The 54,681-nt window shown below is 70.8% G+C and carries 59 protein-coding genes (1 of these 59 running past the window's edge); 37 read left to right on the forward strand and 22 right to left on the reverse strand.

Features of this window, described 5'->3' with window-relative positions:
• Both IS481_RS01350 and IS481_RS01355 read right to left on the reverse strand, forming a co-directional pair.
• A protein-coding gene (locus IS481_RS01350) for an ABC transporter ATP-binding protein (protein WP_104357763.1) crosses the window boundary here: on the reverse strand, positions 1-314 show its start. 367 nt of this gene lie to the left of the window's left edge; 314 of the gene's 681 nt are visible here — the first part of the coding sequence; it begins with the start codon at positions 312-314; its stop codon lies off the left edge, out of view.
• Positions 315-316: 2 nt separating this feature from the next.
• Complete coding sequence (locus tag IS481_RS01355; protein ID WP_232529414.1) at positions 317-1,120, reverse strand: ABC transporter permease; 804 nt, start codon at positions 1,118-1,120, stop codon at positions 317-319.
• A 429-nt stretch (positions 1,121-1,549) separates the two neighbouring features.
• Here IS481_RS01355 and pyrE point away from each other — a divergent pair, with 429 nt between their 5' ends.
• Positions 1,550-2,233, forward strand: coding sequence for an orotate phosphoribosyltransferase (gene pyrE / locus IS481_RS01360; protein WP_104357761.1), 684 nt, complete (start codon positions 1,550-1,552; stop codon positions 2,231-2,233).
• 63 nt (positions 2,234-2,296) lie between these two features.
• Positions 2,297-2,956 carry a DUF4124 domain-containing protein gene (locus tag IS481_RS01365; protein WP_232529415.1) on the forward strand — a complete coding sequence of 220 codons (660 nt, stop codon included), beginning with the start codon at positions 2,297-2,299 and terminating at the stop codon, positions 2,954-2,956.
• 12 nt (positions 2,957-2,968) lie between these two features.
• Here IS481_RS01365 and IS481_RS01370 read toward each other — a convergent pair whose 3' ends face one another.
• Entirely contained in the window at positions 2,969-4,783 is a 1,815-nt protein-coding gene (locus IS481_RS01370; RefSeq protein ID WP_104357760.1) for an ABC transporter substrate-binding protein, read from the reverse strand.
• 114 nt (positions 4,784-4,897) lie between these two features.
• Between IS481_RS01370 and IS481_RS01375 the strand changes: the two genes are divergently transcribed.
• The 10 genes from IS481_RS01375 to cynS all read left to right on the forward strand — a co-directional run bounded on the left by IS481_RS01375 (position 4,898) and on the right by cynS (position 14,684).
• Positions 4,898-5,836, forward strand: a complete 939-nt coding sequence (locus tag IS481_RS01375) for an ABC transporter permease (RefSeq protein ID WP_104357759.1) — start codon at positions 4,898-4,900, stop codon at positions 5,834-5,836.
• Positions 5,837-5,862: 26 nt separating this feature from the next.
• Positions 5,863-6,885, forward strand: coding sequence for an ABC transporter permease (locus tag IS481_RS01380; protein WP_104357758.1), 1,023 nt, complete (start codon positions 5,863-5,865; stop codon positions 6,883-6,885).
• On the forward strand, positions 6,885-8,585 hold the full coding sequence (locus IS481_RS01385) for an ABC transporter ATP-binding protein (RefSeq protein ID WP_104357757.1): 1,701 nt from the start codon (positions 6,885-6,887) through the stop codon (positions 8,583-8,585). Before IS481_RS01380 ends, IS481_RS01385 begins: the two co-directional genes overlap by 1 nt.
• A 65-nt stretch (positions 8,586-8,650) precedes the next feature.
• Positions 8,651-9,850, forward strand: a complete 1,200-nt coding sequence (locus IS481_RS01390) for a sensor histidine kinase (protein ID WP_104357756.1) — start codon at positions 8,651-8,653, stop codon at positions 9,848-9,850.
• Complete coding sequence (locus IS481_RS01395) at positions 9,847-10,482, forward strand: response regulator (RefSeq protein WP_104357755.1); 636 nt, start codon at positions 9,847-9,849, stop codon at positions 10,480-10,482. The genes IS481_RS01390 and IS481_RS01395 overlap by 4 nt, the downstream gene beginning before the upstream one ends.
• A gap of 135 nt (positions 10,483-10,617) precedes the next feature.
• On the forward strand, positions 10,618-12,006 hold the full coding sequence (locus tag IS481_RS01400) for a CmpA/NrtA family ABC transporter substrate-binding protein (RefSeq protein WP_104357754.1): 1,389 nt from the start codon (positions 10,618-10,620) through the stop codon (positions 12,004-12,006).
• A 13-nt stretch (positions 12,007-12,019) separates the two neighbouring features.
• Positions 12,020-12,889, forward strand: a complete 870-nt coding sequence (gene ntrB, locus IS481_RS01405; RefSeq protein ID WP_104357753.1) for a nitrate ABC transporter permease — start codon at positions 12,020-12,022, stop codon at positions 12,887-12,889.
• The gene (locus IS481_RS01410; protein WP_104357752.1) at positions 12,879-13,772 is read left to right on the forward strand and encodes an ABC transporter ATP-binding protein; all 894 of its coding nucleotides are present in this window, start codon (positions 12,879-12,881) and stop codon (positions 13,770-13,772) included. The genes ntrB and IS481_RS01410 overlap by 11 nt, the downstream gene beginning before the upstream one ends.
• A 10-nt stretch (positions 13,773-13,782) precedes the next feature.
• Positions 13,783-14,211 (forward strand): nuclear transport factor 2 family protein, encoded by a 429-nt coding sequence (locus IS481_RS01415; protein WP_104357751.1) that lies wholly within the window; start codon positions 13,783-13,785, stop codon positions 14,209-14,211.
• Positions 14,212-14,240: 29 nt separating this feature from the next.
• Positions 14,241-14,684: a cyanase gene (gene cynS / locus IS481_RS01420; RefSeq protein WP_104357750.1), complete on the forward strand. Its 444-nt coding sequence runs from the start codon at positions 14,241-14,243 to the stop codon at positions 14,682-14,684.
• 46 nt (positions 14,685-14,730) lie between these two features.
• Here the strand turns inward: cynS and IS481_RS01425 are convergent, their stop codons facing one another.
• Positions 14,731-15,312, reverse strand: coding sequence for an ATP-dependent Clp protease proteolytic subunit (locus IS481_RS01425; RefSeq protein WP_104357749.1), 582 nt, complete (start codon positions 15,310-15,312; stop codon positions 14,731-14,733).
• A 56-nt stretch (positions 15,313-15,368) separates the two neighbouring features.
• Entirely contained in the window at positions 15,369-16,022 is a 654-nt protein-coding gene (locus tag IS481_RS01430) for a trimeric intracellular cation channel family protein (RefSeq protein ID WP_104357748.1), read from the reverse strand.
• A gap of 83 nt (positions 16,023-16,105) precedes the next feature.
• On the opposite strand from IS481_RS01430, the gene IS481_RS01435 reads away from it, so the two are divergent.
• Together IS481_RS01435 and IS481_RS01440 are read left to right on the forward strand one after the other, a co-directional pair.
• Positions 16,106-16,738, forward strand: coding sequence for a TetR/AcrR family transcriptional regulator (locus IS481_RS01435; RefSeq protein ID WP_104357747.1), 633 nt, complete (start codon positions 16,106-16,108; stop codon positions 16,736-16,738).
• A gap of 228 nt (positions 16,739-16,966) precedes the next feature.
• Positions 16,967-17,851, forward strand: coding sequence for an alpha/beta hydrolase family protein (locus IS481_RS01440; RefSeq protein ID WP_104357746.1), 885 nt, complete (start codon positions 16,967-16,969; stop codon positions 17,849-17,851).
• A gap of 1 nt (position 17,852) precedes the next feature.
• Here IS481_RS01440 and IS481_RS01445 read toward each other — a convergent pair whose 3' ends face one another.
• Complete coding sequence (locus IS481_RS01445; protein ID WP_104357745.1) at positions 17,853-18,359, reverse strand: DUF456 domain-containing protein; 507 nt, start codon at positions 18,357-18,359, stop codon at positions 17,853-17,855.
• 285 nt (positions 18,360-18,644) lie between these two features.
• Here IS481_RS01445 and IS481_RS01450 point away from each other — a divergent pair, with 285 nt between their 5' ends.
• The 10 genes from IS481_RS01450 to IS481_RS01490 all read left to right on the forward strand — a co-directional run bounded on the left by IS481_RS01450 (position 18,645) and on the right by IS481_RS01490 (position 26,652).
• Positions 18,645-18,908, forward strand: coding sequence for a hypothetical protein (locus tag IS481_RS01450; RefSeq protein ID WP_132765918.1), 264 nt, complete (start codon positions 18,645-18,647; stop codon positions 18,906-18,908).
• Complete coding sequence (locus tag IS481_RS01455; RefSeq protein ID WP_104357743.1) at positions 18,905-19,090, forward strand: hypothetical protein; 186 nt, start codon at positions 18,905-18,907, stop codon at positions 19,088-19,090. The genes IS481_RS01450 and IS481_RS01455 overlap by 4 nt, the downstream gene beginning before the upstream one ends.
• Positions 19,091-19,463: 373 nt before the next feature.
• Positions 19,464-20,735 (forward strand): solute carrier family 23 protein, encoded by a 1,272-nt coding sequence (locus tag IS481_RS01460; protein WP_104357742.1) that lies wholly within the window; start codon positions 19,464-19,466, stop codon positions 20,733-20,735.
• Positions 20,736-20,869: 134 nt separating this feature from the next.
• Positions 20,870-21,025: a hypothetical protein gene (locus tag IS481_RS01465; protein WP_165908731.1), complete on the forward strand. Its 156-nt coding sequence runs from the start codon at positions 20,870-20,872 to the stop codon at positions 21,023-21,025.
• 161 nt (positions 21,026-21,186) lie between these two features.
• The gene (locus IS481_RS18470) at positions 21,187-21,321 is read left to right on the forward strand and encodes a hypothetical protein (protein WP_259371686.1); all 135 of its coding nucleotides are present in this window, start codon (positions 21,187-21,189) and stop codon (positions 21,319-21,321) included.
• 348 nt (positions 21,322-21,669) lie between these two features.
• Positions 21,670-22,650 carry a LysR family transcriptional regulator gene (locus IS481_RS01470; protein WP_104357741.1) on the forward strand — a complete coding sequence of 327 codons (981 nt, stop codon included), beginning with the start codon at positions 21,670-21,672 and terminating at the stop codon, positions 22,648-22,650.
• A 173-nt stretch (positions 22,651-22,823) separates the two neighbouring features.
• Complete coding sequence (locus IS481_RS01475; protein WP_419469236.1) at positions 22,824-23,642, forward strand: class II aldolase/adducin family protein; 819 nt, start codon at positions 22,824-22,826, stop codon at positions 23,640-23,642.
• 91 nt (positions 23,643-23,733) lie between these two features.
• A complete protein-coding gene (locus IS481_RS01480; protein WP_104357739.1) occupies positions 23,734-24,315 on the forward strand; it encodes a TRAP transporter small permease in 582 nt (193 codons plus the stop codon).
• Positions 24,315-25,595 carry a TRAP transporter large permease subunit gene (locus tag IS481_RS01485; RefSeq protein ID WP_104357777.1) on the forward strand — a complete coding sequence of 427 codons (1,281 nt, stop codon included), beginning with the start codon at positions 24,315-24,317 and terminating at the stop codon, positions 25,593-25,595. Before IS481_RS01480 ends, IS481_RS01485 begins: the two co-directional genes overlap by 1 nt.
• 37 nt (positions 25,596-25,632) lie before the next feature.
• Positions 25,633-26,652, forward strand: coding sequence for a TRAP transporter substrate-binding protein (locus IS481_RS01490; RefSeq protein ID WP_104357738.1), 1,020 nt, complete (start codon positions 25,633-25,635; stop codon positions 26,650-26,652).
• Positions 26,653-26,731: 79 nt separating this feature from the next.
• Here the strand turns inward: IS481_RS01490 and IS481_RS01495 are convergent, their stop codons facing one another.
• From IS481_RS01495 to IS481_RS01545, 11 genes are all read right to left on the reverse strand, one after another.
• Entirely contained in the window at positions 26,732-27,262 is a 531-nt protein-coding gene (locus IS481_RS01495) for a (2Fe-2S)-binding protein (RefSeq protein ID WP_104357737.1), read from the reverse strand.
• The gene (locus IS481_RS01500; protein ID WP_104357736.1) at positions 27,259-29,547 is read right to left on the reverse strand and encodes a xanthine dehydrogenase family protein molybdopterin-binding subunit; all 2,289 of its coding nucleotides are present in this window, start codon (positions 29,545-29,547) and stop codon (positions 27,259-27,261) included. Before IS481_RS01500 ends, IS481_RS01495 begins: the two co-directional genes overlap by 4 nt.
• Positions 29,544-30,377 carry an FAD binding domain-containing protein gene (locus IS481_RS01505; RefSeq protein ID WP_104357735.1) on the reverse strand — a complete coding sequence of 278 codons (834 nt, stop codon included), beginning with the start codon at positions 30,375-30,377 and terminating at the stop codon, positions 29,544-29,546. The genes IS481_RS01500 and IS481_RS01505 overlap by 4 nt, the downstream gene beginning before the upstream one ends.
• Before the next feature lie 13 nt (positions 30,378-30,390).
• Positions 30,391-30,903, reverse strand: coding sequence for a nucleoside deaminase (locus IS481_RS01510; protein ID WP_104357734.1), 513 nt, complete (start codon positions 30,901-30,903; stop codon positions 30,391-30,393).
• Positions 30,904-30,927: 24 nt separating this feature from the next.
• Complete coding sequence (locus tag IS481_RS01515) at positions 30,928-31,677, reverse strand: ABC transporter permease (protein WP_104357733.1); 750 nt, start codon at positions 31,675-31,677, stop codon at positions 30,928-30,930.
• 27 nt (positions 31,678-31,704) lie between these two features.
• Complete coding sequence (locus tag IS481_RS01520) at positions 31,705-32,445, reverse strand: ABC transporter ATP-binding protein (RefSeq protein WP_104357776.1); 741 nt, start codon at positions 32,443-32,445, stop codon at positions 31,705-31,707.
• A gap of 154 nt (positions 32,446-32,599) precedes the next feature.
• Positions 32,600-33,586 (reverse strand): ABC transporter substrate-binding protein, encoded by a 987-nt coding sequence (locus IS481_RS01525; RefSeq protein ID WP_104357732.1) that lies wholly within the window; start codon positions 33,584-33,586, stop codon positions 32,600-32,602.
• A gap of 95 nt (positions 33,587-33,681) precedes the next feature.
• The gene (locus tag IS481_RS01530; protein ID WP_104357731.1) at positions 33,682-34,491 is read right to left on the reverse strand and encodes an alpha/beta fold hydrolase; all 810 of its coding nucleotides are present in this window, start codon (positions 34,489-34,491) and stop codon (positions 33,682-33,684) included.
• 16 nt (positions 34,492-34,507) lie between these two features.
• On the reverse strand, positions 34,508-35,470 hold the full coding sequence (locus IS481_RS01535; RefSeq protein ID WP_104357730.1) for an isopenicillin N synthase family dioxygenase: 963 nt from the start codon (positions 35,468-35,470) through the stop codon (positions 34,508-34,510).
• A gap of 206 nt (positions 35,471-35,676) precedes the next feature.
• Positions 35,677-36,597: a LysR family transcriptional regulator gene (locus IS481_RS01540; RefSeq protein WP_104357729.1), complete on the reverse strand. Its 921-nt coding sequence runs from the start codon at positions 36,595-36,597 to the stop codon at positions 35,677-35,679.
• A gap of 30 nt (positions 36,598-36,627) precedes the next feature.
• Positions 36,628-39,510: a PAS domain-containing hybrid sensor histidine kinase/response regulator gene (locus IS481_RS01545; protein ID WP_146079533.1), complete on the reverse strand. Its 2,883-nt coding sequence runs from the start codon at positions 39,508-39,510 to the stop codon at positions 36,628-36,630.
• A gap of 283 nt (positions 39,511-39,793) precedes the next feature.
• On the opposite strand from IS481_RS01545, the gene IS481_RS01550 reads away from it, so the two are divergent.
• The 3 genes from IS481_RS01550 to IS481_RS01560 all read left to right on the forward strand — a co-directional run bounded on the left by IS481_RS01550 (position 39,794) and on the right by IS481_RS01560 (position 42,165).
• A complete protein-coding gene (locus tag IS481_RS01550; protein ID WP_104357727.1) occupies positions 39,794-40,912 on the forward strand; it encodes an alkene reductase in 1,119 nt (372 codons plus the stop codon).
• 89 nt (positions 40,913-41,001) lie between these two features.
• Positions 41,002-41,361 (forward strand): hypothetical protein, encoded by a 360-nt coding sequence (locus IS481_RS01555; protein WP_132765944.1) that lies wholly within the window; start codon positions 41,002-41,004, stop codon positions 41,359-41,361.
• A gap of 108 nt (positions 41,362-41,469) precedes the next feature.
• Positions 41,470-42,165 carry a Bax inhibitor-1 family protein gene (locus IS481_RS01560; RefSeq protein ID WP_104357725.1) on the forward strand — a complete coding sequence of 232 codons (696 nt, stop codon included), beginning with the start codon at positions 41,470-41,472 and terminating at the stop codon, positions 42,163-42,165.
• Between the two features lie 36 nt (positions 42,166-42,201).
• Here IS481_RS01560 and IS481_RS01565 read toward each other — a convergent pair whose 3' ends face one another.
• Positions 42,202-42,837 carry an exopolysaccharide biosynthesis protein gene (locus tag IS481_RS01565; protein ID WP_104357724.1) on the reverse strand — a complete coding sequence of 212 codons (636 nt, stop codon included), beginning with the start codon at positions 42,835-42,837 and terminating at the stop codon, positions 42,202-42,204.
• On the reverse strand, positions 42,834-43,199 hold the full coding sequence (locus IS481_RS01570) for a DUF2845 domain-containing protein (protein ID WP_165908732.1): 366 nt from the start codon (positions 43,197-43,199) through the stop codon (positions 42,834-42,836). Before IS481_RS01570 ends, IS481_RS01565 begins: the two co-directional genes overlap by 4 nt.
• Before the next feature lie 141 nt (positions 43,200-43,340).
• Here IS481_RS01570 and IS481_RS01575 point away from each other — a divergent pair, with 141 nt between their 5' ends.
• The 7 genes from IS481_RS01575 to IS481_RS01605 all read left to right on the forward strand — a co-directional run bounded on the left by IS481_RS01575 (position 43,341) and on the right by IS481_RS01605 (position 50,563).
• Positions 43,341-44,384 (forward strand): hypothetical protein, encoded by a 1,044-nt coding sequence (locus IS481_RS01575; protein ID WP_170067467.1) that lies wholly within the window; start codon positions 43,341-43,343, stop codon positions 44,382-44,384.
• Between the two features lie 254 nt (positions 44,385-44,638).
• Positions 44,639-45,667: an ABC transporter ATP-binding protein gene (locus IS481_RS01580; RefSeq protein ID WP_104357721.1), complete on the forward strand. Its 1,029-nt coding sequence runs from the start codon at positions 44,639-44,641 to the stop codon at positions 45,665-45,667.
• A gap of 73 nt (positions 45,668-45,740) precedes the next feature.
• Complete coding sequence (locus IS481_RS01585; RefSeq protein WP_104357720.1) at positions 45,741-47,039, forward strand: ABC transporter substrate-binding protein; 1,299 nt, start codon at positions 45,741-45,743, stop codon at positions 47,037-47,039.
• A 241-nt stretch (positions 47,040-47,280) separates the two neighbouring features.
• Positions 47,281-48,153, forward strand: coding sequence for an ABC transporter permease (locus IS481_RS01590; protein WP_104357719.1), 873 nt, complete (start codon positions 47,281-47,283; stop codon positions 48,151-48,153).
• 4 nt (positions 48,154-48,157) lie between these two features.
• Positions 48,158-49,048, forward strand: a complete 891-nt coding sequence (locus IS481_RS01595) for an ABC transporter permease (protein ID WP_194963329.1) — start codon at positions 48,158-48,160, stop codon at positions 49,046-49,048.
• A 23-nt stretch (positions 49,049-49,071) separates the two neighbouring features.
• Complete coding sequence (locus IS481_RS01600) at positions 49,072-49,827, forward strand: GntR family transcriptional regulator (protein WP_232529417.1); 756 nt, start codon at positions 49,072-49,074, stop codon at positions 49,825-49,827.
• Positions 49,828-49,834: 7 nt separating this feature from the next.
• Positions 49,835-50,563, forward strand: a complete 729-nt coding sequence (locus IS481_RS01605; RefSeq protein ID WP_232529418.1) for an aspartate/glutamate racemase family protein — start codon at positions 49,835-49,837, stop codon at positions 50,561-50,563.
• Positions 50,564-50,570: 7 nt separating this feature from the next.
• Here IS481_RS01605 and IS481_RS01610 read toward each other — a convergent pair whose 3' ends face one another.
• Complete coding sequence (locus IS481_RS01610) at positions 50,571-51,380, reverse strand: HDOD domain-containing protein (protein WP_104357717.1); 810 nt, start codon at positions 51,378-51,380, stop codon at positions 50,571-50,573.
• Positions 51,381-51,635: 255 nt separating this feature from the next.
• Between IS481_RS01610 and IS481_RS01615 the strand changes: the two genes are divergently transcribed.
• Together IS481_RS01615 and IS481_RS01620 are read left to right on the forward strand one after the other, a co-directional pair.
• Positions 51,636-52,028, forward strand: a complete 393-nt coding sequence (locus IS481_RS01615) for a chemotaxis response regulator CheY (protein ID WP_104357716.1) — start codon at positions 51,636-51,638, stop codon at positions 52,026-52,028.
• On the forward strand, positions 52,025-52,651 hold the full coding sequence (locus tag IS481_RS01620; protein ID WP_104357715.1) for a protein phosphatase CheZ: 627 nt from the start codon (positions 52,025-52,027) through the stop codon (positions 52,649-52,651). The genes IS481_RS01615 and IS481_RS01620 overlap by 4 nt, the downstream gene beginning before the upstream one ends.
• Positions 52,652-52,657: 6 nt before the next feature.
• On the opposite strand, the gene IS481_RS01625 is transcribed toward IS481_RS01620, so the two are convergent.
• The gene (locus IS481_RS01625; RefSeq protein ID WP_198425444.1) at positions 52,658-53,503 is read right to left on the reverse strand and encodes a helix-turn-helix domain-containing protein; all 846 of its coding nucleotides are present in this window, start codon (positions 53,501-53,503) and stop codon (positions 52,658-52,660) included.
• A 134-nt stretch (positions 53,504-53,637) separates the two neighbouring features.
• On the opposite strand from IS481_RS01625, the gene IS481_RS01630 reads away from it, so the two are divergent.
• Positions 53,638-53,949, forward strand: coding sequence for a DUF2834 domain-containing protein (locus IS481_RS01630; protein WP_104357713.1), 312 nt, complete (start codon positions 53,638-53,640; stop codon positions 53,947-53,949).
• 36 nt (positions 53,950-53,985) lie between these two features.
• On the opposite strand, the gene IS481_RS01635 is transcribed toward IS481_RS01630, so the two are convergent.
• Positions 53,986-54,483, reverse strand: coding sequence for a MaoC family dehydratase (locus IS481_RS01635; protein ID WP_104357712.1), 498 nt, complete (start codon positions 54,481-54,483; stop codon positions 53,986-53,988).
• Between the last annotated feature and the right edge of the window lie 198 nt (positions 54,484-54,681).

Here is a 54,681-nt window from a genome sequence, read left to right on the forward strand (position 1 = left end):
TTCCTGAGCATGTCTTCATGCGAGGTGCCGTAGATCCGGCAGACGAACTTGACATTCTCCCGCGCGGTCAGCGACCCCTGGAACCCGCCGGACAGCCCCACCGGCCAGGAGATGCTGACGTCGGTGACCACCTCGCCTTCGTTGGGCGCCTCGATGCCGCCCAGCAGGCGCATCAGCGTGGACTTGCCGGCGCCGTTGCGCCCGATCAGGCCGATGCTGACGTCGTCCGGGAAGCGGAAGTTGAGGTTGCGGAACACGTAGCGGCGCCCATGGGGCGTCGGGTACCACTTGGTGAGGTTGCGCAGCTCGATCATCGCTACACCACCGAGGCCAGCTGATGGCGGCGCAGCCGGTACAGCATCAGCGCCAGGAACAGGCTGAGAAGGGCAAATCCGGCCGGGTAGGCGAGGTTGATGCCCTGCAGCACGCGGTACTGCGGGAAGAAGCTGGCGCGCGACAGCTCGATCAGGTGCAGCACGGGATTGAGCTGCAGCAGTGGCAGGTACTGCGGTGGGATGGTATGGACCGGAAAGATCACGCCGGAGACGAAATACAGCGGCAGGAGCGAGATGCGCACGATGGCCCGCGCCTGCGGTATCTCGTTGGTGACCACCGCAAAAAACAGCCCGAGGGAGGCGCCCAGCATGATCAGGACGGCGCTGACGCCAGCCAGTTCCAGTGCTCGCACCGGCAGGAAGTGGAACCCCAGCCAGCCCAGCGTGCCCAGGGCGATCAGGTAGACGATGCTTTGCAGGGAAATTTCCAGCATCGCCCGCGCGATGACGGTGTCGATCGGCTTGACCTGCCGGTAGGCGAACAGGCCCCGGTTCGAGTCGATGGCCTCCATCAGCCGGGTCACCAGCCCGCGGAACATGAAGAACGGGATCAGCCCGGTGATCAGGAACACCGGGTATTCGATGCTGGGCATGGCGGCGCGGTGCGCCAGGCTGAACAGCGTGGTCATCACCGCGATGTGCGCCACGGGTTCCAGCAGCACCCAGAACACCCCCAGCCACCGTCCGCCCAGGCGGGTCTTCAGCTCGCGCAGGAACAGGGCGAAGAGGACGGCCTGCTGGATCTGCCACGGGCTGCGTTTGACGCGCGGCGAGCGCTCACTCACAGCCAGCCTCCTGAGGCGTGCGGCCCTCCGGGCGGGCGTGCGGCAATGCCGTGCGGGATGCCGCGGCCGACGGATGAACCAGATGCATGTGAATGATGTACTACCGGCGCCATGCGCATGAAACCAGAGAACCAGCCCGCAAGGGCCGCGACGCCGGGTGGAAACTGTCGCCCGCGGAGGACGACCTCAGCGGCCCGGAGCACGTAGCCGGCACCGGGCCAAGCCGGGATGAAATTGTACGGGCGACATGCGCCAGGGCATGTGTCGGATACCGCACGACGTCTCCTCTTGGCGGGAAACGGGGCGTAACGGGTCGGGTCGCCGTCGCCCCGCCCGGCCTGCTGGCAGGGCCTGACCTAGAATCGCACGATTCTACGTAAGTGCCTGCCCACCACGGCGCCGGGCCCGCGCCGGGCCGGGAACATACCGATGACTGTCTCCACCACCTCCTCGACCGACACCCTGTCGCAGGACTTCGTCCGCTTCGCCGTCGAAGCGGGCGTGCTGCGCTTTGGCGAGTTCAAGACCAAGGCGGGGCGCCTGAGCCCCTATTTCTTCAACGCCGGCCTGTTCAACGACGGTGCCCGGCTGGGCCGGCTGGCCGAGTTCTATGCGCAGCGGCTGATCGCCTCGGGGCTGGAGTTCGACATGCTGTTCGGCCCCGCCTACAAGGGCATCACGCTGGCGGCGGCGGTGGCCGTGGAGCTGGCCCGGCGGGGGCGCAACGTCCCGTTCGCCTACAACCGCAAGGAAGCCAAGGACCATGGCGAGGGCGGGGTGCTGGTCGGCGCGCCGGTGCAGGGCCGGGTGCTGATCATCGACGACGTGATCTCGGCCGGCACCTCGGTGCGCGAGTCGATCGCGATGATCCAGGCGGCCGGCGCCACCCCCTGCGGCGTGGCGATCGCGCTGGACCGACAGGAAAAGGCGACGGAAAACGGCAACGATGCGCCATATTCGGCAGTCCAGTGGGTCGAACGGCAGCTCGGCTTGCGCGTCTGCGCGATTGCCACCCTCTCGGACTTGTTGCAGTATCTGCAGTCCACCGCCGATCCGCAGCTGGGCACGCATTTCGCTAGCGTGGCCGCCTACCGCGACCGCTATGGAGTGTGAGGCGGCGCGACCCCACAACGACCAGACACGCCAATGAACCAGGCCGGGTTGACGAGAAGACTCTTGACGCTGGCCGCTGCCATGGGCGCCGTCGCTGCGAGCTGGCCCGTGGCGGCCCAGGGCATCTACACCTGCACCGATGCGCGGGGGCGCAAGCTCACTTCGGATCGCCCCATCATCGAATGCCTCGACCGTGAACAACGGGTGATGAACAAGGACGGCTCCACGCGCAGCGTGCTGCCGCCCAGCCTCACGGCCGAGGAGCGCGCCGAGCTCGAGGCCAAGGAACGCCGCCGCGCCCAGGAGCGCCTGGCGCAACAGGACGCGGTCCGCCGCGACCGCATGCTGCTGACGCGCTACCCCACCGAGGCGGACCACCAGCGCGCCCGCGAGGTGGCGCTGGACGACGTGCGCAAGGCCATCGAGAACTCGCACCAGCGCATCGCCGAGCTCGAGAAGGAGCGCAAGCCGCTGCTGGACGAGGCCGAGTTCTACAAGGGCAAGCCGCTGCCCCCGAAGCTCAAGCAGTCGCTCGAGTTCGTCGACGTGGCGGTGGAGGCGCACAAGACGCTGATCGCCAACCAGGAAGCCGAGCTGCGCCGCATCAACGACCTGTTCGACCAGGAACTGGAGCGCCTGCGCAAGCTGTGGGCCGGCGCCAAGCCCGGCACCCTGCCGTTGCAGGCGGACGACGCCGGCGCGCGCGGCACCACGCTGCGCTGAGGCGGCGCCCGCTCAGTCCCCGCCCGCGGCCGGCGCCAGCGAGCGGTCGATGTCGACGTAGCGCCAGAAGTCGCGCGCGAACGGGTGGCTGCGGTAGCCGATCACCCACGGATGCACCAGCGTCGTCGTGATGCGGTGCGTGTGGATCTTGTAGGGCATGTACGCGACCAGCAGCTTCTTGGCCCGGGTCATCAGCTCGAAGCGCTCCGGGCCGTCGGGCAGGCGCTGCTGGCGCTCGTAGATCCGGTTGAACTCGGGCAGGTCGAAGCGCGCGTGGTTGCCCGAGCCCTTGTTGGGACCGTAGGCCAGCGCGAGGAAGTCGTCGCCGTCGGGCACGGTGGCGCTGTAGCCCACCCCCCACATCATCAGCTTGCCGGCACGCGAGAGCTTGAGCTGCTCGGGCCACTTGGCGTAGCGGAACACGATGCGCACGTTGATCGCGTCCATGTTCTTCTTCCACAGCTCGTTGAACTCGCGCGCCAGGGAGTCCGGGCCGGAGGCCAGCTCCAGCACCAGCGGCGAGCCGTCGGGCAGGTCGCGCCAGCCGTCGCCGTCGCGGTCCACGTAGCCGTACAGGTCCAGCAGCGCGCGCGCCTTGGCGCGGTTGAACTCGCCCATCTCGCTGCGGAAGTCCGGGTCGTAGCCGTAGGTCATCGGCGGGATGCTGGACTGCGCCGGGATGGCCTGGTGGCGGCGCGCCAGGCGGATCTCCTGGTCGACGTCGACGGCCAGCGCGATCGCGCGGCGCAGCGCCACCTTCTCGGGCGTGTAGCCGCCGACCACCGGGTGCTCCATCTGGAAGTAGGTCAGCGTGATGTCGGGCGACAGCGAGCGGTCCATGCGGATGCCGCGGCGCGCCAGGTGCGGGGCCAGCTCGCCGTTGGGCACCGCGAGGGTGGCGAACTCCAGCGGCACGCCGACCAGGTCGATCTCGCCGTTGAGGAAGGCCAGCCAGCGTGGCTGCGACTGCTCGATGATGGAGATCTCGACCCGGTCCACCAGCGGCAGGCGCTTGCCCTGCAGGCGGCGCGCGATCTCCTGCCCGACGGGGTCGTCCGGCGCCGGCTGGGCGCTGAACACCTCTTCGCGGTAGCCGGGGTTGCGCTCCAGCACCATCATCGACGAGCGGCGCCACTGCACCAGCCGGAACGGCCCGGTGCCCACCGGGTGCTCCATGATCGCGTCGCCGTAGGCCTCGACCACCTCGCGCGCCACCGCGCCCATGACGCTGGGGTCGGACAGCAGGAAGTGGAAGCGCGGGCCGGGCTCGGCCAGCCGGATCCGGAAGGTGTAGCGATCCAGCGCGCGCAGGCCCTCGACCTCGGTGTCGTAGGGGAAGGGCCGGCCCTGTTCCAGCACCTTGGCGCGCAGCTCGGACAGGCCCAGGATCTTCGCGTTCTCGAGCGCGTACAGGCTCGGGCTCTTCCAGCGCGGGTCGTAGTGGCGCTTGATCGAGTAGACGTAGTCGTGCGCGGTCAGCTCGCGGCGCCGGCCCTGGAAGGCCGGGTCGTCGGCGAAGTAGATGCCGGGCCGGATGCGGAACGTGAAGGTGGTGAAGTCGTCCGAGATCTCCGGCATCGCGGCCGCGGTCTGCGGCACCAGCCTGGCCGGCCGGGCCAGGTAGTCGTAGGTCAGCGGGGCCTCGAAGATGTGGGCGGCGACGATGCGCGAGTACAGATCGGAAATCTGCGCGGGGTCGAAGCCGGTCTCGGCCACCGGCAGCGCGTAGCGCAGCACTTTCGGCGCGGCGGCCACCTGGGCATGCGCGAGCGGGACCGCCGCCAGCGCGGCGGCCAGCAGCAGCCCTTGGAACCATCGTCGCAGCATCCGGGTCTCCTTCGCGATTGCGCGCCGCCTAGCATACGGCGATGCCGCCGCGCCGGGCGCGGTTAGACTGCCCGGCACACCGTCTTGCACGTGCACGAAGGACCTGCGCCGCCCATGGCTGCCTACCTGCTGCGACGCCTCTGGCAGATGATCCCGACCCTGGCGGGCGTGATCCTGCTGGTGTTCTTCCTGTTCAAGGGCTTCGGCGGCGACCCGGCGGAGATCCTTGCCGGCCTGGCGGCCACGCCCGAGCAGATCGCCGCGATCCGCCAGCAGCTGGGGCTGGACCGGCCGCTGCCGGAGCAGCTGTGGATCTTCGTCAGGCAGATCCTCACCTTCGACTGGGGCCGCAGCTGGGCCACCAACGAACCGGTGGCGTCGTTGTTCGCCAGCCGGCTGCCGGCGACGCTGACCATCATGCTGCCGCTGCTGGTGCTGGAAGTGACGCTGGCCATTCCCCTCGCGCTGGCCGTGGCCGCGGTGCGCGGCAGCCTGACCGACCGCGCCATCGTGATCGTCACGACGGTGGCGATGTCGATCTCCTTCCTCGTCTACATCATCGTCGGCCAGTGGCTGTTCGCCTTCAAGCTGGGATGGTTCCCGGTGCAGGGCTGGTCGGACTCGCCGTGGACCAACCTCGTCACCTACGCGCCGCTGCCGGTGCTGCTCGCGGTGGCGGTGTCGCTGGCGCCGCAGACGCGGCTGTACCGCAGCTTCTTCCTCGACGAGATCGGCCAGGACTACGTGCGCACCGCCCGCGCCAAGGGGCTCAGCGAGCCGGCGATCCTGCTGCGCCACGTGATGCGCAACGCACTGATCCCCATCCTCACCAACATCGGCGCCGGGCTGCCGGGCGTGTTCGTCGGCTCCTTCCTGATCGAGGTGTTCTTCTCGGTCCCCGGGCTGGGGCGGGAGGTGCTGCTGGCGGTCAACCGCAGCGACTACCCGGTGATCCAGGCGGTGACCATCTACCTCGCGGTGCTGACCATGGTCATCAACCTCGCCACCGACCTGCTCTACAAGTGGGTCGACCCCCGGGTGGTGCTCAAGTGAGCACGGCGGCCGACACGCCCGTTTCCATGCCGCCCGCGCGCTCGCCGGGCGTCTGGCAGCTGGCCTGGCGGCGTTTCCGCGCCGACCGTGTGGGCATGGTCTCGCTGGTCGTGGTGCTGGCCTTCTTCGTGATGATCGCGCTGGCGGCGTTGGGCTGGATCGCCGGCGACTGGCAGGCCGAGGTGGGCGAGCCCTACGCGCCGCCGTCCTGGCTCGGGGCGCCGCCTGCCCAAGCGCCGGCGCAGGCGCTGCCGGTGCCGCAGGGGCCGCCGGTGGACCTGTCCGACGTCGACCCGCTGGCGCCGCGCTATGCCGAATGGGCCGAGCGCACCGCGCAGGTCGCCAGCCATGAGCCGCCACGCGCGCGCACGCTGCCGCTGGGCGGCGACCGCCTCGGGCGCGACGTGCTGGCCAAGGCAATCAAGGGGGCGCAGGTCTCGATCCTCGTCGGCGTGCTGGCCGCGGTCGTGGCCACCGCGATCGGCACGCTGCTGGGGGCGCTGGGCGGCTACTTCGGCGGCAAGGTGGGCGACTTCCTCGAGTGGGTCTACAACGTCTTCACCTCCATCCCCGGCATCCTGCTGATCTTCGCCTTCGCGGCGGTGCTGGGCCGCGGCGTCGACACCGTGGTGTGGATCCTGGGGCTGACCGGCTGGACCGGCGTGTATCGCCAGATGCGCGCCGAGTTCATCAAGCATGCGGTGCGCGAGTACGTGCGTGCCGCGCAGGCCATCGGTGCCGGGCGCTGGTCGCGCATGTTCCGCCACATCCTGCCCAACGTCAGCCACGTGGTGCTGGTGCAGCTGTCGCTGCTGGTGGTGGGCTTCATCAAGGCCGAGGTGATCCTGTCCTACCTGGGACTGGGCGTGCCGGTCGACCAGGTGTCCTGGGGCACGATGCTGGGCGAGGCGCAGAACGAGATGCTGCTCGGCCACTGGTGGCAGCTGGCGGCGGCGACTGCCTTCATGGCGGTGTTCGTCACCGCCTTCTCGCTGCTCACCGATGCGCTGCGCGACGCGCTGGACCCGAGGCTGCGGGGGCTGGAGTGATGCTGCTCGAGATCGACGACCTGCACGTGTCCTTCCGCATGGAGCGCGGCGCGCTGGTGCATGCGGTGCGCGGCGTCAGCCTGCAGGTCCCGGCCGACCGCACGGTGGCGCTGGTGGGCGAGTCCGGCTCGGGCAAGAGCGTGACCGCGATGTCCATCCTCAACCTGCTGCCGGACAACGCGCAGCGGCGCGGGCGGGTGCTGTTCGAGGGCCGCGACCTGCTGCAGGCCGCCCCGCGCGAGCTGCGCGCCCTGCGCGGCCGCGCGATCGCCTGCGTGTTCCAGGAGCCGATGACCTCGCTCAACCCGGTGTTCCCGGTCGGGCGCCAGATCGCCGAGCCGCTGGTGCGGCACCTGGGCCTGTCGCGGCGCGAGGCGCTGGCGCGAGCCGAGCACCTGCTCGAGGAGGTCGGCCTGCCCGAGCCGAGGCGGCGGCTGCACGCCTACCCGCATGAACTGTCCGGCGGGCAGCAGCAGCGCGTGATGATCGCGATGGCACTGGCCTGCGAGCCGCGGCTGCTGATCGCCGACGAGCCGACCACCGCGCTGGATGTCACCGTGCAGCGCCAGATCCTCGAGCTGCTCGCCAGGCTCAAGGAACGGCACCGCATGAGCATGCTGTTCATCAGCCACGACCTGGGCGTGGTCGGCGAGATCGCCGACGAGGTGGTCGTGATGCGCCACGGCCAGGTGCGCGAGCGCGGACCGGTGCAGCGCATCTTCGCCGCGCCGCAGGACGCGTACACGCAGGCGCTGCTGGCCTGCCGGCCGTCGATCGAGGCGCCGCCGGCGCGCCTGGCCGTCGTCGACGACCACGTCGCACGGCGTGTCCACGAGACCCGGGCCCGTCCCAAGGATCCGCACGCGCCGGTGGTGCTGGAGGTGCAGGCGCTGTGCAAGGGCTTCCGGTTCCGGCAGGGGCTGTGGGGTCGCCGCGAGTTCCAGGCGGTGCAGGGCGTGAGCTTCCGGCTGCGGCGCGGGCACACGCTCGGCGTGGTCGGCGAATCCGGTTCGGGCAAGACCACGATGGGGCTGGCGCTGCTGCGCCTGCACGGGCCGGCGAGCGGGCCGGTGTCGGGCAGCGCACGCCTGCACGGGCCGGACGGCGCGGTGGACCTGCTGCAGCTGGGCGAGGCGCAGTGGCTGCCGATGCGCCGGCGCGTGCAGATCGTGTTCCAGAACCCCTACGCCTCGCTGAACCCGCGCTTCACCGTGGGGCAGACGCTGGTCGAGCCGATGCAGATCCACCGCATCGGCGCCACGCGCGCCGAGCGCGAGGCGCGCGCGCGGCGGCTGCTCGAGAAGGTGGGGCTCGACGCGGCGGCGATGCACAAGTACCCGCACGAGTTCTCCGGCGGCCAGCGCCAGCGCATCGCGATCGCGCGCTGCCTGGCGCTCGAGCCCGAGGTGCTGGTGCTCGACGAGGCCGTCTCGGCGCTGGACGTCTCGGTGCAGGCGCAGGTGCTGAACCTGCTCAAGGACCTGCAGGACGAGCTCGGGCTGGCCTACGTCTTCATCAGCCACGACCTCGCGGTGGTGCGCTTCATGGCCGACGAGGTGCTGGTGATGAAGGACGGGCGCGTGGTGGAGCAGGGGCCCGTCGAGGCGGTGCTGTCGGCGCCGCGCGAGGACTACACGCGCCGGTTGCTGGCAGCGATCCCGGGACGCGCGGGACGGCGCGGGAGCGCACGCGCGGACTAGGCGTGCGCCGTGCATTGGCATGGCGCTTGCAGCGATGGCCCGTCCTGCTTGCCACGGAGGCTGTCATGCACGAAGCTGGTGCAGCGACCCCGTCCGCCGCGCGTGCCGTTCCTGCACCGGGCCGTCTCTGGGAGGACCGGCTGCGCCTGCTGCTCGAGTCCACCGGCGAAGGCATCTACGGCGTGGACGTGACCGGCCGCTGCATGTTCATCAACCGCGCGGGGGCCCGCATGCTGGGCTACGAGCCGCACGAGGTGCTCGACCGCGACATGCACCAGCTGGTGCATCACACGCACGGCGACGGCACGCACTACCCCAGCGAGGACTGCCCGATCTACAACGCGTTCCGCCGCGGCGTGCCGTGCCGCGTCGACGACGAGGTGCTGTGGCGGCGGGACGGCAGCTGTTTCTATGTCGAGTATTCCTCCTATCCCATCTTCGAGGGCGGCCAGGTGCAGGGCGCCGTGGTCACCTTCGTCGACATCACCGAACGCCGTCGCGCGGCCGAGCTGCTGCGCCAGACCAACGACGAGCTGGAGTGCCGCGTGGCCGAGCGCACGCGCGAGCTGAGCGACGCGCTGGCGCAGCTGCGCAAGCTGTCGGCCTACCTGGAGCGCGTGCGCGAGGACGAGCGCACCCGCATCGCCCGCGAGATCCATGACGAGCTGGGCAGCCTGCTGGTGGCGCTCAAGATGGACGTCGCCTGGCTGGCACGCCGCGTCGAGGACCGCCCGCCGCTGCACGCCAAGTGCGGCGCGATGTCCTACCTGATCGAGACGGCGGTCGAGAACGTGGGGCGCATCATCACCGACCTGCGCCCGTCCATCCTCGACCACCAGGGCCTGTGGGCCGCGCTCGAGTGGCAGGCGCAGGAGTTCGCGCAGAACTGCGAGCTGCAGTGCGACTGGCGCATCGACGTCGAGTCCGGGCTGCCGCCGCTGCCGCAGCAGCTGGCCAACGCGGTGTTCCGCATCTTCCAGGAACTGCTCAGCAACGTCGCGCGCCACGCGCAGGCCAGCGCCGTGCGCATCCGCATCGAGGCGCGCGGCGGCTGCCTGCGCCTGGAAGTGGCCGACAACGGGCGCGGCGCGCCGGTCGAGGCGTTCGAGAGCGCGCAGGCCTATGGCGTGCTCGGCATGCGCGAGCGCGCCGGCCACCACGGCGGGCGCCTGCGCATCGACAGCACCCCGGGGCAGGGCACGCGCGTCGAGCTCGTGCTGCCGCTGCCCGGCACCACCCTGTCCGACTTCGCCCGCCTGTCATGATCGACGTGCTCATCTGCGACGACCACTGGATCGTCCGCCAGGGCCTCAAGCAGACGCTGGAAGACGCGCCGGACATGCGCGTGGCCGGCGAGGTGCCCGACGGCCCCTCGTGCGTGGCGCGCGTGCGCGAGGGCGGCGTCGACGTGGTGCTGCTCGACATCGCGATGCCCGGGCGCGACGGGCTGGACGTGCTGCGCCAGCTCAAGGGCGAGCACCCGCGCCTGCCGGTGCTGATGCTCAGCACCTACCCCGAGCGCCATTACGCGGTGCGCTGCCTCAAGCTGGGCGCGGCGGGCTACCTCAACAAGAGCGCCGACCCGGAGGCGCTGCTCGCGGCGATCCGCAAGGCGGCCTCGGGTGGCGTCTACGTGACGCCCTCGATCGCCGAGGCGCTGGCGACCTCGCTCAGCGACACCGCCGGCAAGCAGGTGCACGAGATCCTCTCGCACCGCGAGTACCAGGTGTTCCGCCTGATCGCGCAGGGCTGCAGCGTGAGCCAGATCGCCGAGCAGCTGCACCTGTCGCCCAACACCGTGAGCACCTACCGCGCGCGCATCCTCGAGAAGACCGGCACGCGCAACGACGTCGAGATCGCGCTCTACGCGGTCCAGCAGGACCTGATGCCGGTCTGAGCCGCGCGCCGTGTAGGGCTGGTACTACACGCTGTCCCCGCCAGCCCCACAGCGGGATCGTGGCGGGCGCGATGCCGCGGAACGTGCCGCGTTCCTAGAGTTCCCCTGACGCCCCTGGTCGGAAAGGAACCCCAGATGTCTCGCTACTTCGACCCCTACGACGCCGATCGCCCGCTGGTGATGCGCTGCAGCTGCGGCCGCCACCGCACGCCCGAGGAGCACACCGCCGAGCAGGCCGCCTCCGCGCTCAAGCGCCGCGCGGCGGAGATGGACTTCCAGCAGTACGCCAGCGACTACATCGAAGCCACGGTCGTCAAGGCACTGTTCCCGCGCGACGCGGTGCGGCGCCGCTTCCTGCGCGCGGTGGGCAAATCCGCCGCGATGGGAGCGATCGCGAGCGTCGTGCCGATCACCAGCCTGCAGGCCATGGCGCAGGAGCGCGGCCCGCTGGAGAAGAAGGACCTCAAGGTCGGCTTCATCCCGATCACCTGCGCGACGCCGCTGATCATGGCGCACCCGCTGGGCTTCTACGCCAAGGAAGGGCTCAACGTCGAGGTCGTCAAGACCGCCGGCTGGGCGCTGATCCGCGACAAGATGCTCAACAAGGAATACGACGCGACGCACTTCCTGTCGCCGATGCCGCTGGCGATGTCGCTGGGCGCGGGCTCGAACGCGGTGCCGATGCGCGTGGCGACGATCCAGAACACCAACGGCCAGGCCATCACGCTGCACGTCAAGCACAAGGAGCGGCGCGACCCGAAGGACTGGAAGGGCTTCAAGTTCGCGGTGCCCTTCGAGTATTCGATGCACAACTTCCTGCTGCGCTACTACCTCGCCGAGGCCGGGCTGGATCCGGACCGCGACGTGCAGATCCGCGTCGTGCCGCCGCCCGAGATGGTGGCCAACCTGCGCGCCGGCAACATCGACGGTTACCTGGGCCCGGACCCGTTCAACCAGCGCGCGGTGTACGAGGAGGTCGGCTTCATCCACGTGCTGAGCCGCGACCTGTGGAACGGCCACCCCTGCTGCGCGTTCGGCACCTCGGCCGAGTTCATCCAGCAGCACCCCAACAGCTTCGCCGCGCTGTTCCGCGCCGTGCTGACCTCCGCCGCGATGGCGCGCGAGGCGCGCAACCGCGAGCTGATCGCCAAGGTGATCGCGCCCCAGGCCTACCTGAACCAGCCCGAGGTGGTGCTGCGCCAGGTGCTCACCGGCCGCTTCGCCGACGGCCTGGGCAACATCCGCAACGTGCCCGACCGCGCCGACTTCGACCCCATCCCGTGGCAGTCGATGGCGGTGTGGATGCTCACGCAGATGAAGCGCTGGGGCTACCTCAAGGGCGACGTGGACTACCGCCAGCTGGCCGAGCGCGTGTTCCTGCTCACCGACGCGAAGAAGCACATGAAGGAACTGGACCAGAAGGTGCCGGATGGCGCCTATCCGAAGTTCCGCATCATGGGCCGCGAGTTCGACCCGACGCAGCCCGAGGCCTACCTGCAGGGCTTCGCGATCCGGCGCAGCTGAAGGAACCTGCCGCATGAAGCGTCTTGCCGTGTCTTCGGCGCTGGCGCCGGCCCTGCTGTCGGCGCTGCTGCTGGCGGTGCTGGTCGGCGTCTGGCACCTGGCCACGCTGCCCTCGGGCGGGGCGGCCGCCCCCCTCACGCCCGAGCAGCTCGAGTACCTGGAGCTGATGGGCAAGGCGCCGGGCGACGGGGGCGGTGCCCGCTCGGGCTTTCCGACCCCGGCCGAGATGGGCCGCACCATCGTGCAGCACCTGTCGCAGCCGTTCTACGACAACGGGCCGAACGACAAGGGCATCGGCCTGCAGCTGCTGTACTCGCTCGGCCGAGTCGGGCTGGGCTACCTGATCGCTGCCTGCGTGGCGATCCCGCTCGGCTTCGTGATCGGCATGTCGCCGCTGGTCTACCGCGCGCTGGACCCGTTCATCCAGGTGCTCAAGCCGATCTCGCCGCTGGCCTGGATGCCGCTGGCGCTGTACACGATCAAGGACTCGTCGGTCTCGGGCATCTTCGTGATCTTCATCTGCTCGGTCTGGCCGATGCTGATCAACACCGCCTTCGGCGTGTCCACCGTGCGGCGCGACTGGCTCAACGTGGCCCGGACCCTGGAGGTGAAGCCGCTGCGCCGCGCCTTCGAGGTGATCCTGCCCGCGGCCGCGCCGACCATCCTCACGGGCATGCGCATCTCGATGGGCATCGCCTGGCTGGTGATCGTCGCGGCCGAGATGCTGGTCGGCGGCACCGGCATCGGCTACTTCGTCTGGAACGAGTGGAACAACCTGTCGCTGACCAACGTGATCTTCGCGATCCTGGTCATCGGCGTGGTCGGCATGCTGCTGGACCTGATGTTCGCGCGGCTGCAGAAGGCGGTGTCGTATGTCGAGTGAATCCCGTCCCTTCCTGCAGGTCGAGGGCCTGGCCAAGCGCTACCCCGGCGCCGGCGAACCCGTCTTCGAGGGCGTCAACTTCACGGTCGAGCGCGGCGAGTTCGTCTGCATCATCGGGCACTCCGGCTGCGGCAAGACCACCATCCTCAACGTCCTGGCCGGGCTGGAGTCGGCCAGCGAGGGCCATGTCTTCATGGACGGACGCGAGGTGGTCGGCCCGAGCCTGGACCGCGGCGTCGTGTTCCAGGGCCATGCGCTGCTGCCGTGGCTGAGCGTGCGGCGCAACATCGCCTTCGCGGTGCGCTCGCGTCGCCCGCACGCCTCGCGCGCCGAGATCGACGCCGAGGTCGAGAAGTACGTCGCGCTGGTGGGCCTTGGCCACGCGATCGACAAGAAGCCGGCGCAGCTGTCCGGCGGCATGAAGCAGCGCGTCGGCATCGCACGCGCCTTCTCGATCCAGCCCAAGATGCTGCTGCTGGACGAGCCGTTCGGCGCGCTGGATGCGCTCACGCGCGGCACCATCCAGGACGAGCTGCTGCGCATCTGCGCCGAGACGCGCCAGACCGTGTTCATGATCACGCACGACGTCGACGAGGCGATCCTGCTGGCCGACAAGATCCTGCTGATGAGCAACGGCCCGCGCGCGCGCATCGCCGAGATCGTCGAGAACCCGCTGCCGCGTCCGCGGCACCGCGCCGACCTGCACTACCACCTGGACTACTACCCGCTGCGCAACCACCTGGTCGACTTCCTGGTGCTGCGCGCGGCGGGGCTGGCACACGGCAAGGCACCCGAGCGACCGCGGGTGGTGCGGCCCGGCGCCGAGCCGGCGGCGCCGCAGGCCGGCGAGGGCGCACGGGCGCCGCTGCAGCGCATCGCCTGAGGGCCGCGCGATGGAACCTGCCCGACCGCCCCTGCCGCCCTTCACGCCCGAGACGGCCGCGCTCAAGGTGCAGCTGGCCGAGGACGCCTGGAACAGCCGCGACCCGGGGCGCGTCGCGCTGGCCTACGCCGAGGACGCGGTGTGGCGCGACCGCACCGCCTGCGGCCGCGGGCGCGACGCGATCCGCGAGTTCCTGCGCCGGCAATGGGCGCGCGAGCTGGACTGCCGGCTGCGCAAGGAGCTGTGGAGCTTCACCGGCTGCCGCATCTCGGTGCGCTTCGAGTCCGAGTGGCACGACGCCGCCGGGCGCTGGTTCCGCTCGCACGGCAACGAGCAGTGGGAGTTCGACGAGCGCGGGCTGATGCGCTACCGCGAGGCGAGCGTCAACGACCAGCCGATCGACGTCTCCGAACGCAAGTTTCTCTGGCCGCGCAGGTGAGGCCGCATTTTCAACAGGAGCCGAGCAACATGAGCAGACTGGAAGTGACCGAGAAGATCGTGGCCGCCAAGGTGGCCAAGGGCCTGAAGTGGGCCGACGTGGCCGCCCGCGTGGGCATGAGCAAGGAGTGGACGACCGCCGCGTGCCTGGGGCAGATGACGATGACGGCCGAGCAGGCCCGGGTCGTCGGCGAGCTGTTCGACCTCAGCGAGGAAGAGTGCAAGTGGCTGCAGGTGGTGCCTTACAAGGGCTCGCTGCCCACCGCCATCCCGACCGACCCGCTGATCTACCGCTTCTACGAGCTGGTCAACGTCTACGGGACCACCTTCAAGGAGCTGATCCACGAGGAGTTCGGCGACGGCATCATGAGCGCCATCGACTTCAAGATGGACCTCGCGCGCGAGGAAGACCCCAAGGGCGACCGCGTGCGCATCGTGATGAGCGGCAAGTTCCTGCCGTACAAGACCTACTGAGCCGCAAGCGGGCGGGGCGTCGCGCGCCCCGCCGCGGCAGGCGCGGTCAGCGCAGGTCCGACTGCTTCTCGATGATGCGGCCGACCAGGCCATAGTCCAGCGCCTCCTCGGGCGACATCCAGCGGTCGCGCTCGATGTCGGCCATCACGCGCTCGAAGGGCTGGCCGGTCTCGCGCGCAATCGTGCGGGCCACGCGTTCGCGCGCCTTGATGATCTCCTTGGCCTGGATCGCGATGTCGGTGGCCTGGCCGCCGGCGCCGCCGCTCGGCTGGTGGATCAGGAAGCGGGTGTTGGGCAGGCAGAAGCGGCGCTCGCGCGGCACCGACAGGTACACGTGCGTCGCGGCGCTGCCGACCCAGCCGGTGCCGATCATGTTGACCGGCGCGGAGATGAAGCGCACCACGTCGTGGATGCTGTCGCCCGACTCGAGGTGGCCGCCGGGCGAGGACACCAGCATGTCGATCGGGGCGTCCGACTCCGCCGACAGCGCGATCAGGCGCCGCACGATGTCCTGCGCGACGCTGTCCGTGATCGGGCCGAACAGCAGGACGGTGCGCGCCTTGAAGGCCTTTTCCTCGAGGAACGAGGTGCGGGGATCGATGGAGGGGGTGGGCGTCGGAGTTTCCATGGTCGTCAACCTTTCGCGGATCGGGCCGATCTTAGTGCGGACCGCGCGCGGGCGCGTCACGAGCGGTCGGCGCCGGAGGACCAGCCGGGCAGCGTGTAGCCGGTCAGCAGCGCTGCCACGCGCAGCGCCGCCGCGGTGAAGGCGCCCAGCAGCAGGCTGGCCTCGTGGCCCAGGCCCCAGTGCTGCGCCGCCCACAGCACCCAGCCGCCGGCGAAGGCGCACACCGCGTACGGCCGGTGGTCGCGCAGCGCGGTCGGGATCTCGTTGCAGACGATGTCGCGCAGCACGCCGCCGAAGGTGGCGGTGATCACGCCCATCAGCACCGCGACGATGCCGGGCAGGTCCTGCGCCAGCGCAAGCTGGGTGCCGGTGGCGCTGAACAGGCCCAGCCCCAGCGCGTCGGGCCACTGCATGGCCCGCTCGGTCGGCTCGAAGTGCCGCGTGCGCAGGAATACCATCGCGGCGGTGCACAGCACCAGCAGCACCCACAGCCATTCGCTGTGCGACACCCACACGAACGGGCGCCGGTCCAGCAGCACGTCGCGCAGCGTGCCGCCGCCGAAGGCCGCCAGCCCGGCCACCAGGCAGACGCCCACGGCGTCCAGGCGCTTGCGCGCCGCCTCGAGCAGGCCTGACAGGGCAAAGGCCAGCGTGCCGCAGGCTTCGACGGCGGTCAGGGCCAGGGAAAGCAGGGGGGTGTTCGACGACATGGGCCCCATTGTCCCTGCTGGCGGTGTGGCGCCGCTCGTCGGCCCGGCTTGCAACTTCGCACGACCGTGCTAAATTGATCCGCATGGAAGCCAAGACCGGCCGCAGCGAGCTCACCCGCGCGGCGATCATCGATACCGCCTTGCTGATGGCCGCCGCCGAGGGGCTGGAAAGCCTCACGATCGGCGAAGTCGCCAAGCGGCTGGGCATGTCCAAGAGCGGCGTGTTCTCGCGCGTGGGCTCGCGCGAGGCGCTGCAGGCGGCGGTGATCGAGGAATACGACCGGCGCTTCCTGCAGGACGTGTTCGTGCCGGCGATGCGCGAGCCGCGCGGCCTGCCGCGCCTGAACGCGATCGTGCGGCTGTGGCTCAGGCGCGTCGACGCCGTCGAATCGCGCCTGGGCTGCATCTACTGCGCCGGCGCCTTCGAGTTCGACGACCGCGACGGGCCGCTGCGCGACCTGCTGCTCGACGGCGTGATGCGCTGGCGCGCGACGCTGCGCCGCACCGTGCTGCAGGCGGTCGAGCAGGGACACCTGCGGCCCGAGACCGACGTCGACCAGCTGGTGTTCGAGATCGACGGCCTGTTCATCGCGCTGATGCGCGACGCCCGCTTCCTGCGCGACCCGCGCGCCGCCGAGCGCGCCTGGAAAGCCTACGAGCGCCTGATCCGCGGCTGCCTGGCCACCCCGGCCGACGCCGCCTTGCCCCGGGACTGACCCCATGCGTTTCCCGCCGCACGCCGTCGGTCCGTTGTCGTCCTCAACTTCGCACGATCGTGCGAAATAGGAGATTGCCATGTTGATCGCCCTGGTCCTGGTCGTGGCCGTCACCGCGCTGCGCGTGGGTGTCATGGTGGCCGCCATCGTCGAGTCGGTGCCGCGCCGCAACGAGGATTTCGCGCCGCTGTGAGCCGGCGCCTGCTGCCCTTTCGCAAAGGAACCCCCATGACCGACGCCACCGCCCTGGCTGCGCCCGCCGCCCGCAGCTTCACCGCCCACCGCCTGTACCCGATGCTGCGCGCCGGACTGCGCACCGCGGAGACGCTCGCGCCGGTGTCCGTGGCGGCGCGGGTCGCCGCGCGCGTGTTCTGCACCCCGGTGCCGACCAAGCTCGCGACCCGGCACCTGCCTCCGCCCGCCGGCGTCGCGGTCGAGTCGCTGCCCTTCGAGGACGCCTCGCTGACGCTGTACCGCTGGTTCGCCGCGCCGCAGGCGCCGGTGGTGCTGCTGACCCATGGCTGGGGCGGCTGGGCCCTGCAGATGTCGGCGCTCGCCGAAGCGCTCGCCGCGCGCGGGCTGGCCGTCGTCGCGGTGGACCAGCCCGCCCACGGGCGCAGCGCCGGCTGGCGGAGCAACCTGGCCCAGTTCACACGCGCCCTGGGCTACCTGGGCGGCCGGCTCGGGCCGCTGCGGGCGGTGGTCGGCCACTCGGCCGGCGGCGCGGCGGTGACGGCGGCGCTGGCACGCGGCCTGGCGGCCGAGCGCTGGGTGGCGATCGCCGCGCCGACCGACCCGGTGCAGGTCACGCGCGACTACGCTGCGGCGTTCGGGCTGCGCGAAGCCACGCGCGAGGCCATGGTGCGCCACCTGGAGGCGCGCGAGGCGATGGTGTTCGAGCAGCTGGCCGCGCGCCATGGCGCGGACCGCCTGAGGCAGCCGGCGCTGCTGGTGCACGACCGCGGCGACACCGTGGTGCCGGTGGTGGAGTCGCTCAAGCTGCAGGCCCTGGTGCCCCAGGCCGAGTTGATGCTGACCGAAGGGCTGGGCCACCGGCGCCTGCTCAAGGACCCCGAGGTGGTGCGGCGGGTGGCGGCGTTCGTCGCCGCCTGAACTACCACCACAGCCAGGCGGCGAAGAAGAGCCCGATCATCAGGAAGGCCAGCACCACCTTGACCACCGTGGCGACCAGCAGGCCGATCCAGGTCGCCAGCCCGACCCGGGTGGCGCGCTGCGCGTCGCGCCGGGCCCAGTATTCACCGGCCATCGCGCCGGCCAGCGGCATGAACAGCAGGCCGACCAGCCCGGTGAAGATGCCCAGCACCGTGCCGAGCGCCGCCCCGGCCAGGGCCAGCGGGCTGGCGCCGGCCTTGCGCGCGCCCAGCACCGCGGCGACGTAGTCCGCCACCCAGGCGAGCAGCGCCAGCACGGTGATGACGCCGACCGTCCAGCCCGAGACGCGCACGAAGCCGTCGATCCAGGCCCCGATCACGATGCCGGCCAGCACGAGGATGGTGCCGGGCAGCACGGGCAGCACGGTGCCGAGCACGCCCAGGCCCATCAGGCCGATGGCGACGATCCACCAGACGGTGGGCGGGGCGATGAGGCCGAGTTCGGTCATGGGCAGGCTCTTCGGGGCGACGGCGATGCACCGATGATGCCCCCTGCCGCGCCACCCGTGAAATCCTTCTCGGATCGCCGCGCGGGGCTTGACACAAGACGGGAGCCGGGGGCGTGCGGTGCCGTTTTGCGTCTGACGAATCCCGCCATAAATGCAACCAAATGTATTGGCGTGCGGGTGGGCCTCCCTGGGAGAACGCCGCGGGAACGGGGATTTTCGTTACGGATCGGCGCGCTGGCACGAAAGCTGCGCTGCAAGGGCCGTCATCCGGAAAACGCAAGCCCTATGCCACACCAGTCTTCCAAACGCCGTCCGGGCTCCCTGTCGATGGTCGGCCTGGTGGCGCGCCGCAGCCGCTCGCAACTGTCGGCCGCGGTCGCGATGCATGGCCGCGGCGGGCGTTCGTCGCTGCTGCGCCTGACGCCGGCGCAGGTCGAGGAGGGACAGCGCAGCCGCTGGCCGACGCTGTCCAAGCTGTTCAGGACGCCGAGCCGCACGCCGGCCTTCCTGTGCACCGATTTCGCACCCAGCCAGTGGTTCCAGCCATGAAACAGTTTGCCGCTTCTGCGAGTGCCTCCACCGTCCTGGCCCAGCACGTGGCCGCCCAGCAGCAACGGCAGCAGCGCCCCGCGACGCTGCCGTCCGGGACGACGACAGGCCTGCGTCAGTACCAGGTGCTGCAATCCCGCGTCGAGCCCGCGCAACGCACGCTGGCGCTGCGGATGCGCTGAACCTGCGAAGCAGGCAACGAACGAGCAGTCCCCAGGAAATCTGCAACAAGTTCTGGGACGTCGAGGGAGAGGGCGGCGGTCGGGGCAGGTGAGAGCGAGAGCCCCAGCCCTCCGTCTTCGCTGAGGGAGCGCCGCCGTACCGGGAGCCACTGCCCGGCGGCGGACGCGATCGGCGGCTGCAGCGCCTGCTGTGCCGTCGAGACGCCGGGCGGCACCCATCGGGCCGCCGGCACCATGGGCGGGGCGCACGCATGCGAATGCGTGCGCCCCCCGTGCTTTCCGCGGTTCCGATCCCGCCCGAAACTCCTACACTGCCGGGCGCGCTGCCCACGCGCGGTGCGGCAGCTGTTCCACAACGACAGGAGTTTCCTTCATGAGTCTGTTCCCGCAATGGCGCGAGAAAACCGAGGGGATCGTCGCGCCGGACGAACGGCTGCCCTGGCCCCAGACGCTGGCGATGGGCGTGCAGCACGTCGTCGCGATGTTCGGCGCGACGGTGCTGGCGCCGCTGCTGATGGGGTTCGACCCCAACGTCGCGATCCTGATGAGCGGCATCGGCACGCTGATCTTCTTCTTCATCGTCGGCGGCAAGGTGCCGAGCTACCTCGGCTCCAGTTTCGCCTTCATCGGCGTGGTGATCGCCGCCACCGGCTACGCCGGGCAGGGGGCCAACCCCAACCTGGGCGTCGCGCTGGGCGGCATCATCGCCTGCGGCGTGCTCTACACGCTGATCGGCCTGGTCGTGATGGCGGTGGGAACGGGCTGGATCGAGCGCTTCATGCCCCCGGTGGTCACCGGCGCGGTGGTGGCGGTGATCGGGCTGAACCTGGCGGCCGTGCCGATCAAGAACATGGCGCCCACGCCGTTCGACGCGTGGATGCAGGCGGTGACCTTCGTCAGCGTCGGTGCGGTCGCGGTGTTCACCCGCGGCATGGTGCAGCGCCTGCTGATCCTGGTGGGCCTGATCGTCGCCACCGTCATCTACGCGGTGCTCACCAACGGCCTGGGCCTGGGCCAGCCGATCGACTTCTCCAAGGTGGCCAACGCCCCGTGGTTCGGCATGCCGGGCTTCGCCTCGCCGGTGTTCGACGCCAACGCGATGCTGCTGATCGCGCCGGTGGCGGTGATCCTGGTGGCGGAGAACCTGGGCCACATCAAGGCCGTCAGCGCCATGACCGGGCGCGACATGAACCCGTACATGGGCCGCGCCTTCGTCGGTGACGGCATCGCCACCATCGTCTCGGGTGCCTCGGGTGGTACCGGCGTGACCACCTACGCCGAGAACATCGGCGTGATGGCCGCCACCAAGATCTACTCGACGGCCATCTTCGTGGTCGCCGCGCTGATCGCCATCGTGCTGGGCTTCAGCCCCAAGTTCGGCGCGCTGATCCAGACCGTGCCGGTGGCGGTGATGGGCGGCGTGTCCATCGTCGTGTTCGGCCTGATCGCCGTGGCCGGCGCCAAGATCTGGGTCGACAACCAGGTCGACTTCAGCAACAACACCAACCTGATCGTCGCCGCGATCACGCTGATCCTGGGCACCGGCGACTACACGCTGCGCCTGGGTGAATTCGCGCTGGGCGGCATCGGCACCGCGACCTTCGGCGCCATCATCCTCTACGCCCTGCTGAACCGCTCGAAGTGAGCGTCCACTGCCGGCGCGGCGAACCTTGTCCCTGCGCTGGCTCAAGGTCTTCGCCGGGCGGGCAGGCAAAAACCTGCCCGCTGCGCTAGAGTGGAGGCTGCGGTGCCGTCTTGCACCGCAGAAGGAGAGACCCCATGTTGACACCCGCCAGCATTGGCGGGCGTGACGCAAGGCGACTCCTGCCTCGTGTCTACGCCCTCAAGCGTCGCAACGACGCCAACTGCATGCGCCTGGCATGCATCGAGCGCCGCATCGTCCGCCGCTCGGCCTTCAGCATCCCCGACCGTTAGGTTCCTTCGGTCCTGCACCGCGCGCGGTGGGCGTCGTCGCGCCGCTGCGCCACGCAACCGCTTCCCGGCCACCTGGTCTCCGGCTTCGCCATGTCGAGCCGGTCGCCTGCGTTCGCCTTGAAGCACCCGAAACGCAACCTCAACTCCAGGAGATGCAGATCATGTCGTTCCGTGAATCCATCCGTACCCCGCTGCTGGTGATCAAGCACTGGCAAGCGCCCGACGTCGTCATCGAAGCCGTGAAGTTGCTGCTGCCCTACGTGGCGGCTGGCGCCGTGCTGCTCGGCGCGGCGTGAGGTGCGACGCCGTCTCACGGTTGCGGCCGCCTCGCTGAGGCGGCCTGCGGTCGGATGCACCACGGCAAGACTTTCCGGCGATCCACTGTCCCGAGTCGCCTCCGAGTCGGCGTCCGGCTGGCATTGGCGGCCTGATCCCCCGAGGCCCCGGGGGGCCTGCCTGTTCCCCGCTTTCCTCGGCTGCATGCCGTGGCCCAGGTAAGCGCAGTCCACCTGGTCGCGGCCTGAGCGTGCGCCGTGCGCTCGCCACATGCCGGGCACTGTTTTCTTCCTGCGCGGTTTCCGCACGCGGCCTTCCCAGCAAGGCCGCGCGGCTTGCCGTATGGTGGCGGCCAGAGGAGACAAGACATGAAGGACGATCGCCTGGTGGAGATGCGCATCTTCAAGGGTGTGGCGGAGACGGGCGGCTTCACGGCGGCGGCCGTGCGGCTGGGGGTGAGCCAGCCGGTGGTGAGCAGGGCCATCGCCTCGCTCGAGGCGCGCCTGGGCTGCAAGCTGCTGCACCGGTCCACCCGCATCCAGCGCCTGACGCAGGAAGGCGAGCGCTACCTGGCGCTGTGCACCCGCGTGCTCGACATGCTGGAGCAGGCCGAAGCCGAGATGCGCGCCGACGATCCGGTGGGCACGCTGCACGTCAGCGCGCCCCTGGCGTTCGGGCTGGACCAAGTCGTGCCCTGCCTGCCGGGCTTCCTGCAGGCCTACCCCCGGCTGTCGGTACACGTGTCGCTGACCGACGCGGTCGTGAACCTGATCGGCAGCCACGTGGATGTGGCGATCCGCATGGGGCGCATCCACGACGGGACGCTGGTCAGCCGCAAGCTGTGCCACCTGCACCGCATCATCGTGGCCTCACCTGCCTACCTCGCGCGCCACGGCACGCCCGTGACGCCGGCCAGCCTGGAGAGCGGCCAGCACAACTGCCTGCTGTGGGACGGCATGCACAAGCACCTGAACCGCTGGCCGCTGCGCATCAACGGGCGCATCGAGCACTTCGAGGCGCGCGGCAACTTCCACACCGACAACGGCAGCACGCTGTACCAGATGTGCGTGGCCGGCATGGGCATCATGCGCTTGGCCGAGCACCTGGCCCTGCCGGCATTGCGGCGTGGCGAGCTGGTGGAGATCCTGGCCGACTACAACGTGCGCGACGATTCCTCGGCCATCCATGCCGTCTACCTGCACGGCAACCGCAACGCGCCGCGCGTGCGCGCCTTCGTGAACCACTGCGTCGAGTACTTCGCGAACCCCCCGTGGCTGCGCGACACGCCTCCGCCGGCAGCCGCCGGAGCCGCGATGTCGCGGGCGGTTGTCGAGGTGGCGTCGACCTGACGTCGCTCCCCCGCGTCCCTGGCGCGGACGCAGCCATCCATTCTGGCTGCGCATAAATGTTATCGGTGCCGCCGTATTGGTCCATGTCAAGGTCGTACCTATCGTCTGCACCTGACATCCATCAACAACAAAGCAGGAGCACGACGATGACCGAGAACCTTGCCCGCGCGCCCGTGACCGCCGTAAAGCTCGCTGGCCGTGAATCGATCTATCAACCCGAGCAGCCGGGGTTGAAGTTCCCGAGCATCCCGACCTTCGAGACCAAGGCACAGCAGCGCCAGTACCTCAAGGAACGCCTCGTGGCGGCCTGCCGGGCGTTCGCGCAGCACGGTCTGGACTACGGCTTTGCCGGCCACCTGACAGTGCGCGATCCGGAGTTCCCGGAGCTGTACTGGACCAACCCGATGGCGGTGCACTTTGCGCAGGTCAAGGTGAGCAACTTGATCCTGGTCGACCACAAGGGCAAGGTGCTCGAAGGCGGCTATGCGGTCAACCGTGCCGGCTTCGTGCTCCACGCCGCGGTGCATGCCGCCAACCCGGACATCGTCGCGATGTGCCATGCGCACACGGAGTACGGCACGGCGTTCGCCGCGCTGGGCAAGCCACTCGCGCCGCTGTCGCAGGACGCTGCCGCCTTCTTCGAGGACCATGTCGTGATCCGCGAGGAAGCCGGCCAGGTGGCCGTGGAGACGCAGGCCGGCAGCTCGGTGTGCGACAAGTTCCGCGGCGTGAAGGCGGCCATCCACCAGAACCACGGCCTGTTCACGGTGAGTCGCCACAGCATCGACTCGGCCGCGTTCTGGTTCATCGCGCTGGAGCGTTGCTGCAAGCAGCAGCTGATGATCGAGGCCACGGGCCAGCAGCCGGTGCTGGTGTCGCCCGAGCGCTCGCGCTACAGCCGCGAGCACGTCGGCAGCGAGTACATCGGCTGGCTGCACTTCCAGCCGATCTACGAGCACCTCGCGGCCACCCAGCCTGACATGTTCGAGTGACGGCCACGACGCGGTTTTCCCATAACAACAAGGCGCAACCTCGATTGCGCCGGGGCGGCCGGCCCGAGTGGCCGGCCTGCAAGGAGACGCTATGCAAACCATCGTCAGGGGCTGGTTCCGCCTCCTGAACATCACCCTCGTGGCCTGCCTGGGCGCCATGGTGGTCCTGGTGTTCGGCAACGTTGTGTTGCGCTACGCCTTCAATTCCGGACTGGAAGTCTCCGAGGAGCTGTCGCGGCTCCTGTTCCTGATCAGCACCTTCCTTGGCGCCATCGTCGCGATGCGCGAACGCCTGCACCTGGGCGTGGACAGCCTGGTGCGCCGGCTGGGCCACCGCGGGCGCATCGCATGCCTGGTGCTGAGCCAGCTGGGCATGCTGGGCTGCACCGGCCTGCTGCTGGTGGGCAGCTGGCAGCAGATGGTGATCAACCTCGACACGACGATGCCGGTGACCGGCGTCTCGATGGCGATCTTCTACGGCACCGGCGTCGTGTTCGGCATCTCCGTCGGGTTGATGCTGCTGCATGACCTGTACCGGGCGCTGACCGGTCACCTTGCCGAGGACGAGGCGGTGATCGTGCAGGCCAGCGAGGACGGCGACATGGACGCCCTCGCACAGGCATCGGCGGCCAAGGCCGGCGGAGGGGTGGTCAAGCAGGAGGCCCTGTCATGATGGTGCTGGCGATGTTCCTCGGGTCCCTGCTGGTGCCCATCGCGCTGGGCATGCCCATCGCGTATGCCCTGCTGATCAGCGGCGCGACGCTGATGTGGCACCAGGACATGTTCGATGCGCAGATCGTCGCGCAGAACCTCATCAACGGGGCGGACAGCTTCCCGCTGATGGCGGTGCCCTTCTTCCTGCTGGCCGGCGAGATCATGAACGTGGGCGGCCTGTCGCGCCGCATCGTCGACGTCGCGATGGCCCTGGTGGGTCACATCCGCGGTGGGATGGGCTACGTGATCATCGTGGCCGGCTGCATGCTGTCCGCGTTGTCGGGCTCGGCGGTGGCCGATGCGGCGGCGCTGTCGGCCCTGATGCTGCCGATGATGATGCGCGCCGGCTACGACAAGGCCTCCACCGGCGGCCTGATCGCCGCCACCAGCATCATCGGGCCGATCATCCCGCCGTCGATCGGCTTCATCATCTTCGGCGTGACCGGCGGGGTTTCCATCACCCGGCTGTTCCTCGCCGGTATCGTCCCGGGCCTCGTGATCGGCATCGCGCTGGCCGCCGCTTGGTACTGGCAGACCCGCGGCACCGCCCTGAGTCCGATGCCGCGCCAGCCTTGGGCGTCCGTCGTGAAGGCGGTGATCAGCGGGTTCTGGGCCCTGCTGCTGCCGGTGATCATCGTCGTGGGCCTGCGCTTCGGCGTGTTCACGCCGACCGAGGCGGCGGTGGTCGCGGCCGTGTACGCGCTCCTGGTCTCGGTGCTGGTATACCGCGAGATGGACATGAAGGCGCTGGTCCACGCGATGCTCGCCACGGCCAGGATGAGCGCAACGGTGATGTTCCTGATCGCCGCGGCGATGGTGGCGGCGTGGATGATCACGGTGGCCGAGCTGCCGGACATCGTGGTGGAGCTGCTCGCACCGCTGATCGGCTCGCCGCGGCTGCTGATGCTGGCCATCGTCACGCTGCTGCTGGTCGTCGGCATGGCGATGGACATGATCCCGATGATCCTCATCCTGACGCCGGTACTGCTGCCGGTGGTGAAGCAGGCCGGCATCGACCCGGTCTACTTTGGCGTGGTCTTCATCGTGGCCTGTTCGATCGGCCTCATCACCCCGCCGGTCGGATCGGTGCTCAACGTGGTGCGCAGCGTCTCGCGCCTCGACATGGAGGAGATCGTCAAGGGTGTCTGGCCTTTCCTGATCGTCGAGGTCGCCGTGCTGTACCTGCTCGTGTTCTTCCCTGGACTGGTCACCGTGCCGGCGCGCTGGTTCGCGGGTTGATCCTTCCTCCACATTCCAAACCATGAAGGAGACTTGCATGAAGAAGTTGTTGAAGACCCTGGCCCTGGGCATGCTCCTGCCGGCGTTCATGGCTGCGAGCCAGGTCCATGCCGCGGACATCAAGAACCGCACGCTGCGCTTCTCGCACGTGCAGCCCAAGGAAAGTCACATGGGCTATGGCGTGGAGCAGTTCGCCAAGCGCGTGCGCGAGAAGAGCGACGGCAAGATCAACATCCGCATCTTCCACAACGGCACGCTGGGCGGCGACATCCAGACCCTGTCTGCGCTGCAGGGGGGCACGATCGACATGACAACCATGCCGCCCGGGCTGATGGTGGGCCTGTCGGCCGAATACGGCGTGTTCGACATCCCCTTCCTGTTCCAGGACTTCCGCGAGGCCGACGCGGTGCTGGATGGCCCGCTGGGCAAGAAGATGATGGAGCGCCTGCCGCGTGGCCTGGTCGGCCTGGCCTACTGGGACCACGGCTTCCGCAACCTGTCGAACAACAAGCGCCCGATCGCGAAGCTGGAGGACATCCAGGGCCTGAAGCTGCGCGTGCTGCAGGCCCCGCTGATGCTCGACACCTTCAAGGCGCTGGGTGCCAACGCGGTGCCGCTGCCATTCACCGAGCTGTTCACGGCGATGGAGACCAATGCGGTGGACGGGCAGGACAATCCCATCGTTGCCTTCGAGACCAACAAGTTCTACGAGGTGCAGAAGCACCTGTCCAGCACCCGCCACGTCTACAACCCGCTGATCGTGCTGGTCTCGCAGGCGAGCTGGAACAAGCTGACGCCGGACGAGCAGAAGCTGCTGCGCGAGGCGGCAGAGGAAGTGCGCGCCGACCAGCGCAAGGTCTCGCGCGAGATGGAGGCCAAGGCCATCGAGAAGGCAAAGCAGCACGGCACCATCTACACCGACATCACTCCGCGGGAGCGCGCGCGCATGGCGCAGGCGGTCGCGCCGGTGATCGCGCAGCACAAGCAGCAGATCGGCGCCGCGCTGGTCGACGAGTTCCTCGCCGAAGTGGCGAAGGTGCGCCAACAGCAGCAGTGACCAGGTCGTGACCCGGTGGACCGGGCGAGGCCGGCAGCGCGCCGTGCCGTCGCCGGTCCCGCAGGCCGTGGACGTCGGTTCAGAATAGCTGGTCCACGGCGCGCCGGATCCCGCCGTACCCCGTGCAGCGGCACAGGTGGCCGCACAGCAGCTCGCTGGCCTCGCTGGCGCTGGGCCGCGGTTGCTGCTGGTGCAGGTGGGTCAGCGTCATCACGAAGCCGCCGGTGCAGTAGCCGCATTGCAGGCCGCCACAGGTGGCCAGCGCCTCGCGCACCGGCGCGCTTTCGGGGCGCTGCGCGACCGCCTCGATGGTCGTCACGCGCCGGCCCGCCAGCTGCCAGGCCATCACGAGGCAGGCGTTGGCCGGCACGTCGTCCAGCCACACCATGCAGGCGCCGCAGCGGCCGACCTCGCAGCCGGGCTTGGCGCCGGTGAGGCCGAAGTCCTCGCGCAGCAGCGACAGCAGCCGGCGCGTCGGCGCGCAGCGAACGTGCACTGCCTGCCCGTTCAGTTCGAAGGACACCTCGACCTCGGCCGGGGTGTCGGACTCGCCTGCCGTGGCGGTACCGGGGGCTTGCGATGCGGGCTCGGTGAGCGTCGCGGTGGTCATGGGTTTTGCTCCAGGTAATCCAGCACGGTGTCGGGCCTGATGGGCAGGCGGTCCACCGGCATGCCGATCGCGGCGGTCACGGCGTTGGCGACCGCCGGCGCGGCGATGTTGACGCTGATCTCGCCGGCGCCGCGCGGGCCGATCTCGTCGCCCTCCATGAGGTTCTCGATCGCGGTGACGTCGTAGCGCGGGGCGTCGGCCAGCGTGGGCACGAGGTAGCCGTCGAGGTTGCGCGCCAGGTAGCGGCCCTCGCGCGTCGGCAGGTCCTCGGTCGTCGCCAGTCCCTGGCCCATCAGCGCACCGCCTTCCATCTGGCCGAGGAAACCCATGCGCGAGGCGACCGGGCCGAGCGCAGCGGCGATCGCGAGGTGCTCGACGCGCACCGCGCCGGTCCAGGTGTCCACGCAGACCTGCGCGGCGGCGGCGCAGGCGCCGAACACGTAGTGCGCGGCGTCGATCGCGCTGGGCGTTTCCTCGCCGGGCAGCTCGATCTCCAGGTGCGGCAGTGGCGTGCCGGCGGCGGCAAGGCGCTGTGCCAGCTCGGCGTAGCGCAGCACGCAGGCTTGGCCCGCATGCCAGCCGCCAGGGCCCCAGCGCAGCGTCTGCGCCGGCACGCCCAGCACGTCGGCTGCCAGCGCGGTCAGGCGCGCGGCCCAGTCCGGGCCGTGGCGGTGCAGCGCGCGGTGCACCAGCGTGGTCGAGCGCGAGGCCGAGGCCGGACCGGTGTCGGGGGCCTGCGCCGAGTCGCCCAGCACCGGGCGCACGTCGTCCTCGCTGCAGCCGAGCTGCCGCGCGACGATGGCGCGCGTGGCGCCCAGCAGGTTCTGCCCCATCTCGGTGAGGCTGGCGCGCAGCTCGATGCGCCCGTCGGCACCGAGGGCCAGCGCCAGGCGCGCGCCGTTGGGGCCACCGCGGCCGAAGCCGTCGCTGCGGTGCACCAGGGCCAGGCCCACTCCCCGGCGGAAGCGTGCGTCGGCGGCGGGGTCGGCCGCGCGTTGCGCCGCCTCGCGCCACAGCGGGTGCTGCGCGATCACGTCCAGCGCGCGGTGCGGCCCGTCGAAGGGCGCGACCACCTGGCCCATCGGGCCCGGCGCGTCGGGGGCGGCGAGGTTGCGGCGGCGGAACTCGACCGGCCCCAGGCCGCTGGCGCGCGCGAGCCGGTCGATCTGCTGCTCGAGCGCGAACTGCACCTGCACCGCACCGAAGCCGCGGAAGGCGCCGGCGATGCCGTTGTTGGTGTAGGCCAGCCGCCCCTGCACCTCGACCGCGTCGTAGGCATAGGGGCCCACCGCGTGTTCGATGGCCGCGTCCAGCACCTCGGGGCCGTGCGTCGCGTAGGCGCCGGTGTCGGCGAGGATGTCGACCTGCTGGAAGCGCAGCCGCCCTTCGGCATCGCAGCCGGTGCGCATGCGCATGCGCATCGGGTGGCGCTTGACGCCAAGGTCGGTGGAGGCCGGGCGGCTCAGGTGCAGGCGCACCGCGCGGCCGCTCTTCCACGCCAGCAGCGCGGCGATGGGCTGGATGGTCAGCTCGTCCTTGGCGCCGTAGGAGCCGCCCACCGGCATGCCGACCGCGCGCACCTTGTCGGGCGGCAGGCGCAGCATCGCGGCGATCACCTGCCGGTCGCGCTCGGGGTTCTGGCAGCCGAAGTACAGGGTCAGGCCGCCTTGCCCGTCCGGCTCGGCCACGCCCCCTTCGGTTTCCAGCGTCACGTGCATCTGGCGCGGGCTTTCGTAGACGGCCTCGACGACATGCACGCAGGCGGCCTGCGCCGCGGCCAGGTCGCCGCGCTGCAGGCGCGCGGCATGTAGCAGGTTGCCGTTGGCGCGGTCCTCGTGCAGCTTCGGTGCCTCGGGCGCGAGCGCAGCCTCGGGGTCGTCGACCACGGGCAGCGGTTCGAGTTCGAGGCGGATCGCGGCCAGCGCCGCACGGGCGATCTCGGGGGTCTCGGCCGCGACCGCGGCGATGGGGTCGGCGATGCAACGCACCTTGTCGGCACACAGCACGGGGCGGTCCACGTGGCGCAGGCCGTAGTGCGTGTCGCCGGGGATGTCGGCCGCGGTGACGACCGCGTGCACGCCGGGCAGCGCGCGCGCGGCCGAGACGTCCAGCGTCACGATGCGCGCATGGGGCAGCGGGCTGCCGAGGATGGCGCCGTGCAGCTGGCCCGGCGCGATGCGGTCGGTCAGGTAGCCGGGATGGCCGGTGAGCTTGGCCGCGGCGTCGGGGCGCGGCTCGCGGGCGGCGACCAGCGCCGCATGGTCGAGGAGTCGGTGCGGCGTCATGCGGAATGCGGCAGGCGTCGGTTCAGGTGCCCCAGCAGCAGGCGCGCGGCCAGGCGCACGCGCTGCGGGTCGGTGTCGTCGTGCAGGTCCTGCTGCAGCGCGGCGCGCAGGTCCCCGGCCCGCGCGGGCAGGCTGCGGCAGTCGGCGCCATCCAGCACCGCCTCCGCCCTTGCCAGGCGCCGTGCCGGCAACGCCGCGGCCGTGGCCGCCAGTCGCAGCCCGTGCAGCCGGCCGTGCGCCAGCTGCGCGCGGATCGCGAGCGCCAGCCGCGACGGGCTGAAGGCCGCGCGGGCGCCGACCTTCTCGTAGACGGCGACCGGCGCGGCGGCCGGCAGCGGCACGCGCACCGCGCGCACCAGCGGCAGCACGGGGCGGCGCAGCACCTCGGCGAGCGGCCGCGGCACGGGGTCGGTGTCGACCTCGGCTTCGGCGTCCAGCGCCAGCAGCGCGGCCAGGGTGTCACCCCAGCGCCAGCCGATGTTGCCGCCCAGCGTGGCCAGGTGCCGCACCGACAGCGCGCCGAGCGCATCCAGCGCCTGCGCGAGCAGCGGCGCGTGCGCGCGCACCCGCGCATCGGTGCGCAGCGCCTCCAGGCGCGTCGCCGCACCCAGGTGCAGCATGCCGTCATGCAGCGCGACACCCGCGGGCACCGCGCCCTGCGTGACATCGATCAGCGTCATCGCGGGGGGCGGCTGCTCCACGCCCCAGGCCAGCTGCAAGGCGGTGCCGCCGCCGACATAGGCGACGGGCACTGCAGAAGGCGCCTGCCGCCAGGCCACCGCCAGCGCGGCGGTGGGCGGCACCTTCACGGCGGGAGTCGACACGGACACGGCGGCCTCCGTCTCAGCGCCGTGCCCAGAAGGCGCGCTGCAGGCTGACGATCTCGGGCACCACCTCGGGCACCGGGCCGATCAGCTCCACCGGCTTCTGGCAGTGGTCGAAGACGTAGCGCGAGGACACGCTCATCGTCGGGTTCTCCGCGTGGTCGCCGGTGGCTTCCAGCAGCATGGCCTCGGTCATGCCGTACACCACGCGGCCGATGTTGGCCCAGTACGCGGTGCCCGAGCACATGCAGCAGGGCTCGACCGAGGTGTAGAGCGTGCAGGTCCAGAGGAACTCGGGCGTGTAGTTGGTCGCGGCGATGCGCGCCAGCGTCGATTCGGCGTGGTTGACCGTGTCGATGTTGCACTGCTCGAGCAGCACGGTCTCGTGGTCGGGGCCGACCAGGATCGCGCCGAACGGATGGTGGCCGAGCGCGACGGCACGCTGGGCGACTTCGTTGGCGCGCCGCAGGTGCCTGACGATCTGCTCGCGCGTCGGCGCGGTGCGGGCGGCGGCGGTGAGGGTCTGGGTCATGGCGGTGGAATCAGTCAGTCGGGGTCAGGCGCTCCAGGAGAAGAAGCGCTTGTGCACGCCGACGATCAGGCCGTAGAGCGCGAGGCTGCAGCTCACGAGGATGGCCAGCGACGCGAACGCCACGGGCACCTTGAACGACGAGGTGGCGAACAGGATCAGGTAGCCCAGGCCCTTCTCGGCGGCGACGAACTCGGCCACCACCGCGCCGATCACCGACAGCGTGATCGCCACCTTCAGCGACGAGAAGATGTAAGGCACCGCGTAGGGCACGCGGATCTGCGTGTATTCGCGGATGCGCGGCGCGCGCAGCGTGCGCGACAGCTCGATCAGCTCCGCGGGCACCGAGGCCAGGCCGGTGGCGGTGGAGATCACGATGGGGAAGAAGGCGATCAGCGTCGTGATGACCACGCGCGGCAGCGTGCCCGCGCCCAGCGTGACGACGATGATCGGCGCGATCGCGACGATGGGGGTGGACTGGATCACCACCAGCCACGGCAGCAGCGTGCGCGACAGCAGCGGAGACTTGGTGATGCCCACCGCCAGCGGCAGGGCGATGGCGATGGCCACCAGGTAGCCGGAGATGGCCACCTCCAGCGTGGCGAGCAGGTGTTCGAGCCAGCGCGCCACGCCCAGCTCGCGCGCTGCGCTGGCGATGGCGCTGGGCGCGGGCAGCACGTAGACGGGCAGCTGGAACGCGCGGGCGGCGATCTCCCACAGCAGCAGCACGAGGAGGAAGGCCCACAGCGAGGCGTATCGGGACAGGAAGGCGCGCATGGTGGATCAGGCGAAGGGCGTGCGGGGTCAGGCCGGCTTGCGGGTGAAGACCTTGAGGCGGATCTCGTTGGCCAGCTCGTTGAACACGGGGTCGTTGAGGGTCGCGAGGCTGCGCGGGCGCGGCAGCGGCACGTCGATGATCTCGGCCACGCGCCCCGGGCGCGCGCTCATCACGACGATGCGGTCCGACAGCAGCAGCGCTTCCTGGATCGAGTGCGTGACGAACACCACGGTCTTGGGGCGTTCGCCCCAGATGCGCAGCAGCTCGAAGCTCATCTCGTCGCGCGTGAGCGCATCCAGCGCCGAGAACGGCTCGTCCATCAGCAGGATGTCCGGGTCGTGCAGCAGCGAGCGCGCGATCGCGACGCGCTGCTGCATGCCGCCGGACAGCTCGGTCGGCCGCTTGTGGCCGAAGTCCTTGAGCCCGATCATCTGCAGCAGCTCCTGCGCGCGGGCCTGGTCGCGGGCGTCGACGCGGCCGTACTTGTGCCGCATCGGGAAGGTGATGTTGTCCAGCACGCTGAGCCACGGCAGCAGCGTCGGCTTCTGGAACACCATGCCCAGCTCGTCGCGCGGCTCGGTGACTTCCAGGCCGAAGATCGACACCCGGCCCTCGGTGGGGCGCAGCAGCCCCGAGATCAGGCGCAGGATGGTCGACTTGCCGCAGCCCGACGGGCCGATCAGCGAGACGAACTCGTGGCGGCGCAGCGCGAGGTTGACGCCCTGCAGCGCCTGCACGCGGCTGCCGTCGCTGGAATGGAAGGCCATGCCGACGTCCTGCAGCTCGATCACGCGCGCCTCGGGCGCCGGGGCGGCGGGCGCGTGCTGCGCGGGCAGGTCCAGGTCAAGGGGCTTCACGGAAACAGGGGCCAGCATGAACCATCCAATCCAGGGAAAACGAAACGGGCGAAGCGGGAACGGCTTACTTGCTCAGGAAGCGGCGGTCGACGAGGGTCTCGGGGTCGACCTTGTCCTGCGGGTAGTTCATGGACTTGGCCACCCAGGTCCAGGTCGCGGCCAGCAGCTTGGGCTCGAAGGTGCCCAGGCCGTCGCGCTTGGAGATCTCGTTGTCGATCAGCGGGATCGAGGAACGGAACTCGGCCGCGATCACGGCCGGATCGGATTCGGGCACCAGCGCCTTGTGGTCCTCGGCCGCCTTCTCGGGGTTGGCGATCGCGAACTGCAGCGACTTCTGCAGCGCACGCAGGTAGCGCTTGAGCACCTCGGGGCGCTCCTTGATCATCCTGTCGCTGGCAAAGGCCGACCAGCCGTAGCCGTCCAGGCCCGCGGCCGACCACGGCAGCACGTTCAGTTCCTTGCCGGCCTGCTTGAGCACGCTCTCGGCGGCCGGGCCGACGGTGACCCAGTTGATCGTCGCATCCACGCGGCCCTGCGCGAGCATGGGCGCGAGCGTGGCCGGGTCGACCTTGAGCAGCTTGACCTTGGACGCGTCGATGCCGTTGGCCTCCAGGATCACCGGCCACAGCGTGTTGCTCGACGAGAAGGTCGAGGTCGCGACGGTCTTGCCGACCACGTCCTTCAGGCTCTTGATGCTGCTGCCCTTGGTCGTGAAGATCGCGTCGGGCTGCTTGGCGTAGATCGACATCACGGCCTTGACCGGCACGCCGCCTTCGGCTGCGGCCATCATCAGCGCGGAGATGCCGCCGAAGCCGACGTCGGCCGAGCCGGAGGCGATCTTGGTGACCGCATCGGCCGAGCCGCGGCCCGGCACGATGGTGACCTCCAGGCCTTCGGCAGCGAAGAAGCCTTCCTTCACGCCGGCATAGACGAACGACTTGTCGCCGCCGGGCAGCCAGTCGAGCTGCACCGTGACCTTGTCGGCAGCGTGGGCCGTCCAGGCCGCAGCCGACAGCAGCAGGGCAACGAGGGTGCGAGCGGGAGCTTTCATCGAACTTTCCTTCAATCGAGACTAAGAGGGGGGCGGGTCAGCAGGTCGAATCCGAGGGGTTCAGTCGAGGGGTTCAGTCAGCAGGGCGCCGTGCGTCAGGCGGCATCACGGGCGAGCGCGGCATCGGCCGCGACCCACCCGTCCAGCAGCGGCAGCAGCCGCGCGGAGAGCTCAGCCGGCGCGGCGAGCTGGGGCACGTGGCCGCAGTCCAGCGTGATGCGCACGGCGCCTGGCGTGAGCGCCTGCATCTTTCTCTGCAAGGTCAATGCCACCGAGCGGTCCTGCGTGCACTCGACGTACGCACGTCGCACCTTTCCGGCGCGCTGCGGAGTCCACACCGGGTGCATCGCACGCCCGCTTTCGGGCTGTGCGCACAACAACGACGCAGCGCGCTGCGCGGCCTGCGCCTCGCAGTCGTGCAGGAAGATCTCCAGCGCCGCCTCGGGGGGCACGCGGCTGGCGCTGCGCGCCTCGTTCCAGACCAGGTGCGGCGCGATGCCCGAGAAGTCGCGCCCGGGCTGTTCGCCCTCGCAGGCGCGCAGCACGTCGCGGTAGGTCCAGCGGGAGGGCAGCATCATCCCGGCGAGGTAGACCACGCCGCTCAGGCGCTCGGCCAGTTCCTCGGCGACCTGGGTCGCGGTGATGCCGCCGCCGCTGTGGCCGAGCACCACGATGGGGCCTGCGAGCGGGCGTATCACCTCGCACACGTGCGCCACATAGGTGCGCAGGCCGGGCGATGCCTCCTGTTGGGGCGAATGTGCGCTGCCCGGCAGGTCGACCGCGTGCACGGTCCAGCCGTCGGCCTCCAGGTACGGCCGCCAGGCGTCGAAGGCCCAGCTGCCTTGCCAGGCGCCGTGGATCAGCACGAGGTGCTTCGCGGCCGTCGGATCGATGCGGGAGGGCATGGCGAGGGCGTTGCGTTTAGCCATAGGTGCGCCGGTAGCAGTCGCGCTGGTGCTGCTCCACCGTCACCGGCGGGTACTTGGGCGATTCGCCTTCCTTCAGGCAGCCGGGCAGGCAGGACACGACATGCGCCAGGTTGCCGGTGAAGAAGAACGGGATGGAGTGCCGCTCGCGCCCCGAGGTGTTGATCACGCGGTGCAGCGTCGAGCGGTAGCGGTCGTTGGTCCAGCGCCCGAACAGGTCGCCGATGTTGACCACGTAGCAGCCCGGCAACGGCGGCGCGTCGATCCAGCGGCCGGCGCGCGCGTCCCACACCTGCAGGCCGCCGCAGTCGTCCTGCGCCAGCAGCGTGATGCCGCCGAAGTCGGTGTGCGCGCCGCAGCCCTTCTCGCCGGGCGCGGGGTTGGGCGGCTGCGGCGGGTAGTGCAGCAGGCGCAGCGTCGCGGCGCCGTCGGCCAGGTAGTCGTCGAAGTAGCCCTCGGGCAGCTCCAGCGAGGCGCCCAGCGCGCGCACCACGTCGGCGGCCAGCGCGTAGGCGGCGTCGAAGTAGGCCGTCATCACGGCGCGGAAGCCGGGCAGGCCCTCGGGCCAGAGGTTGGGGCCGGTGTTGAAGCGGCCGGCCCGCACGCGCGGGTCGTCGGGCGGCACCTCGCGGCCGATGTAGAAGCTTTCCTTCAGGTCCGGCGGCGCGCCGGCCTCCAGCACCTGCGCGCGCAGCGGCTCGTAGCCGCGGTTGCAGGGCGAGCGCGACTTGTCCACGCGCAGCTTGGCCTGCATCGGCTGGTCGAAGAAGGCCTGCGACTGGGCGAAGGCCTCGGCCAGCAGGTCGGCCGGGATGCCGTGGTGGCGCAGGTAGAAGAAGCCGTGGTGTTCGCAGGCGGCGCGCAGCGCGGCAGCCACGGCGCGGCGCGCGTCGGGGCGGTCGCTGTACCACCCGGCAAAGTCGATCACCGGCAGCGAGGCAGAGGCGAAGTTCGTCATCGTGTGAAGCATCAACGAGGGGCGTCGATGCTTCACTCTAAGGAGCCGTGCGTGATCGCGATAGCAGAGAATTCTGCGCGGGGTGATGCCGAAACGGCATCACTTCACCAGGCTTGTGCAGGGTGTGCCGGCCTGGTGCCGGGATGTGCGCAGGCACGCCCGTGCATGCGCCTGGGCGGTGCATGCGCGCGGCAGATCGCACGCCTTCAGGCGGCGGCTTCCTGCGCGGCGCGCTGCTCCAGTTCGTCCTCGACGAAGCGGATGAAGGCGTCCAGCGCCGGCGGCAGCGTGCGGCCCGCGCGCACGTAGACGCCCAGCTCGGTGAGCAGCCGGCCCGGGGCCTTGAGCGGCAGGTGCACCAGCAGCCCGTCGGCGACCTCGCGCTCGATGCCGATGCGGGTCTGGAACGCCACGCCGACGCCGCGGATCGCCAGCGTCTTGGCCAGCTCGATCGAGGCGCTTTCCAGCAGCACCGTGATCGGCCGCTTGTGGTTGCGGATCAGCGGCTTCATCGCGTGGTGGATCGACAGTTCCGGGCCGGCCAGGATCAGCGGATAGCGTGCGCACTCGGCGAAGCTCACCTGCGGCGACTGCGCAAGCGGGTGCGCCGGCGGCACGATGGCGCCGAGCGCGAAGCGCCCCACCGCGCACTGGCGCAGTGCCTCGCTGCGCTCGAGCGAAAAGCCGATCGCCACGTCCGCGTCGCCGTCGATCACCGCCTGCGCGGTCTGCGCCGAGCCGGCCGAGCGCACGGTGATCTTGATGGTCGGGTAGCGCGTGAGCATGCGCTCCAGCACCGCGGGCAGCAGGTTGGCGTTCAGCCCCTCGACCGAGATCACCTTGATCTCGCCGCGGCGGATGCCCTTGAGCGCGTCCAGCTCGGCGAGCAGCCGCTGCTCGTCCTGCAGCACGCTGATCACGTGGCGCGAGAACGCCTCGCCTGCGGCGGTGAGCTTCAGGCCACCGGGCATGCGTTCGAACAGCGGCGCGCCGATCTCCTCCTCGAGCTGCAGCAGCTGGCGGTTGACCGCCGACGAGGCCACGTGCAGGCGCCGCGCGGCCTCGCGGATCGAGCCGCAGCGGCGGATGGTGTCGAAGTACTTGAGCGCGCGCGCATGGATGTTCATGGCACGCGACTGTAGACCCAAAGCCTGCGCTCAGGCGGTGGGCGCGGGGTCCTCGGCGCGGCGCACCCAGCGCACCAGCGCCGCATGCAGCCGGTTCATGTCGATCGGCTTGGGGATGAAGTCGTTCATGCCGGCCGCGAGCGCCCGTTCCTGCTCGGAGACCAGCGCCGCCGCGGTCAGCGCGATGATGGGCAGGGTCCGGGCGTCGTAGCGCTGCCGCAGCACCTGGGTGACGTCGTAGCCGCTCATGCCCGGCATGTGCACGTCCATCAGCACCGCGTCGAAGCGGCCGTGCTCGGCGTCCACCAGGGCCAGGGCCTCCTGCCCGGTGTGGGCCTGCACCACCTGCACGCCCCACTGCTCCAGCGTGGCGACCGCGATCATCATGTTGACCGGGTTGTCCTCCACCACCAGCACGCGCCTGCCGCGCAGCTGGCCGTCCTGCGGCGCGGCGTCGTCCGGACGGGGGCCCACCTGCTCGGTCTCCGGCAGCGGCAGCTCGACCCAGAAGGTGCTGCCCTGGCCCGGCGTGCTGTGCACGCCCACCTCGCCGCCCATCAGGCGCGCCAGCTGCCGGCAGATCGACAGGCCCAGCCCGGTGCCGCCGTAGCGGCGCGAGATCGATTCGTCGGCCTGCGTGAAGGGCTCGAACAGGCGCTGCTGGACGTCGGGTTCGATGCCCGGGCCGGTGTCGCGCACCTCGAAGCGCAGGCGCCCCTCGCCAGCCGGGTGCGCGGTGAGCACGACCCGGCCGCGTTCGGTGAACTTGAGCGCGTTGCCGAGGAAGTTGCCGAGGATCTGCTGCGTGCGCACCGGATCGCCGACGACCTGCGACGGCACGCCGTCGTCGACGTGCAGCGCCAGCTCCAGCCCCTTCTGCGCGGCCTGCTCGGCGTAGCTGCGCTGCACCGCCTGCAGCACCGCGCGCGGGCTGAACGGAACCGCGTCGAGCTGCAGGCGGCCGGCCTCGATCTTGGACAGGTCCAGGATGTCGGAGATGATGGCCGACAGCGTCTGGGCGCTGTCGACGATGCGGCGCAGGTATTCCTCGCGCCGCTGCGCGTCGCTGCCGCTGCCGAGCGCGAGCTGCGCCATGCCCAGCACGCCGTGCAGCGGGGTGCGGATCTCGTGGCTCATGTTGGCGAGGAAGGCGCTCTTGGCGCGGCTGGCGGCCTCGGCCTGTTCCTTGGCGGCGGCCAGGTCGGCGGCAGCGCGCCGTTCCTCGGTGATGTCCTCGACGATCCAGATCGTCGCGCTGCGGTCGCTGCCGCCGTCCTCGACGCGGCTGGCGCGGCTGCGCGCCCAGAAGCGGCTGCCGTCGCGGCGGAACATCTCCCATTCGAAGTCCAGCGGGGCCTGGCGCGACAGTCCTTCGCGGGTGATGCGCTTGACGCGCTCGAACTGCGCCGGGTCGGGCCAGATCGCGCGCACCGGCTGGCCGATCAGCTCGCCCGGGGCCCAGCCGAGCATCTCCTCGAAGCGCCGGTTGGCCTGCTGGAAGCGGCCGTGCTGGATCAGCGTGATGCCCACCGATGCGTTGTCCAGGATGGCCTTGTGCTCGGCGCGCTCGCGCTCGCGCTCGGTGACGTCGCGCGCCAGCATCAGCAGGTAGCGCACGCCGGAGACCTCGAAGATCGCGCCCGACAGCTGCACCAGCACCGTGTGGCCGTGGCGGGTGCGGTAGTGCATCAGCAGGTCCTGCACCGAGCCGTGCTGGCGGATCTCGGACAGGAAGCGCTCGCGCTCGTCGGCGCTGCGCAGCAGGCCCAGCTCCACCGGCGTGCGGCCGATCACCTCGTGCGCCTCGTAGCCGGTGATGCGCAGGAAGCCCGGGTTGACCATCACGTAGCGGCCGGTGTCGGGCTCCGAGACGGTGATCACGTCGGGGCTGGAGTGGAACAGCCGCGACAGCATCGCCTCCGAGTGCAGCAGCGCCGATTCGGCCTGGCGGCGCTCGGTGACGTCCAGGTAGATCGACTCGATCGCCGGCCCGTCGGGCAGGTCCACGTGCGAGCTCGAGACGGTGACGTCCACCGGCTGGCCGTCGCGGCGCAGCGCGACCGCATCGGTGGGCGGCAGGCTCTCGCCGATCGGCGCGGCGTCGAGCTGGGCCAGGCGCCGCAGCACCGCCTCGCGCGAGGCCGGGTCGTACAGCGACAGCAGTTCCAGCCCCAGCAGGTCGTCGGCGGCCGGGTAGCCGAACAGCCGGGCCGCCGCCTCGTTGGCCGAGATGATGCGCCCGGCGCGGTGGATCAGCAGCGCCAGCGGCGAACGCGCGAACAGGTTGCGGTAGCGCCGCTCGCTGGAGGCCAGCGCCAGCGAGGCGGCGCGCTGCGCGGTGATGTTGCGGCCGATGCCCCAGTAGCCCTTGAAGCGGCCCTGCTCGTCGAACACCGGCTCGCCGCTGACCGACAGGTGCACCAGGCGGCCGTCGGGCATGCGCTTGCCTATCAGGAACTCGCGGAACGGCCGGTGCGCCTCCAGCGTCGCGCGGTGCGCGGCCCAGTCCTGCGGCGAGGCCTCGTGCTCGGGGATCTCCCAGCGCCGCCTGCCGATCAGCTGCTCGGCCGCCAGCGGGTCGGAGACGAGGAAGGACACGTAGGTGAAGCGGAACTGCGCGTCGGTTTCCCAGTACCAGTCGGCGGCGATGCCGAGCAGCCCCTCGAAGCGGCGTTCGTGTTCGGCGGCGGCGCGCAGGTGGCGCCGGTGCAGCCAGCCGGTGGCGGCGAACAGCGCGGCCGCACCCAGCCCGGCGCCGGCGACCAGGCCGCGCTGCAGCGCCGAGGGCTCCATGAACAGCGCCAGCGCGGCCGCCGCCAGGCCCAGCAGCGCTCCGGCGACGTGGCCGCCGCGCACGACGGCGGGGCGTGCGGTGCTCGGGGGCGTCAGGGCGGTCGGCTGTAGACGGGTCACGGCAGGCGCCGCTGCAGCGGGGCCTGCAGGGCATGGAGTCGCGCTACGGCGGCGATTCTAGGAAGCGGGCCTGCACCGGGGCGCCCCGGCAAACCCTCAGGCCGGGCGGCAGACCGTGCGCAATAGCACAGGCGTGCGGATTCTGCCGCCGGCCCCCGTGCACCCTCACGGCGGCGGCGGATTCTTTTGATCCAGCGCCACCCCCGGCGGCGATGTGTGCGTAACTTCGCGCTTTGTGCGGCCGGGCTGCGTGCCGCATCACGTACGTCCAGAAGGAGTGTCCATGCCCACGTTGTTTGATCCCATCCGCATTGGTGACATCGAACTCGCCACCCGGCTCGTGATGGCCCCGCTGACCCGCAATCGCGCGGCCCCGGGGCAGGTGCCGGCCCCGCTGGCGGCCGAGTACTACGCGCAGCGCGCCAACCCGGCCACCGGCGCCGGCCTGATCATCACCGAGGCCTCGCAGGTCAGCCCGATGGGCCAGGGCTACCTCGACACCCCCGGCATCCACAACGCCGAGCAGGTCGCCGGCTGGAAGAGCATCACCGAGGCCGTGCACGCGCGCGGCGGGCGCATCGTGATCCAGCTGTGGCATGTCGGGCGCGTCTCGCATGTCTCGCTGCTGCCCGACGGCCAGTCGCCGGTGGCGCCTTCGGCCATCCAGGCCAACACCAAGACCTACACCCGCGAGGGGTTCCAGCCGACCTCGATGCCGCGCGAGCTGCGCCTGGACGAGCTGCCCGGCATCGTCGAGGACTACCGGCGCGCCGCGCGGCTGGCGATGGAGGCCGGCTTCGACGGCGTCGAGGTGCACGCTGCCAACGGTTACCTGCTGGACCAGTTCCTGCGCGACGGCAGCAACCACCGCACCGACGCCTACGGCGGCCCGATCGAGAACCGGGCGCGCCTGCTGCTGGAGGTGATGCGCGCGGTCACCGCCGAGATCGGCGCCGGCCGCACCGGGGTGCGCCTGTCGCCGGTCACGCCGTCCAACGACGCCTACGACAGCAACCCGCAGCCGCTGTTCAACTACGTGGTCGAGCAGCTGGCGCCGATGGGGCTGGCCTACCTGCACGTCGTCGAGGGCCAGACCGGCGGGGCGCGCGACCTGACCGAGCAGGGCCGGCCGTTCGACTACGCGCAGCTGCGCCAGCGCTTCCCGGGCCCGTGGATGGTCAACAACGGCTATGACCGGCAGATGGCGCTGGACGCGGTGGCCAGCGGCGCGGCCGACCTGGTGTCGGTGGGCCGGGCGTTCATCGCCAACCCCGACCTGGGCCGGCGCTGGCGCGAGAACGCCCCGCTCAACGCGCTGGACCCCTCCACGCTGTACGGTGGCGGCGCCAAGGGGTACACCGACTACCCCACGCTGGACCAGCAGCCGGTGGCCTCGGCCTGAGGCCGGCCGCCACCCCGGGGGACGCAGCCGGCGGCATCCGCGCGACACCCGTGCGCCCGGCCCGCGTCCCCGCCACTACAATGGCCGGCATGCTGCTGCGGCTCGTTGCCTTCCTGTTCGCGTGCGTCCTGCTCGGGGCGGGGCTGCTGCCGCATGCCTCGTCCGCGGCGCCGGCCGCGCCCGTGGCGTCCTGCACGCTCCAGGACGTCGTGGCGGCGGCCGACCTGCACGCCGCCGCCGAGGCCGCCCCGCTGGCGGTCGAGGAAGGCGGTACCGCTTCCCTGTCCTCGCCGGCCGACATCGGCGAACAGGCCGTGCTGCCCGACGCCTTCGTCGTACAGATGGCGCCGCTGGCCGCGGCCCCGCCGCAGCGCCTGGGCATGAGCGACATCGCCTCGGCCCACGTCGACGCGCTGCTGCGTCCCCCCTCCGTTTCCCGCTTGGCCTGAGCCGGCATCCACGCCGGCCCGGGCGCCGTCCGTCCGGTGTGCCCGTGCACGGGTGCGACCGGGCGTCCCGATCGTTTTCCCGTGTTTTTTCCATAGACAAGGTCGTCCATGAACCCGAATCCGTACCCGTACCTGACCCGCGAGGCCGCCCTGCCGGCGGCCGCCGAACGCAACCGCGTGCTGCGCAACACCTACTGGCTGCTGGCGCTGTCCATGGTGCCCACCGTGCTGGGCGCCTGGCTGGGCGTGGCCACCGGCCTGGCCCGCGCGATGACGCCCGGCGTCAGCATGATCGTCTTCTTCGCCGGCGCGTTCGGCTTCATGTTCGCGATCGAGCGCACCAAGAACTCGGCCGCCGGCGTGCCGGTGCTGCTGGCCTTCACCTTCTTCATGGGCGTGATGCTGTCGCGCCTGGTCGGCGCGGTGCTGGGCCTGGGCAACGGCGCCGAGCTGATCATGACCGCCTTCGCCGGCACGGGCCTGATCTTCTTCGGCATGGCCAGCCTGTCGAGCATCATCAAGCGCGACCTGTCCTCGATGGGCAAGTTCCTGTTCATCGGCGCGGTCATGCTGATGGTGGCGGGCATCGCCAACTTCTTCCTGCAGTCCAGCGCGCTGATGCTGACGCTGATGGTGCTGGCCATCGGCATCTTCTCGGCCTTCATCCTGCATGACCTCAAGCGCGTGCGCGACGGCTACGAGACCAACTACATCTCGGCCACGCTGGGCGTGTACCTGAGCCTGTACAACGTGTTCCAGTCGCTGCTGGCCCTGCTGGGCATCTTCGGCGGCCGCGACGAGTAAGTCCCTCGCACTCGGCGGGGCCGCGGGTCGCGGCCCTCAGCCGAGCAGCGTCGACATCAGGTAGACGGCGCTCATCACGAGCGCCACCAGCACCCCCCACACCAGCACGACGCCGGCGATCGCCAGCACGGTCCCGGCGATCACCCACAACCCGTCGCGCTCCAGGATGCCGAGCGAGAGCACGGCCAGCGCGAACGCGGGCAGCATGTTGCCGAGCGGGATCGGCAGCACCAGGATCACCGCCAGCACGAGGCCGATCACGCCGACCAGGTGCTCGAACGGCGGGCGTGCCAGCACGCTCAGGCGCGGCTTGAGCAGCTTCTCGGCCCGGCGCAGCCACGGCACCATGTGCTGCACCATGCGCGCGAAGTCGGCGCGGGCGATCGAGCGCCGCGCGATGAACTGCGGCAGCCAGGGTTTCAGGCCCAGCGCGAGCTGCGCGGTCAGGAACAGCAGCGGGGCGCCCAGGATGGCCGAGGTGCCGGGCGGCATCGGCAGCGCGTTCGGGAACGAGAACAGGAAGATCAGCGCCGCCAGGGCCCGGTCGCTCAGCGCGGCGAGCAGGTCGCCGACCGAGATGCGCTCGCGCGACGGGTCGCCGGCGATGTCCAGCAGCACCCCCGACAGCGGGCGGCCGTTCCCGTGGCCGATCAGCGGCGGCAGCGTGGTCATCGGGGCTGCCGGCCGTAGTGGATCGAGTGCACCACGCCGGAGCGGAAGCGCACCGTGGCCGTCAGGTGGCCCGGGCCGCGGTCGTACAGCCATTCCTCCACGGTCTCGCACGGCACCGCGATGCCCACCAGCGGCGGCGGAACCTGCTGGAGCGACGGGGCGTGGTAGACCGGTGCGCAATAGGCGTCCTTGAGCAGCGGCTCGCCGCACTTGTACAGCACCGACAGCCGGGAATCGCCTTCCTGTGCCGACTGCCCGTTGCAGCGCAGCGACTCGGCCGCGACCGGTGGCGGCAGCATGGCGCCCACCCCGGCGAGGGCGGGCAGCAGGGCCGTGATCAGGCGGCGCAGGAGCCAGGACATGGCCGTCATTTTCCGGCGCGGCGCGGCTTCGCGCCAGTGCGGAATGTGGCGCGCAGGGTTTCGGCGCCGGAAGGCGCCGGCCGCGGTCGGGCGCGCTCCGCGTGACGCCCCGATACCCGCAGCGCGAGAGGTGGTGGCACAGTGGGCGCCATGCACATCCTGCGCGAGACCGGCCGCACCGGCGCGTCCGACGGCGCCGGGCTGCAGCTTGCGGCCGCCGGCGACGGCGCCTGGCGCGTCGAGGCCGAACGCCTGGAGCTGCGGGCGCTGCGCTTCGAGCACCCCGGGCTGGAGGTGCACGTGGCCCGCGCGCAGTTCGAGCGGCTGTCGGCCACGCTGCGGTCGCCCGCGGACGGGACCGCGCCGCAGCTCGTGCAGGCCGATGTCGGCGCCATGCAGCTGCTCGGCGTGGAAGCGCGGCTGACCGGCGCGCCGCGCGTCGATCCGGCCGCCCTCGGCCCGTGGCGGCTGGAGGCGCTGGCCGGCATGCGAGGGGCGTTGCATGCCTTCATCTCCGACGCGATCTGGGTGCTGGACGTGGAAGTGCGGCTGGCGATCGAGCGCGGCTGCATCGATTTCAACCGCACCACCGTCGCGCACCTGGGGCCGGACTCGCACATGGGCATCAGCCGCGGCGGCATCCATGTCGACGCGCCGCGTCTGGGGCGCAAGTACCTGTACCTGTTCACCGCGCGCGAGATCCCCGGCGCGCAGTTCGAGACGCGCGGCGCCGGCCGCTCGCGCGGCGTGACCGACCGCGGCCGGCTGGACCTGCGCGCCTTCGTCGAGGGCCTGCTGTCGCACCAGCCCTTCGCGCTGCCGGGCCGCATGGCCAACCGCCAGCTGGAAGCCACGCTGGACCGCACGCGCCTGACCGGCGAGCTGGTGCTGGGCGACGGCCGGCTCGGCACCCAGGACCACCACCTGGTGCTGGCCGGACAGGCGCAGGGCCGCAACCGCGTCATCGTCTCGGCCGCGGTGCTGAGCCACGAGCTGGTGCTGCGCCTGCCCGAGCTGGCCGCCGAGCGTGCCTGCACCGCCTGGCAGGGCCTGCCCGTGCGCAGCGGGCCGGTGTCGGCCGACCTCAGCCTGCGCGTCGGCGGGCTGGGCCTCGGGCCCCGGCCGGACGTCACGCTGGGGCTGGGCTCCCTGAGGCTGCAGGACGTGCACGTCGGGACGGACTGAATCCGCGGCCCGGGCACGGCGCAGGCGCGACGGCCCGGGCGGACCTGGTCCATCCGGGTGCAGGCCCGGCGACCGCTTGCGGTGCGTCGCACCACGCGGGTGCCCGTCCCGGCGCGCTCCGGTGCGGCCCGGCAGGACGGCGATTGCATGCAGTTCCAGAGGGAAATTGCGTGCAACCGGCCCTCGCGCCCACGGCCCGTGGGATTTTTGGCACAGCCCTTGCAGAAGCGGCCCCGACCACAAGGAGGGGCCGCGTGAGCGAGACTGCCGATCTCGAACTGGTGCACCTGAGCAAGCGATACGGCACCACGACCGCCGTCGACGCGATCGACCTGCGCGTGCCGGGGGGCAGCTACTGCTGCCTGCTCGGGCCCTCGGGCTGCGGCAAGACCTCGACGCTGCGCATGATCGCCGGCCACGAGCGCGCCAGCGACGGCGACATCCTGCTGGGCGGCCGCAACATCACGCACCTGAGCGCGGCCGAGCGCGGCACCGCGATGATGTTCCAGAGCTACGCGCTGTTCCCGCACCTGAACGCGCTCGACAACGTCGCCTTCAGCCTCCGGATGCGCGGCATGCCCAAGGCGCAGCGCCATGCGCGCGCGATGGAGCTGCTGGCGCTGGTCGCGATGGAAGCCTATGCACAGCGCAAGCCGGCGGAGCTGTCCGGCGGGCAGCAGCAGCGCGTCGCGCTGGCGCGGGCGCTCGCCACCGAGCCACGCGTGCTGCTGCTGGACGAGCCGCTGTCGGCGCTCGATCCTTTCCTGCGCGTGAAGATGCGCGCCGAGCTCAAGCGCTGGCAGAAGGAGCTGGGCTTCACCTTCGTGCACGTCACGCACTCGCAGGAGGAGGCGATGGCGCTGGCGGACAAGGTGGTGCTGATGAACGGCGGGCGCATCGAGCAGGAAGGCCCGCCCCACGACGTGTTCAATGCGCCGCGCACCGAGTTCGTCGCGCGTTTCCTCGGCAGCCACAACGTGCTGGAGGTCGGCGGTGCGGTGGTCGCGGTGCGGGCGGACAAGACCCGCCTGTGGCGCAGCACGCCCGGGCGCACCTGCCTGCGCGCGCAGGTGCGTGCCGTCGAGTACCAGGGAACCTACGTGCTGGTGACGCTCCTGCGCGAGCGCCTCGATGGGGGCGCCGGGGGACACGCCATGCCGGACGAGATCACCGCGATGCTGCACGAGGCCGAGTTCTACGCCCGGCCCTGGCAACCCGGTGAGACCGCATGGGTGTCGTGGGACGACGCCCATGCGCTGCAGGAAACCCGCCTGGCTGCCTGAGACGGCGTCCGGGCGGGATTGCCGATGCCGCTTCTTCCTTCCTGACCGCCAGCCCAGAGAGAAAGGCCACACCATGTCCGACCAAGACCTCGACCTGCATTCCGTCCCGTCCGCGACCGACACCGCCGTGGGCATCAGCCGCCGCAGCCTGCTCAAGGGCGCGGCCGGCATCCTGGCTGCCGGGACCTTCCCGGCAATCCACGCGCAGGACAGGATCGTGCTGCGCTACCTCGGTACCGCCGTCAACCAGGACAAGGCGATCGCGGACAAGTTCAAGGCAGACACCGGCATCGAGATCCAGTACATCCCGGTCACGACCGACGACGTCACCAAGCGCGCCGTGACCGCGCCCAACTCCTTCGACCTGCTCGACACCGAGTACTTCTCGCTGAAGAAGATCGTGCCCACCGGCAACCTCAAGGGCATCGACGCACGCCGCATCAAGCATGCCGACAAGATCACGCCGCTGTTCACCAAGGGCGAGGTCGGCGGCAAGAAGGTCGGCGACCAGGGCACCGCGCCGAAGAAGGTGATGTTCCTCGAAGGCGAGAAGTCGAAGAAGTTCGCCACCACCAACACCGGCTACATCACGCTGATCCCGACCACCTACAACGCCGACACGCTGGGCATCCGCCCCGACCTCATCAAGCGTCCGGTCACGTCCTGGGCCGACCTGCTGAACCCGGAGTTCAAGGGCCGGGCCGCGATCCTGAACATCCCGTCGATCGGGATCATGGACGCGGCGATGGTCATCGAGGCGATGGGCCTGTACAGGTACCCCGACAAGGGCAACATGACGCGCCAGGAGATCGACCTGACGATCAAGACGCTGATCGAGGCCAAGCGCGCCGGCCAGTTCCGCAGCCTGTGGAAGGACTTCAACGAGAGCGTCAACCTGATGGCCTCCGGCGAGGTGGTGATCCAGTCGATGTGGTCGCCGGCGGTGACCAAGGTGCGCTCGCAGGGCATCGCCTGCGTGTACCAGCCGCTCAAGGAAGGCTACCGCGCCTGGGCGTCCGGCTTCGGCGTGCCCTCGACGCTGTCGGGCCGCAAGCTCGACGCGGCCTACGAGTTCATCAACTGGTTCCTCGACGGCTGGGCCGGCGCGCACCTGAACCGCCAGGGCTACTACAGCGCGGTGCTCGAGACCGCCAAGGCCTACATGGAGCCGTACGAGTGGGCCTACTGGATGGAAGGCAAGCCGGCCGAGAAGGACATCAAGGCCCCGGACGGCACCATCATCGAGAAGGCCGGCTCGGTGCGCGACGGCGGCTCCTACGAGGAGCGCATGGGCGCGATCGCCTGCTGGAACGCGGTGATGGACGAGAACAACTACATGGTGCAGAAGTGGAATGAGTTCGTGGCGGCGTGATGGACGTGTGGCGCGCTGAGGACAAGGAGGAGGGGGTGGGGCCGCTGGGTCAGGGGTGGGCTGCCGCCTTCGGCCCTGCGGGCCGCGCCGGGAGGCGTGCCCGGCGGGGCCCCTGCGCTGAGCGAAGGGGTGCCCCCTTGTTTGGCGACCTGCTTCCGGGCAAGCGGAAGCCAGCCCCCGCGCCGCCGGGCGTGCATCGCGGCCCGCCTGCCAGGCCGCCCCATGCAGGAGGCATGCGCTGATGTCCCACCGCGCACCCCCCGCCTGGCTGCAGGCCGCCCCGCTGGCGCTGACCTTCGCGTTCTTCTTCGTGATCCCGCTGGCGCTGATCGCGATGGTCAGCCTGTGGGACTACAACGAGTACGAGCTGATCCCGGCCTTCACGCTGCGCAACTACCAGGACATCTTCAGCGGCTGCAGCAACACCGCCGACTGGTGCGTGACGCTGCGCACCTATGCGTCGACGCTGAAGTTCTGCGTGATCGTGTGGGCGGTCACGCTGGTGCTCGGCTTCACGATCGCGTACTTCCTCGCCTTCCACGTGCGCACGCCGGCGATGCAGACGGTGCTGTTCCTGCTGTGCACCATCCCGTTCTGGACCTCCAACGTGATCCGCATGATCTCGTGGGTGCCGCTGCTGGGACGCAACGGGCTGATCAACCAGACGCTGCAGTCGCTCGGGCTGATCGAGGCGCCGATCGAGTGGCTGCTGTTCAGCGACTTCTCGGTGGTGCTGGCCTTCGTGCACCTGTACACGATGTTCATGATCGTGCCGATCTTCAACTCGATGATGCGCATCGACCGCTCGCTGATCGAGGCCGCGCGCGACAGCGGCGCCAGCGGCTGGCAGACGCTGTGGCACGTGGTGATCCCGCTGTCGCGCACCGGCATCCTGATCGGCTCGATCTTCATCATCACCATCGTGATGGGCGACTTCGTCACGGTGGGCGTGATGGGCGGGCAGCAGATCGCCTCGGTCGGCAAGGTGATCCAGGTGCAGACCTCCTACCTGCAGTTCCCGATCGCCGCCGCCAACGCGGTGATCCTGCTCGCGGTGGTGGTGCTGATCATCTACGCGCTGACGCGCCTGGTCGACATCCGCAAGGAGCTGTGACGCGATGGCCCTGCACCGCGAGCGCGAACCCCGGCCGGCGAGCTTCTGGCTGCTGGCGATCTTCTTCGGCCTGTTCCTGGTGTTCCTCTACGGGCCGACGCTGACCATCTTCGTGCTGAGCTTCCAGGGGCCGCAGGGCGGCCTGACCTTCCCGATGCGCGGCTGGTCGCTGCACTGGTTCGCGCGGCTGGCCGAGGGGCTGGGCGTGATCGACGTGTGGGCCGCGCTGCGGCGCTCGCTCAAGCTCGGGCTGGCGGTGATGGGCCTGACCATCCTGGTCTCGGTGCTCGCGGGGCTGGCCTTCCGCAAGAAGCTGCGCGGCGGCGACGCGCTGTTCTACCTGACCATTGCCAGCCTCATCATGCCCTCGATCATCGTGTCGCTGGGCATCGGCCTGCAGTTCCGGCTGATCGACACCGGCGTCCAGCGGCTGCTCGAGGCGCTGGAGTGGGAGTGGGCGCTGGAGCACTTCACGACCACGATGGGGCTGGGCACCTCGGCGCTGGGCGCGCACCTGACCTGGACGTTGCCGTTCGGGCTGCTGATCATGTTCGCGGTGTTCAACCGCTTCACCCCGGCCTACGAGGAGGCCGCGCGCGACCTGGGCGCCACGCCCTGGCAGGCGTTCCGCCACGTGGTGCTGCCGCTGATCGGCCCCTCGGTGGTCGGCGTCGGGCTGTTCGGCTTCACGCTGTCCTGGGACGAGATCGCGCGCTCGTCGCAGGCCATCGGCGACCTCAACACCCTGCCGCTGGAGCTGCAGGGCCTGACCACCACGGTGACCACGCCGGCGATCTACGCGCTGGGCACGCTCACCACGGTGGTGTCGCTGCTCGCCATCGGGCTGACCCTGCTGGCGCTGGCCTGGCTGCGCCGCAGCCGGCGCCTGCCCTGAACGAGGCCGGGGAGGGGCTGCCCGTGACAGGACCGTCGACCGCCCTGGCCCTGGTCGAGGCCGCGCCGGAGGACGCGCGCCCGAGCGACGAGCAGATGTACCAGCGCATCGTCGAGGCCATCCTGGACCACCGGCTGCAGCCCGGCACCAAGCTGGTCGAGGACCGGCTGGGCCAGGCCTTCGGCGTCTCGCGCACCCGCATCCGCCACGTGCTGATCCGCCTGGCCAACGAGCAGCTGGTGACGCTGTCGCGCCACCGCGGCGCGACCGTGGTGCAGCCGAGCGCCGAGGAGGCGCGCGAGGTGTTCGGCGTGCGCCGGCTGATCGAGCCGGAGCTGGTGGCGCTGTACCTGCGGCATGCCGGCGACGAGGCGCACGCGCGCCTGGCGGCCTGCATCGAGGCCGAGGAAGCCGCGCGCACCCTGGGCGACCGGCACCGCGCGATCCGGCTGTCCGGCGAGTTCCACCTGCTGATCGCGCAGGGCGCGCGCCACCGCACGCTGGAGCGCCTGCTGCGCGAGCTGGTGTCGCGGACCTCGCTGGTGCTGATGACCTACGGCACGCCCGAGGCCATCGCCGGCACGCCGCTGGACGGCTGCCGCTGCCACGAGCACCGCGCGCTGCTGCAGGCGCTGCGCCTGGGCGACGTGCGCGCCGCGCAGGAGGTCGCGGTGCGCCACCTCGCGCACCTCGAGGCGCTGCTGGACTTCACCCGGCCCGAACGCGGGCCGGCCGACCTGCTGCAACTGTTCGGTCGCGCCGCGGCCGATGCCGACTGAGGACCCCATGCCGCGACGCCTGCTGCTCGTCAACCCCAACACCTCGGCGCCGGTCACGGCGCGGCTGGCGCAGCACGTGCAGGCGGCGCTGCGCGACGAGGACGTGACGGTGCAGGCGTGCACCGCGCGCTTCGGTGCCGAGTACATCAGCAGCGAGGCGAGCTATGCCGTCGCCGCCCATGCGACGCTGGACGCCTATGCCGCGGCGGTCGCCATCGACGGCCGCCCGGACGCGGTGCTGGTCGGCTGCTTCGGCGACCCGGGCGTGTTCGCGCTGCGCGAGCTGTGCCCGCACCCGGTGACCGGGCTGGCCGAGGCGGCGATGCGCGAGGCCGCGGCGCTCGGGCGCTTCGCGATCGTCACGGGCGGTGCGGCCTGGGCGCCGATGCTGCGGCGCCTGGCGTACGGCCTCGGGCTGCACGAGGCGCTGGCCGGCGTGCACACCGTGGCGGCCAGCGGCCTGCAGCTGTCGTCCGACCTGGACGCCGCGCGGGCCGCGTTGCGGCCGGCCTGCCTGGCGGCGGCGCAGGGCGAGGGCGTGCGCAGCGTGATCGTCGGCGGCGCGGGGCTGGCCGGCCTGGCCGCCCGGCTGGCCGGGGACGTGCCGGTGCCGCTGATCGACAGCGTCGAGGCCGGGGCGCGCCAGGCGTTGCGTGCCGCGCCGGCCGCCGTGGCGGCGTCCGCGGTGCGCTGGCAGGGCCTGTCGGCGCCGCTGCAGCAGCTGCTGCTGGGCTGAGCGCGGGTCAGGCCTCGGCCGCGCGCAGCACCGCGTAGGCATCCTGCGCCGCCTCGAGGAAGCGCACCTCGTCCAGACCGCCCAGGGTGGCGGCGGCGCGCACCGCGGCCTCGAGGGCGTCGGGGGCGCGCATCAGGTAGTGCGCCACCGCCGACAGCGCGCACAGCGGCCGCGCCTCGGGCTTGTCGGGCCAGGTGCCGCCGCTTTGCACGACCACGTGGTAGCGCACGCAGGTCACGGCGGCCGGGTGCAGCGTCCAGGTCTGGCACAGCGCCGCGCCCAGCGCGTCGTGGCTGACGCCGAAGGCCTGCATCTCCTGCAGCACCAGCAGGTCGTCGGCCGGCGCGTCGCGCAGCATCGGCCCGTAGCGCTCGGGCGCGTGCCGGAACATCACCGCCTTGCCGCATTCCTCGAACAGGCCGGCCGAGTGCGCGACGAAGGTGTCCAGGCCGAGGCGGCGCGCCATCAGCGCCATCAGCATGCCGCGCCGGTTGGCGCGCAGCCACAGCGCGTCCAGCTCGGGCGCCGACGGGAACACCGAGCGCAGCCCCATCTCGTAGGTGATCGCGGCCACCTCGTTGCTGCCCAGGTACAGGAGGGCCTGCTGCACCGTGCGCACCTGCCGGCGCAGCCCGTAGATCGGCGAGTTGAGCGCCTTGAGCACCGCCGCGGCCAGGGTCATGTCGCCTTCGATCAGGCTGCCCATGGCCTTGAAGTCCACCTCCTCCTCGGCCAGCAGCAGCGACAGCTGCACCAGCACGGCCGGCTGGGCGGGCAGGTCGATGTTCAGCGATCGCAGGGTATGGTCGACGGGCATGGGGCAATGATGCAAGTGCGCCGCGCGGACGTCTCGCGCGGCGCACTTTATGCCACCGCAGCCCGGGGGGCTTGTGCGAACTGCGGCCGGCATGCGCGGCCGCCGTCGTCCTGCGGCGTGCAGTGTGAACAACGCCACGGCCGGGCGGGACCGGAGGGGCCGGCGACGGCGTGCCATCGGCAACAATTCGTCACCTGTTCCGGTGCGGCCGACCCATGGCGCGTCGCTTTCGCACCCCTCCACTCCCGAACGACCATGTCCCTAGCTCACCTGACCATCCTGGTGGTCGATGACTTCAGCACGATGCGCCGCATCGTGACGAACCTGGTGAAGGAACTGGGCTGCCAGCGCACGGTCGAGGCCGAGGACGGCGTCGATGCCCTGCGCAAGCTCGAGCACGGCAACATCCAGTTCGTCATCAGCGACTGGAACATGCCCAACATGACCGGGCTCGAGCTGCTGCAGCAGGTGCGTGCCAGCGAGACCCTGAAGGACCTGCCCTTCCTGATGATCACCGCCGAAGCGCGCAAGGAAAACATCATCGAGGCGGCCAAGGCGGGTGCCGACGGCTACATCGTCAAGCCGTTCACCGCCGCGGTGCTCAACGAGAAGATCCAGAACATCCTCAAGAAGAGGGGGCTGGCATGAAGCCGACGATTTCTCCCGAGGAAGCCTTTGCCCGCCTGGGGGCGATCACGCGGCAGCTGCACGAGGCGCTGATCGCGCTCGGCGCCGGCTCGGAGCTGCAGACCGTGGTCAGCGAGATCCCCGACGCGCGCGAGCGCCTGGCCTACGTCGGCCGGATGACCGAGGATGCGGCCAACAAGGTGCTGAACCTGGTCGACGTGGCCCGCCCCGAATGCGAGACGGTCGCCTCGCAGGGGCGCGAGCTGGCCGACAGCCTGCGCCGGCTCGCCGAGGCGCCGGACATGTCGGTCGAGCGCGCCCGCGCGATGATGAAGCTGTGCGCCGGCTACGCGGACCGCGCCGCCTCGTTCGCGCAGGCGCAGCACGGCGTGCTCGGCGACATCATGCTGTCGCAGTCCTTCCAGGATCTTTCCGGGCAGGTGATCAAGAAGGTCATCGACATCATCACCCGCACCGAGCACCAGCTGCTGGACCTGCTGGTCGACAGCGCGCCGGAGCAGCAGCCGGCTGCGGCCCCCGCCCCGTCCCCGGCGCCGGCGTCGGAGCTGGCCGGGCCGCAGGTGCCCGACAAGGCGCTCAAGCAGGACGAGGTCGACGACCTGCTGGCCTCGCTCGGCTTCTGAGCCGGGCTAGCCGCCCGCGGCACCGAGCCAGCCGCGCACGAAGTCGCGCGTGGCCTCGTCGGCCGGGAACAGGTGCTCCACCTTGAGCGACGCGATCGTGATGTCGTGCGGCGTGCCGAAGGTGGTGAACATCGAGAAGAAGGCCAGCTGCCGGTCGCTGCAGGGCACCTGGAAGTGCGCGGTCAGCACCGGCGAAGGCGGTGCCATCGTCGCCTGGGCGGTGCCGCGCCGGTGCCGCGCGCCATGGCCGCGCGACTCGAAGGCCTCCAGCCGCGGCTGCAGGGCCGGCTCGTGCGGCACCTCGCGCCAGACGCGCTGGTGCAGGTGTTCCAGCAGTTCCTCGCGGTTGATCAGCAGCCGCTGCAGGCCGTCGGGGTCCAGCATGAGGTCCAGCAGGTTCAGCGGGGTGCCCGATTCATAGGCCAGCCCCAGCGCGTCGCTGCAGCTGAGCGTGCGCCACAGCGCCAGCATCCCGCGGTTGACCAGCACCAGGTTCCACTGCCGGTCCAGCACCATCGCCGGGCTCGGGTCGTGCGCCGACAGCAGCTGCAGCAGCGCCTCGCGCACCGGCTGCATGTCCGGGCTGTCGAGCGAGGTGGCCGGGTAGTGCGGCGCGTAGCCGGCCTTCATCAGCAGCTCGTTGCGCTGCGCCAGCGGCAGCTCCAGTGCATCCAGCAGCGCCAGCAGCATCTCGCGGCTGGGACGCGCGCGCCCGGTCTCGATGAAGCTCAGGTGTCGCTGCGAGACGCCGACGCGCAGCGACAGCTCCATCTGGCTGAGCCGGCGCGCCTGGCGGGCCTGCTTCATGTGCTCGCCGACGTGGGATGAGGAGGAGTGCTGCCGTGCGTCCATCGTGCCTTGCTCGCTTGAGTCCCGTGCCGGGCATTTCATGCCGGGCGGCGCGGTGCGCCAACTACCTGGTGCGTAATTGCCCGCCTTCCCGGCGCCAGCGCACAGTGTGCTCGGTTTCACCCAAGGAGCACATCATGGAACGTACTGCTGCATGGATTGCGCTGCTGGTGTTCGGGGCCTTCTCGGCCTGGGTCGTCTGGGAGGTCGGCTACCTCGCCATCTGGCTGCACCTGTTCGAGGGGGCGGCCGGCTGGCAGGTCGCCTTCGACATCGTCCTGTTCGGGCTGCTGGCGATGGGGTGGATGGCCCACGACGCCGGCCGCCAGGGCCGCACCGTCTGGCCCTACTTGGTGCTGACGCTGGTGGGGGGCTCGGTCGGGCCGCTGCTGTACCTGGCGCTCGCGCCAGGACGCCGCACGACGCCGGGCGTGGCCCGCGCCGCCTGAACCGCCCTGCCGTGCCCGCCGGCCGGGCGCGGTGCCTCAGGCGGCGGGCTGGGGCGGTGCCACCTCGCGGCGCTGGAACATGCCCCAGCCTTCCATCGTCAGCACCACGTCCTCGGTGCCGTCGGGCCGGCGCGCGATCGCTTCCCACTGGCTGTGCACCAGGCCCACGTGCGGGCGGCTGTTCATCGGCCGCTTGGCCTTGATGGTCATGCGCACGCGCAGCACGTCGCCCGGGTAGACGGGCTTGAGCCAGCGCAGGTTGTCCACGCCGGGCGAGCCCAGGCTGGCGGCCTGGAGCAGGTAGCCGTCGCACATCATGCGCATGACCATCGCGCAGGTGTGCCAGCCGCTGGCCGCCAGGCGGCCGAACAGCGACTGCTGTGCGGCCGCGTCGTCGAGATGGAACGGCTGGGGATCGAACTGGCTGGCGAACTGGATCACCTCGTCGCGATCGACGAGCTTGTGGCCGAACTCGGTGACCGAGCCCGGCTCGAAGTCTTCCCAGTACAGCGTCGGGGTGGAAGAGGCGTTCATCGGGGACCTTGCGGATGTCGGTTTCCCCGATCCTACCGAAGCGGTCGCGACACTGCCGGCACCGGGCGCGCCCGTACGAATTGCCGGTCGGTTCAGCAGTTCTTGCCGGATGGCAAGCCGAAGCCGTACCCGCCAGGAGCGTGTGCAGCCGGGGGAAGGGTCGCGGCTTCCGGTCGCCGCAGCGGCGGGTGGCGGGAC

This window comes from Caldimonas thermodepolymerans, from assembly GCF_015476235.1.
GTDB lineage: Bacteria > Pseudomonadota > Gammaproteobacteria > Burkholderiales > Burkholderiaceae_C > Caldimonas > Caldimonas thermodepolymerans.

Coding starts and splice junctions, on each gene's coding strand:
- pyrE (WP_104357761.1), top strand. CDS start 1,550: ATGACTGTCTCCACCACCTCCTCGACCGACACCCTGTCGCAGGACTTC.
- IS481_RS01370 (WP_104357760.1), bottom strand. CDS start 4,783: ATGCTGCGACGATGGTTCCAAGGGCTGCTGCTGGCCGCCGCGCTGGCG.
- IS481_RS01375 (WP_104357759.1), top strand. CDS start 4,898: ATGGCTGCCTACCTGCTGCGACGCCTCTGGCAGATGATCCCGACCCTG.
- IS481_RS01380 (WP_104357758.1), top strand. CDS start 5,863: ATGCCGCCCGCGCGCTCGCCGGGCGTCTGGCAGCTGGCCTGGCGGCGT.
- IS481_RS01385 (WP_104357757.1), top strand. CDS start 6,885: ATGCTGCTCGAGATCGACGACCTGCACGTGTCCTTCCGCATGGAGCGC.
- IS481_RS01390 (WP_104357756.1), top strand. CDS start 8,651: ATGCACGAAGCTGGTGCAGCGACCCCGTCCGCCGCGCGTGCCGTTCCT.
- IS481_RS01395 (WP_104357755.1), top strand. CDS start 9,847: ATGATCGACGTGCTCATCTGCGACGACCACTGGATCGTCCGCCAGGGC.
- IS481_RS01400 (WP_104357754.1), top strand. CDS start 10,618: ATGTCTCGCTACTTCGACCCCTACGACGCCGATCGCCCGCTGGTGATG.
- ntrB (WP_104357753.1), top strand. CDS start 12,020: ATGAAGCGTCTTGCCGTGTCTTCGGCGCTGGCGCCGGCCCTGCTGTCG.
- IS481_RS01410 (WP_104357752.1), top strand. CDS start 12,879: ATGTCGAGTGAATCCCGTCCCTTCCTGCAGGTCGAGGGCCTGGCCAAG.
- IS481_RS01415 (WP_104357751.1), top strand. CDS start 13,783: ATGGAACCTGCCCGACCGCCCCTGCCGCCCTTCACGCCCGAGACGGCC.
- cynS (WP_104357750.1), top strand. CDS start 14,241: ATGAGCAGACTGGAAGTGACCGAGAAGATCGTGGCCGCCAAGGTGGCC.
- IS481_RS01425 (WP_104357749.1), bottom strand. CDS start 15,312: ATGGAAACTCCGACGCCCACCCCCTCCATCGATCCCCGCACCTCGTTC.
- IS481_RS01430 (WP_104357748.1), bottom strand. CDS start 16,022: ATGTCGTCGAACACCCCCCTGCTTTCCCTGGCCCTGACCGCCGTCGAA.
- IS481_RS01435 (WP_104357747.1), top strand. CDS start 16,106: ATGGAAGCCAAGACCGGCCGCAGCGAGCTCACCCGCGCGGCGATCATC.
- IS481_RS01440 (WP_104357746.1), top strand. CDS start 16,967: ATGACCGACGCCACCGCCCTGGCTGCGCCCGCCGCCCGCAGCTTCACC.
- IS481_RS01445 (WP_104357745.1), bottom strand. CDS start 18,359: ATGACCGAACTCGGCCTCATCGCCCCGCCCACCGTCTGGTGGATCGTC.
- IS481_RS01450 (WP_132765918.1), top strand. CDS start 18,645: ATGCCACACCAGTCTTCCAAACGCCGTCCGGGCTCCCTGTCGATGGTC.
- IS481_RS01455 (WP_104357743.1), top strand. CDS start 18,905: ATGAAACAGTTTGCCGCTTCTGCGAGTGCCTCCACCGTCCTGGCCCAG.
- IS481_RS01460 (WP_104357742.1), top strand. CDS start 19,464: ATGAGTCTGTTCCCGCAATGGCGCGAGAAAACCGAGGGGATCGTCGCG.
- IS481_RS01465 (WP_165908731.1), top strand. CDS start 20,870: ATGTTGACACCCGCCAGCATTGGCGGGCGTGACGCAAGGCGACTCCTG.
- IS481_RS18470 (WP_259371686.1), top strand. CDS start 21,187: ATGTCGTTCCGTGAATCCATCCGTACCCCGCTGCTGGTGATCAAGCAC.
- IS481_RS01470 (WP_104357741.1), top strand. CDS start 21,670: ATGAAGGACGATCGCCTGGTGGAGATGCGCATCTTCAAGGGTGTGGCG.
- IS481_RS01480 (WP_104357739.1), top strand. CDS start 23,734: ATGCAAACCATCGTCAGGGGCTGGTTCCGCCTCCTGAACATCACCCTC.
- IS481_RS01485 (WP_104357777.1), top strand. CDS start 24,315: ATGGTGCTGGCGATGTTCCTCGGGTCCCTGCTGGTGCCCATCGCGCTG.
- IS481_RS01490 (WP_104357738.1), top strand. CDS start 25,633: ATGAAGAAGTTGTTGAAGACCCTGGCCCTGGGCATGCTCCTGCCGGCG.
- IS481_RS01495 (WP_104357737.1), bottom strand. CDS start 27,262: ATGACCACCGCGACGCTCACCGAGCCCGCATCGCAAGCCCCCGGTACC.
- IS481_RS01500 (WP_104357736.1), bottom strand. CDS start 29,547: ATGACGCCGCACCGACTCCTCGACCATGCGGCGCTGGTCGCCGCCCGC.
- IS481_RS01510 (WP_104357734.1), bottom strand. CDS start 30,903: ATGACCCAGACCCTCACCGCCGCCGCCCGCACCGCGCCGACGCGCGAG.
- IS481_RS01515 (WP_104357733.1), bottom strand. CDS start 31,677: ATGCGCGCCTTCCTGTCCCGATACGCCTCGCTGTGGGCCTTCCTCCTC.
- IS481_RS01520 (WP_104357776.1), bottom strand. CDS start 32,445: ATGGCCTTCCATTCCAGCGACGGCAGCCGCGTGCAGGCGCTGCAGGGC.
- IS481_RS01525 (WP_104357732.1), bottom strand. CDS start 33,586: ATGAAAGCTCCCGCTCGCACCCTCGTTGCCCTGCTGCTGTCGGCTGCG.
- IS481_RS01530 (WP_104357731.1), bottom strand. CDS start 34,491: ATGCCCTCCCGCATCGATCCGACGGCCGCGAAGCACCTCGTGCTGATC.
- IS481_RS01535 (WP_104357730.1), bottom strand. CDS start 35,470: ATGACGAACTTCGCCTCTGCCTCGCTGCCGGTGATCGACTTTGCCGGG.
- IS481_RS01540 (WP_104357729.1), bottom strand. CDS start 36,597: ATGAACATCCATGCGCGCGCGCTCAAGTACTTCGACACCATCCGCCGC.
- IS481_RS01550 (WP_104357727.1), top strand. CDS start 39,794: ATGCCCACGTTGTTTGATCCCATCCGCATTGGTGACATCGAACTCGCC.
- IS481_RS01555 (WP_132765944.1), top strand. CDS start 41,002: ATGCTGCTGCGGCTCGTTGCCTTCCTGTTCGCGTGCGTCCTGCTCGGG.
- IS481_RS01560 (WP_104357725.1), top strand. CDS start 41,470: ATGAACCCGAATCCGTACCCGTACCTGACCCGCGAGGCCGCCCTGCCG.
- IS481_RS01565 (WP_104357724.1), bottom strand. CDS start 42,837: ATGACCACGCTGCCGCCGCTGATCGGCCACGGGAACGGCCGCCCGCTG.
- IS481_RS01570 (WP_165908732.1), bottom strand. CDS start 43,199: ATGTCCTGGCTCCTGCGCCGCCTGATCACGGCCCTGCTGCCCGCCCTC.
- IS481_RS01585 (WP_104357720.1), top strand. CDS start 45,741: ATGTCCGACCAAGACCTCGACCTGCATTCCGTCCCGTCCGCGACCGAC.
- IS481_RS01590 (WP_104357719.1), top strand. CDS start 47,281: ATGTCCCACCGCGCACCCCCCGCCTGGCTGCAGGCCGCCCCGCTGGCG.
- IS481_RS01595 (WP_194963329.1), top strand. CDS start 48,158: ATGGCCCTGCACCGCGAGCGCGAACCCCGGCCGGCGAGCTTCTGGCTG.
- IS481_RS01605 (WP_232529418.1), top strand. CDS start 49,835: ATGCCGCGACGCCTGCTGCTCGTCAACCCCAACACCTCGGCGCCGGTC.
- IS481_RS01610 (WP_104357717.1), bottom strand. CDS start 51,380: ATGCCCGTCGACCATACCCTGCGATCGCTGAACATCGACCTGCCCGCC.
- IS481_RS01615 (WP_104357716.1), top strand. CDS start 51,636: ATGTCCCTAGCTCACCTGACCATCCTGGTGGTCGATGACTTCAGCACG.
- IS481_RS01620 (WP_104357715.1), top strand. CDS start 52,025: ATGAAGCCGACGATTTCTCCCGAGGAAGCCTTTGCCCGCCTGGGGGCG.
- IS481_RS01625 (WP_198425444.1), bottom strand. CDS start 53,503: ATGGACGCACGGCAGCACTCCTCCTCATCCCACGTCGGCGAGCACATG.
- IS481_RS01630 (WP_104357713.1), top strand. CDS start 53,638: ATGGAACGTACTGCTGCATGGATTGCGCTGCTGGTGTTCGGGGCCTTC.
- IS481_RS01635 (WP_104357712.1), bottom strand. CDS start 54,483: ATGAACGCCTCTTCCACCCCGACGCTGTACTGGGAAGACTTCGAGCCG.